The sequence below is a fragment of the Ruegeria sp. N10 genome (assembly GCF_056531545.1).
The window spans coordinates 1-56,091 of record NZ_JBQFLY010000010.1 but is presented as its reverse complement, the minus strand read 5'-3'; the positions used below and the strand labels follow the sequence as shown (position 1 = coordinate 56,091).

Below are 56,091 nucleotides of genomic sequence, written 5' to 3'. Positions count from 1 at the left end.
TTTTTTGGGCCATTTTCAGTGTAATTTATCGAATTGCGCCAAAAATACAGGGAATATTACTGATTAGCAGAGATTTAGACAATATCGATCAACGCATCCTGTACGAGCTGGAGGCCAATGGCAGGCTCTCGATAGTTGAGTTGGCGGCGCGCGTGAACCTGACCAATACGCCCTGTTCCGAGCGTGTAAAACGACTTGAGAAGAATGGCTATATAAAAGGGTACAGAGCCGTCGTCGACAAGGAAAGGATGGGGCTGGCGCTGCTAACCGTGGTGCAGGTATCCCTGGTCGCAACTGCGGAACAATCCCTTGTGAAATTCAATGAGGCTGTTCGGAATGTGTCGGAAATCGAAAGCTGCCTGATGGTGGCGGGCTCGTTTGATTATCTTCTGACCGTTCGAACGCGCGATATTGCGCATTTCCGGCTGGTTCTGGGCGAGAAGATCAACAAGCTGCCGGGGATACATCAGACCAGCTCTTTTACAGTTATGGAGATTGTAAAAGAGCCGGTTGGCTGACACGACACTCGGGCCCGAGTGTCGGGGTGCGGTTATTCCGGATCCGTGCTGTAGATCAGCCGTTCATCACAAGGGGCCACGCGCAGAATGTTAGTCGTGCCCGGTACGTTGAAGGGGACACCGGCCGTAACCACGATCTGGTCGGTTTCGGTTGCAAACCCCCCTGCCCGCGCCGCGCGGGCCGCGTTGACCACGGCACTTTTGAACCGCTGAAGTTCGGGCGTCATAACGCAATTGCACCCCCAGCTCAGGCAAAGCCTGCGCGCGGTCCCCATCAACGATGTCATCGCGATGATCGGAACACCGGGACGTTCGCGGGCTGTCAATGAGGCGGTCGTTCCGCTTTGCGTAAAGCAGCAGATGGCTTTGATATCGGTCTTTTCAGCAATCTCTCGGGCGGCCGCGACGATGGCATCGGCCACAGTGCTTCCTTTTGCCGTGCGGGACGCGGCGATGATCTGGGAATAGGTCGGGTCGGCCTCGACCTCGATGGCGACCTCATTCATGGTCTGCACAGCCTCAACCGGATAAGCACCTGCCGCCGATTCCGCGCTGAGCATAATGGCGTCCGTGCCCTCATAGATCGCGGTGGCCACATCCGACACTTCGGCACGGGTGGGCATCGGGCTTTCGATCATGCTTTCCAGCATCTGGGTGGCGACAATGACCGGCTTGGCGGCACTACGGCACTTGCGGACCAGCCTCTTCTGAATGGGCGGCACCGCGGATACCGGCAGTTCCACGCCCAGATCGCCCCGCGCCACCATGATCCCGTCCGAGGCATCGAGGATGTCGTCGAACGCCTCGACCGCGGCGGGCTTTTCGATCTTCGACAGGATCGCGGCGCGTCCATCAGCCAGCGCGCGGGCCTCGAACACATCTTTCGCACGCTGAACAAAGCTCAACGCCAGCCAATCGACACCCAGTTGGCACACAAACTCCAGATCATCACGGTCCTTCGCCGACAAGGCCGCCAGCGGCAGCACCACATCCGGGACGTTCACGCCCTTGCGATTCGAGATCGTACCGCCGACTTCGACCGTGCAATTGGCAAAGTCCTGACCGCAATCCTGAACGATCAGACGGATCTTGCCGTCATTGACCAGAAGGCGCGCGCCCGGTTCAAGGGCCGCGAATATCTCGGGGTGCGGCAGGCACACGCGGGTGGTGTCGCCGGGGGCTGGATCAAGGTCCAGACGGAACGCCGCGCCCTCTTCCAGCTCCTCCGTATCATTTGCAAAAACACCAACCCGCAGCTTGGGGCCCTGAAGATCGGCCAGAATGGCAATTGGGCTGTCCAGATCCTTTTCAACCCGCCGAATGATCCTGTGGCGTTCACGTATCTCATCATGGCTGCCGTGGCTCATGTTCAGACGGAACACATCCGCCCCGGCCTCGTGCAGGGCACGAATGGTGTCATAGTCGCTGGACGCCGGTCCCAGCGTCGCCACGATTTTTACATTCCTCAGGCGTCGCATTGGTCTTGACCTCCTCATGCCGGTTCAGATCACGCAGATCAGCTTTTGCAAAATGTTACCGCAAACACTGCTATGGCGCTTATTGCGCAATTCCCTTTTTAAAGCAACTGCCCTACACCTGCGACAAACTAGATGACAGGCTTATGACTTACACCCCGTTTTTCGTTCACGGCGCGGATCGCCCGTCCCGGTGGCTGATCACATGCGACCACGCAACCAACACCGTCCCCCCCGAGGTCAACGACGGAGACCTTGGCCTGCCACGCGAGGATATGGAGCGCCATATCGCCTATGATGTCGGAGCGTATGAGGTATCAAAACATCTGGGCGAGATTCTGAACGCACCGGTGATTGCCGCCAACTTCTCGCGCCTCGTAATCGACCCGAACCGAGGGGAAGATGACCCCACGCTGTTGATGAAACTGTATGACGGGTCGATCATCCTCGGCAACCGCCATGCCGATGCCGCCGAGCGCGAACGCCGCCTGGACATGTGTTATCGCCCCTACCACACAGCGTTGGCCGAGATGGCGGCACTGCCACATGCGGTAATTGTGTCGATGCATTCCTTCACGCGCCAGTTGCGCGGACGTGATCCGCGTCCGTGGCACATTGGCGTATTGCACACCCCAGACGAGCGGTTTTCGCGCCCTTTGATCAACCGGCTGCAACAGGAAGATGACCTGTGCGTTGGTGTCAATGAACCCTATACCGGCGTTTTGCCAGGTGACGCGATTGACAAGCACTGCACCGCTTTTAGCCGCCCCAATGCATTGATCGAGCTGCGCAATGATCTGATTGCCGACCATGCCGGTCAACGGCATTGGGCCGAGCGGCTGGCGGTAATCCTGCAAGATGCGCTGGACGCCAGCGACCTTTGACCGCAAGGTTTGCTGGGGCATTCCGCCCCTCACGCCATTGTGAGCAATGCCCCTGATCCCCATATAATGCGGGAAAGGGGATCGTCATGACACAGGAGTTTCTGACAACGTTTTTTGGTTGGATGGCCGCGCTTAATATCGCGGTATTGCTGTTCACCACCGTCATGATTCTGCTTTTGCAGGACTGGATCGCTGGCATTCACGGCAGGATGTTTCAGATGGATCGCGCCGACGTGAAACGAGCCTATTTCAGATTTCTTGCCAACTACAAGATCCTGACACTGATCTTTTGCATCGTGCCCTGGCTGGCCTTGAAACTGATGTAGGTAGCACTGACCACAAGCACCGTTGTTGTAACGACACGGCAGGATTGTTACGTCAGAAGAAACACACACTGCCTTCCGGAGCCACAAGATGGACAAGCAAACCGAAATCGAACTTCAGGCTGCCGCCTTTCGTCGGCTGAAAAAGCACCTGATGGAAGACCGCACCGATGTGCAGAACATCGACATGATGAATCTGGCCGGGTTCTGCCGCAACTGCCTGTCGCGCTGGTATCAGGAAGCGGCCAATGAAAAGGGGATCGAGATGGGCAAGGACGAGGCCCGAGAACTTTTCTACGGCATGACCATGGATGAATGGAAAGCCAATTATCAAACCGAGGCCAGCGCTGAAAAACAGGCCGCCTTCAAGATCGCGTTTGAAGAGAATGTAACAAAAAAGGGCTAGGTCCAATGCGAAAAAGGCCCGCCAGATTGGCGGGCCTTTTTCTTTAGATCGCCGCCTTGCGGCTTTCGTCCAGATAAATCTCGCGCAGGCGTTTTGCAATCGGTCCCGGCGTACCGTCACCCAGCGCAACTCCGTCGATTTCAACCACAGGCATCACAAAGGCGCTGGCCGAGGTGGTGAATGCTTCATCAGCCTCTTTGGCTTCGTCGATGGTGAACAGACGTTCTTCGATTTCCATCTGCGCCTCAGCCGCCATGCGCAACACGGCCTTTCGGGTGATGCCGTGCAGAATGTCGTTGGATAGCGGGCGAGTGACAATCTTGCCGTTTTTGACGAAATAGGCGTTGTTGCTGGTGCCCTCGGTCACAAAGCCGTCCTCGACCAGCCATGCGTCGTCGCAACCTGCCTTCTTGGCCATCATCTTGCCCATCGACGGGTAGAGCAATTGCACCGTTTTGATGTCGCGCCGGCCCCAACGGATGTCTTCGATCGAGATGATCTTGGCGCCTTTCCTGGCCGCCGGGCTGTCAGCCAGCCCGGGCTTGTTCTGCGTGAACAAAACGAGGCTGGGCTTGGTATCTGCCGACGGAAACACGAAATCCCGGTCGCCATCGCTGCCGCGCGAGACCTGCAAATAGACCAGACCTTCCTCGATGCCGTTCAGCTCAATCAGCTTGCGGTGGATCTCCAGCAGTTCGTCCTTGGTGCAGGGCTCCGCCATCTCCAGCTCGTCCAGCGAGCGCTTCAGACGGACAGAGTGACCTTTGAAGTCGATCAGCTTGCCGTCCAGCACACTGGTGACTTCGTAAACCGCGTCCGCAAACAGGAAGCCACGGTCAAATATGGAAACCTTGGCCTCGGTCTCCGGCAGGTATTCGCCATTTACGTAAACGGTACGGGTCATATTCGTCTCCTCAACCCCAAAGTGCGGCCGCAGGCGGGTGCACTCCGGCGTCGTCAAAATCCAGCGGGGTGTCGCGGTCTTCGGCCAACAGAAGCGGACCGTCAAGGTCCGTTACCATCGCACCCTGTGCCAGCAATGTCGCAGGTGCCATGGCAAGCGAGCTGCCGACCATGCATCCCACCATAATGTCATAACCTTCGGCAATCGCTGCCTTGCGCAACTCCAGCGCCTCGGTCAGGCCCCCGGTCTTGTCGAGCTTGATGTTGATGACATCATATTTACCCTTCAACTTGGGCAGGCTGGCACGGTCATGGCAGGATTCGTCAGCGCAGACTGGCACCGGGCGCTTCATCCCGATCAATGCATCGTCATCTCCTGCGGGCAAAGGCTGTTCCACCAATGCCACGCCCAGCCGCACCAGATGCGGGGCGAGGTCGGCGTAAACCTCGGCCGACCAGCCTTCGTTTGCATCCACAATGATCTTGGAATTCGGAGCACCGGCGCGCACCGCCTCAAGCCGGGGCATATCATCGGGCGTGCCCAGCTTGATCTTCAGAAGCGGGCGATGCGCGTTCCCGGCGGCCTGCGCCTGCATTGCCTCGGGGGTGTCCAGCGACAATGTATAAGCGGTGATCTCGGGGCCGGGCTTGGGCAGACCCGCCAGGTCCCAGGCGCGCTTGCCAACACGTTTGCACTCCAGATCCCACAGGGCACAATCCACGGCGTTCCGCGCGGCGCCTGCAGGCAGCAGATCCGTCAGCGTCTGGCGGGTGACATCCGCGGGCAGACCGGCAATCTCAGCCTCAACAGACTCGAGCGTTTCGTCATAACGCGCGTAAGGAACGCATTCGCCCCAGCCGTGATGGCTTCCGTCCGAAACCCGAACCGTCAGCACCTTTGCTTCGGTCCGCGACCCGCGCGAGATGGTGAAGACCTGCGCCAGCCGGAACACATCGCGAGAAACCTCAATCTGCACGCACCCGCTCCTTCATCTTTTCCCAAATACTCACGCCGGAGGCGGAACAGTCCGCCACCGGCGCGTTGTTCAGATCATATTGCGGCCAGCGCGTCCACCAGCTTGCCCGAACCAAAACGGAACGGGTCGGTCGCAGGCAAGCCCATATCCTCTTCGATCTTGGCCAGATAGGCGGTCGCGTCTGCCTCGGACATGTGCTGGGTGTTGACCGAAACGCCAACAACCTGACAATCCGGGTTTGCCACCTTGGCCAGCGCCAGCGCGGTGTCGCGCAGGGCTTCCAATGTTGGCAGTTGATAGGTTGGCAAGCCGCGCATATGCGCACGGGTCGGTTCATGGCTCAGGATCAGGGCGTCCGGCTGGCCGCCATGGATCAGTGCCATGGTCACGCCGGAATAGGATACGTGGAACAATGACCCCTGCCCTTCGATCAGGTCCCAGTGATCATCGTCATTGTCCGGTGTCAGCCATTCGACCGAACCCGCCATGAAGTCAGCAATGACTGCATCCAGCGGCACACCGTCACCGGTGATCAGGATGCCGGTTTGGCCGGTCGCGCGGAAGGTCGATTTCATCCCGCGCTCACGCATCTCGGCGTCCATCGCCAGCGCGGTGTACATCTTGCCAACCGAACAGTCTGTTCCGACGGCCAGACACCGCTTGCCCTTGCGCTTGATCCCGTTTGCAATCGGATAATTGATTTCAGGCACCCGCACGTCGTGCAGTTTCCGTCCTGTTGCTTCGGCAACCGCTACCAGGTCCGGCTCATCCCGCAGCAGGTTATGCAACCCCGAGGCCAGGTCGAACCCTTCCTCAAGCGCCATGACCAGAACCTTTTTCCAGTCCTGGCTGATCACACCGCCGCGGTTTGCCACACCGATCACCAGTGTCTTGGCACCGGCTTCCTTCGCTTCGGTCAGGGTCATGTCAGCCAAGCCCAGATCGGCCTTGCAGCCGTCCATTCGATACTGGCCCACGGCGTTTTCCGGACGCCAGTCCTTGATCCCAACAGCCACTTTGGCCGCCAATTGGTCGGGCGCATCGCCCAGGAACAGCAGGTACGGTGTCTCGATCATTGCGGTCACTCCTTTGATTCCGGGGCAGGCTAGAGAAGCGGTAAAACGAGCGCTTCGCGTTTTGGCCCGTCAACCACGGCCTATGCGCGAGTTTCTTGCGCAGTGTTCTCGATGTGCGCAAAAATCTTCGAAGTTTTTAAAGTGATTAAACTTTAATCACCCCACTTGGGCAGTTTTGAAGCTGCTTTCTGCAACCGCATTGCCGCATGTGCACAATCGCTCTTGCGCCGCACCGCGCAATTTAATACCTCATTGAGCAGGAAAATCGTAATTTCATTACTCAGACGAGGTCCAGATGAGCTTTCGCATCCAACCTGCCGCACCGGCGCGTCCCAATCGCTGTCAGCTGTTTGGCCCGGGGTCGAACACCAAACTGTTCCCGAAGATGGCAGCATCCGCCGCAGATGTGATCAACCTCGATCTTGAAGACTCGGTTGCGCCTTCGGACAAGGATACGGCCCGCGCCAATGTCATCGAAGCACTGAACACCGTGGACTGGGGCAACAAATACATGTCCGTTCGCATCAACGGATTGGACACCCCGTACTGGTATCGCGACGTTGTCGATGTACTGGAACAGGCGGGCGACCGTCTGGATCAGATCATGATCCCCAAAGTCGGCTGCGCGGCGGATGTCTATGCGGTAGACGCACTGGTCACTGCCATTGAACGCGCCAAAGGTCGTGCCAAACCGATCAGCTTCGAGGTTATCATCGAATCCGCAGCTGGCATCGCCCATGCCGAAGAAATCGCGGCCTCCTCGCCCCGTTTGCAGGCTATGAGCCTGGGAGCTGCGGATTTTGCTGCCTCGATGGGGATGCAAACCACCGGCATCGGCGGCACGCAGGAAAACTATTACATGCTGCACGAGGGTGCGAAACACTGGTCCGATCCATGGCACTGGGCACAGGCCGCCATCGTTGCCGCATGCCGCACCCATGGCGTGCTGCCAGTCGACGGGCCCTTCGGTGACTTCAGCGATGACGAGGGGTACATTGCGCAGGCCAAACGTTCGGCCACGCTGGGCATGGTGGGCAAATGGGCCATCCATCCCAAGCAGATCGCGCTGGCCAATCAGGTGTTCACCCCCTCGGAAGAAGCCGTGTCAGAGGCCCGCGAAATCCTCGCCGCGATGGAGCAAGCCAAAGCCAATGGCGAAGGTGCGACGGTTTACAAAGGACGTCTGGTCGACATCGCTTCGATCAAGCAGGCCGAGGTGATCGTGGCACAGGCCGAGTTGATCGCGGCCAACGGCTGATGCACAATAAAAAAGGCGCCCGACCCGGCGCCTTTTTCCAACTTTGTTCTGGTATCACCGCCCAAAAACAGCATTCGGCGTCCAGGTGAACCTTTCGCCCTTTTTACCCGACTTCATCATCAGGCAGGATGTTCCAAGCTTTTGGAAATAGATGATCTTGAGCGGGTACCACCCTGCCTTGGGCACTTCGACTTCGGTCCGCTGGTTGGCCTCACAACCCTGAATACCCGTGACATAGCCTATATTTTGGCCTCCGACGAATGCTTCTATCCCGTCATTCGACCAGGTTTCCAACTCGTAAACCCCAGGCGAGTCGAACCGCATATATCCCGTAATCTCGGCAGCAACATTGTAAGCGCCGTCGAATGTCATGACATTGTCACCCTGACTGGTGTCCCTGTAATCCAGTCCCTGCAGCGGTTGCCCAGGCTGCGCTTTGGACAGCATGCTTTTTGCCTGACTCAGATCGCGGATCTTCTTGTGTTGATTGCCTGTGCCAATGTACTTCACATTCAGCCCCGCCTTCGGAGAAGGCTGCGGGTTGGCAGGTTGCAGTTTCAGCGGGGCAGACAAGGCGGCCCCGGCAACCACTGACAAGGCAACTGCGGCCGCCACTGTTCGAACGCGTTTCATCGTAATCTCCCTGTTTGCGTGCCGTTCTGGCTGGGCATATCCCAAGGCAACGTCATTTCCATGACTTTAGGCTGTGAGTTTTCGCCCTGCAAGAGAGTGTGCCTTCACAATTCAAGACGTCACGCTCGCAAATTCTTGGGTGAATCCATGACCACATAGGATGTGATCGAGGTGACATGCGGCAGGGTCCCCAACACCTCGGTATGGAAGGTCTTGTAAGACGGCAGGTCTGCACATTCGACCCGCAGCAGGTATTCGATTGTTCCCGTGATGTTGTGGCATTCGACAACTTCCGGGGCTAGTTGGAGCGCTCGTTCAAACCCCTCCTGCGCGGCCTTCGTATGCTCGCCCAGCCCTACACCAATATAAGCGACAAAGCCGATACCCATCGCCGCCGGGTCCAGAACCGCGCGATACCCCGTGATCACCCCGGCCCGCTCAAGTTCTTGCACACGGCGCAGGCAGGCCGAAGGGGAAAGGCCCACACGCTCAGCCAGATCCAGATTGCTGATCCGTCCGTCACGGGTCAGCTCCTGCAATATCTGGCGGTTTATTCTGTCATTCTTCATCATTGATTGCACAACTACAGGAAACACGCACAAAAAAGCAATTTCATTTGCCGCAGAGCGGACAATACTTCGCGCCATGACTTATGACATCCTGATGGCCCTGATCGCCTTTGCCTTCGTAACCTCGATTACACCGGGGCCGAACAACCTGATGCTGATGGCTTCGGGGGCAAATTTCGGCTTTCGACGTTCGATTCCGCATATGCTGGGCATTGGGCTTGGCTTTACCTTCATGGTGCTGCTCGTCGGATCTGGTCTGGTGCAGGTCTTTGATCGGTATCCCGTCAGCTATTCAGTGCTGAAAATCCTGTCGGTGATTTATCTGCTCTATCTGGCCTGGAAGATTGCACATGCCGCGCCGGCAAGCAGCGCCGAGGTGACCGGAGTGCCGATGACATTCCTGCAAGCCGCAGCGTTTCAATGGGTAAACCCAAAAGCCTGGGCCATGGCCCTGACCGCCACCACGGCCTATACACCGGATCGGACGATGTATGCGATTGCCATCGTTGCGTTTGTCTTCGGAGCCGTCAACTTACCGTCCGTCAGCACATGGACCGTTCTGGGACAGCAGATGGCGCGGATGCTGACAAACCCGCGCCGATTGGTTGTCTTCAACTGGACAATGGCTGTGCTGCTTGTGGTTTCGCTCTACCCCGTGCTTTGGCCGGAATGAGTTTCCCCATAAGTCGATTTCAGCGATTGTTCTGCTGGGCATGTCGGGAATGTGCTGGCAAGAGAAAGAATCTCTTAATCTGATCAACGGCTTTTGACATGAACGATGCCGCTTCAGTGTCATCTAGTTGCATCTGAGGCCAGCCAGCGGCATATAGCTAGGAAATTTCACGCAGATGAGGCGTCATGACCCAGTATCTGGATTTCGAAAAACCGCTGGCCGAAATTGAAGGCAAAGCTGAAGAGCTGCGCGCGCTGGCCCGTGCCAACGAAGAAATGGATGTGGCAGAAGAAGCCGCCGCGCTGGATGCCAAAGCCTCCAAGCTGCTGGATGAACTCTATCGCGACCTGACACCCTGGCGGAAGTGCCAGGTGGCGCGTCACCCGGAGCGCCCGCATTGCAAGGATTACGTGGACGCATTGTTCACCGAGTTCACCCCGCTGGCCGGTGACCGGAACTTTGCCGACGATCTCGCCGTTATCGGTGGTCTTGCGCGCTTTAACGATCAGCCGGTGATGGTGATCGGCCACGAAAAGGGCAGCGATACCAAGTCGCGGATCGAACGCAATTTCGGGATGGCCCGCCCCGAAGGCTATCGCAAGGCAGTTCGTCTGATGGAGATGGCCGGGCGTTTTGGACTGCCTGTCATTACCTTGATCGACACTGCTGGCGCCTATCCGGGCAAAGGAGCAGAGGAACGCGGCCAATCCGAAGCGATTGCCCGGTCGACCGAAATGTGTCTGAAAATCGGCGTGCCGCTGGTTTCGGTCATCATCGGCGAAGGCGGCTCGGGCGGCGCTGTGGCGTTTGCGACCGCAAACCGCGTGGCGATGTTGGAGCATTCGGTCTATTCGGTGATCTCGCCGGAAGGCTGCGCATCGATCCTGTGGAAAGATGCCGAAAAGATGCGTGAAGCGGCCGAGGCGCTGCGTTTGACCGCTCAGGATTTGCACAAGCTGGGCGTATGTGACCGGATCATCCCGGAACCCAAGGGTGGCGCACATCGCGATCGACCGGCAACGGTTGAGTCGGTGCGCGCGGCCATCACCGCCATGTTGACTGAACTGGACGGCAAGGATGGGGCGGCCCTGATAAAGGACCGCCGTCAGAAATTCCTTGATATCGGGTCGAAGGGGCTGGCGGCGTAACCGTCAGCCACCCAACCTGCGCAGCAAAGCAACCGAAGGCTCACCTGTCACGGGCAGACCGTTGGCGCTTTGATAAGCGCTGATGGCTGTGGTGGTGTTGTTTCCGATCACGCCATCTGCGCCTTGCGTGTCATACCCCGCAGATGTCAGGCGGCGCTGCAATTCCTTGCGGTCGTCCAGCGTAAGCCCACTTGCATCCGGCCCGAACGAGGCCTGAAACGGCGCCCCGCCCGCGATCCTGTCCGCCAGATGACCGACGCCGATCGCGTAGCTGTCCGAGTTGTTATAGCGTTTGATTACCTGGAAATTGCGGAACACGGCGATGCGGGGGCCCGGTATTTGCGGCTGCAACACGGCCACCGGAGTACCGGAAACACGCCCCGCCTCTCCGCCCCAGGGTTGACCCCGCACCCAACCTGCGCGCGACAGGTAAGCAGCGGTGGAAGCCAGCGAATCCGTCGGATCATCCGACCAGATGTCGCGCCGCCCGTCGCCGGTGAAATCCACGGCATAGGCTAGATACGAGGTCGGAATGAACTGCGTGTGCCCCATCGCCCCGGCCCAACTGCCGGTCATGTTGGCAGGCGTGGTATCGCCGTTCTGAAGGATCTTCATCGCCGCGATCAACTGACTTTCAAAGAACTGCCCACGCCGGCCATCATAAGCAAGCGTCGACAGAGCCGATACAACTGGTACATCGCCGCGACGCGTGCCGTAGCGGCTCTCCAGCCCCCAGACGGCCACGACGATTTCCTTATCCACGCCATATTGCGCCTCGATCCGCGACAGGGTGCCGTTATGTTGCCGCAGCATCTGCTGGCCAGTGCTGATCCGTTCGTCCGACGCCGCGATGGCTAGGTAGTCTTCGAGGCTGCGCTTGAATTCGACCTGATTTCGGTCGCGTTCAATTACGTCGGGCAAATACCCGGCCCCCTGAAAGGCGCGGTCAACGGTTGTCCGGGAGATCCCCTGCGACGCTGCCCTGCCCTTGAAACCGGCAACCCAGGCATCCCACCCGGCATTAGGAACAGCCCGCATCCGGGTTGTAGGCGTATCGGACGGAGCGGCACCGCCTGTACAGGCGGCCAAAAGCGTTGATCCGAGGCAAATGGAAAAAGTCCGGCGAGTGATCATGGTTTGGGTCTGCTCTTGTTTGTGATTTGCCGCAAGAGTAACCCAGCCGGGTTGCACAGGCCAGAACAGTGACACCTAGGACGGGCGCTTTGACGATGTCGGCAGGAAGCCGCTCAGCTGACCAGCAAACGCAGCCCCTGCGTCACATCCGAGCGCACAGCCAGCCGCAATCCCGGCTCGTCCCCGGCCTTGAGCGCGGCAATGATCAGCTTGTGGTAATGTGGCGGCTCTGCGCGCCTGAGACGTCCGTAAAGCGCCCGCATCGTTGGGCCAAGTTGCAGCCAGACGGTTTCAGCAATGGCCAGCATCGCAGGGGCCTGAGCGCGCAGATACAGGGTTCTGTGAAATTCCAGGTTTGAACGGATATAGCCAACCGCATCCCGTTTGGTCACCATCTCGGCAACTGTCATGTTGATGCTCTGCAACCTATCGATCAGGGCCATGTGTGCCCTGGGCAAGGCCCGGCTTGCCAGTTCGACCTCAAGCAAGGCGCGCAAGGCAGCCAGTTCCTCAATCCGGTCATTCGTCAGCTCCGGGGTCGAAACCCGGCCCGATGTGGACAGGAACAATGCCCCTTCTGCGGCCAGGCGGCGGACCGCCTCTCGCGCCGGAGTCATTGAAACACCAAATTCCTTGCCGATGCCCCGCAGCGTCAGGGCCTGCCCCGGTGCCATCTCACCATGCATGATCCGGGATCGCAGCGCCCGGTACACCCGGTCATGTGTTGCGGTCTGGGTTTCGGAAGGGCGCGCGGTCAACATATGCTCATGTGATCACAAAAAGGCGCCACGTCAACTCGGCTCTGTGTCAAATCTGTAGCGATGCAACTCGGCCCCGTTGTCGCGCAACCAACGGCGGGGCGGCTGATACGGACCAAAGATCTTTTCAACCTGCGCCCAGAAGGCAGGCGAGTGGTTCATCTCGGCAAGATGTGCCACCTCATGCGCCGCGACATAGTGCAACACGTCAGGAGGTGCCAGAATAAGACGCCACGAAAACATCAACCCGCCATGCGAGCTGCACGACCCCCAACGCGACCGCGTGTCACGCAGGCTGAGTGTCGTGTACGAACGCCCCAGCATAGCTGCATAATCATCACAGGCGCCGGTCAACCGGTCTCGCGCCAGTTCCTTCAGGAACCGGCCCAGTCTGCGGGCCTCGGCCCCTGTCGGCACGGCAACCTCATCTGCATTCAGCATAACCCGCCGCCCGGTGGCAGGGACGATTCGGCGTGCTTTCCCCTCGATCGGGATCACTTGCCCAAACTGCACGGTGGCCATATCGGGCCGACCCTGAAGATGCTGCCGGATCCACTCTTCCTTGGTGCGCGCAAAGCTCAAGGCCTCGGATTCCGGCACGCCCTTCGGGTAAGTCAACGTGACGCGCCCATCCAGCTGGGAGATTCGCAGGCTGATACGCCGCGCCCGAGCCGATTTGCGCAATCTCAGTGGCACCGGCGGTGTCCCTGGCAATGCGTGCTCTCCCATATCGCGACCTCTCTTGCGCAAAGACTTTGACAGTGCCCTCTGCCTGTGGCAGGTGAGCTGAATCATTTAGACGACTCACCTGATATCAAGGGGATTTGACATGCCCAAGGAAGAATGGGGCGTAAAGCGTGTTTGCCCGACAACTGGTAAGCGGTTTTACGACCTGAACAAAGACCCCATCATCAGCCCCTACACTGGCGAGATTGTGGAGCTTGAAACAGTCAAAAGCCGCATGATCGCGGCGGATGCGGAAGACGCGGCTTCGGTCAAAGCACGTGAAAACACGGCGGATGACGATCTGGTTCTGGACGATGATGACAGCGTCGACGTGGATTTGGATGACGATCTGCTGGACGACGATGATGACGACAGTGATGACGTTTCACTGGACGACATCACCGACATGACGTCAGACGACGACAACTGATCAAGTAAAAGGCGATCCCCTTGGATCGCCTTTTACTTGAGAGGGACAGCCCGGACGGAAATTCGCGTCCAATTCCAATTTTGGACTTGCACTCGCAGCCGCTGTCTCCTAAACGTCCGTCCACCATACCGATGGTACAATGATGGGGCCTTAGCTCAGTTGGGAGAGCGCTTGCATGGCATGCAAGAGGTCAGGGGTTCGACTCCCCTAGGCTCCACCAAAACCTAACAGAACAACTAGATAGCAAGCATTAGAGCGGTGTGACACACAGGTGTGACACAAAATGAAGCTGCATGCGTACCTCTCACTGTCTAGACACGGCATATATTACTTCCGTTGGCCCCTGCCCGACACAAGACCAAAACCCCACACTGGACCAAGCACCACACATCGGACAGTGCATTGGGCTATCGCCCACCAGCCCCGGAAACCATCATTCCAATGGATCAGAGGCCGACGATGCACTAACAATCAAACTGGACTAGTCAAATGAGGCTGTTCACTATCAACAGCGGCCTCGTGATCAACAAACATAAACTGGCTAGACTGGTTGTTTGCGAGTGCGTCCTTGCAAAGTAGCTTACTCAAACGCCCCACAACGAGCTTCGCCGATAGCGTCATGGTGAGGTCCATAGCATCCCTCTGCACCATGGCCGTGCCAGTCACCGTGGTGATGCCTGTCCGTGCATGCGGCCATAGCTATAAGTATAGCCAAAAACGCCACCGTTCTCCGGGTTGCTTTTATGCTGTTGCTCTGACCCATTTGCGAAGCACCTTACCAACAATTTGGCAACCTACGCTTTGACACAAGTCAACACTCAACTGCGACGTCGTCCACATCACTGCAGTTAGGGGTTTAGTACGAAGGACCTTCTCATGTTGCTAGCTACGAGGAGGCGGGCCCAAAAAGCTCGAAATTAAGTTGGTCACAATCCATAATTATAAACGTGATGGCGTTGTCATGCTTGGTCTGCTGCAGTAGCGTCCTGAACCATGGTCATCCGACGATACTCAATTGTGCTACTAGTCAGCGTTCTGGTCACCCTGACCGGTTTTGGCACCGTTGTTCATGCGCTATCAGATGGCTGCATCGGCCTTCACTGTGAAAGCCACATGCAATCAACAGAACACGCTTCCGTGGCTAAAAATAGCATCGATAAGTCGTCCCCAAACAGCCACCATGACCCGGACAGTTCAGGAACCGGCGAGTGTAATCCCTCTATCTGCCAAGCCATTGTTTTGCTCGCCCAGAACGGAGAAGCCGCGCAGGATCAACGTGAAATTGATCCAGAGTTTCAGATTGGAACTCAAGCCAAGCCGATTGAACCGGATAACCCATACAAGCCCCCTGACCTTTGAAGCAGCGTAAATCCTTGCGAACATCTGCGACCTGCACGTGCCGCTGTTCGCAATGAACCGCAGCACTATAAGCTTCCAAAATGTCAGGACCAATCCATGAAAAAAAGTTACTTACTAGTCGGTGTATGCACCGTCGCTGCCGTCGCCGCTTTCATAACCCTTCGGCCCGGTTCAATCGAAGAGACTACGCCGCAGGAGGCACTTGAAGGCGATGCTATGGTCGCAATTCAGATGCCGTCAATTGAGGGCAATGCTGTAATCGGTCAGCGTGTCTTTGATGTCTCCTGCGCTACTTGCCACGGCGTCAACGCGGTCGGAGTAGAAGGCGCAGGACCGCCTCTGATCCACAAGATATACGAGCCCAGCCACCACGCTGACGAAGCCTTTCAGAGGGCGGTTTCACAAGGTGTAAGAAGCCATCATTGGCAGTTTGGTGACATGCCGCCGGTCGAAGGATTGACGCGAGGCGACGTTGCCATGGTGATCGCGTACATTCGTGAAATCCAGCGTGCTAATGGAATAAATTGAGGACAGAACCATGAAGAAGATCATAACGCTCGCAATCATGGCTGCTATTCCCAGCGGGGTACTGGCGCATTCCAAGGCCGAAGAAACGACACCTGCCAACGGGGCTACTGTAACCTCTGTGCCCGCCGAAATTGGCCTCAGCTTCACCAAGGACATCCGGTTGACACGGATTGAGATGGCCCATGAAGAGCAAGCGGCGATACGCTTGGATTTGGGGGACCAAACAAGTTTCCGTCAGGTGTTCACGATCCCATTGCCGGGCAATGGAACCGGCACCTATGTCATCGAGTGGCGTGGTTTAGGTAAAGACGGCCATGCGATGCAGGGCGAATTTTCCTTTTCCGTGGAATGAGCATGCCAGACATTTGGGGAGTTGTCGCAATCCTCGCAAAGCTGGTGCTCTACATCGGCATTGCTGGGTCCACCGGGCTTGTCGTCGTGAAGTGCCTCTATTCCGAACTAGTCGCGCCGATAAGCCTTGCGATGAAGCGCCAAGCCATGGTCTTGGCGTGGCTTTCCCTCGCAGCAACGGTATTTGGCTTCATGCTCCGAGGAGCCGCCTTAACAGGCGGAGTTGACGGCATGGTCGATCCAGAGATGCTTGGCTTGCTTTGGCAAACATCCGTAGGCGACGTACTTGTTTATCGCCTTGCAGGCGCAGTGTTGATCCTTGTGGGACTGTCTGTTCCTCGCTTTGGCCTATGGATCGCGCTGTTGGGTGGCGCATTGGCCATGTGGTCCTTTGCACAGATCGGACATGTGCCGGAACTGGAGAGTTTTGGTGTCCAACTCTTGCTCCTGTTGCATCTTCTATGTGTAGCCTTTTGGGTGGGTATCTTTAGCCCGCTGCGGGGTATGGCTCTCATGCCTGAGCACCTGACAGATGCTGCTGAACTAGGGCACAGGTTCGGACAAGCTGCTGCACTGATTGTGCCAACGCTGGTCGCGGCGGGTCTCTGGATGGCTTGGTTGTTTGTTGGCAATCTCCAAGGGCTCTTGTTCACTAGCTACGGTCAGGCTCTGTTGCTCAAAGTGTTCCTTGTGGCGCTGTTGTTGATCCTCGCCGCTGCCAACAAGCTCCGATTTGTTCCGGCCTTACAAAGCGGAGAGGCTAAAGCAGCGCAACGCCTCGCCCGATCTATCGAGGTTGAGGCAATAGTCGTATTTGCGGTTCTGGCGACAACGGCGACACTCACCAGCGTACTAACGCTTCCGAGTTAAGGTAGGTAGAGATGAACAAACACCTGTATGCACTCGCTATATGCAGTATTGGTACTAGCGTCGCTGCAGATCATGAGTTGTTAGACCGGGACCTCGCGAATGGGCAAAAACTCTACGCAGAGTACTGTGCCTCGTGCCATGGAGTTAATCTGGAAGGCCAACCCGACTGGCAAACACCCGGCGATGACGGAGTGTTACCCGCCCCACCACATGACGTGACAGGGCACACATGGCACCATGACAACCAGCTACTGTTCGAGTATACCATACTAGGTGGGGCAGACGCATTGGCAGCACGCGGTATTAAAGACTTCAACAGCGGCATGCCGGGCTTTGAGGGCACCCTGACTAACGACGACATATGGGACGTGCTGGCTTACATACGCTCCACTTGGCCTGACGATGTTCAGCAAATGCAGGCTAGTCGCAACCTTCCTCATCAGTAAAGGACAGTAATCTGGTATCGGTTTGGGTATACACAGTTCAACGTAGCAGATTGAGTGCTTCTAAGTGTGACACTAAGGTGAGACACTCTGTAAACCAGCACACTACAATAGTGTTTACTATCAGGGCATTAGGCGTTCGGCAGCGTTTCCCCCAGGCTCCGCCAAAACCTAACAATACAACCAGTTAGCAAGCAATAGAGCGGCGTGACACACAAGTGTGACGCAAAATGAAGCTGCATGCGTATCTCTCACTGTCCCGACACGGCATCTACTACTTTCGTTGGCCCCGACCCGACGCGGCACCAAAACACCGCACCAGACTAAACACCCCGCGTAGAACCTTCGTGTTTCATTGCGTACTAGATGCCCTAATGAGACTGGTACTCTGGCACGGCGTCTTGCAGTGTGCGGTGACACAATAGGAAAGCACATAGAAACATCGGGCACGAACCACGGCGAACTCCGCACAAAGGTGCATGAGCACTTCACTTCCTACATTGGCATCCAAACCCGTTGGAATGACCCTGACTTCTTTTTGTGACAATCAGCGCAGATACGCAGATCAGTTGCCGAAAGCGCCTGTTCTTGCTGATCCGCCACGTGGCGAACGCGGATGCGCTTGGGCAAGCGAGCCTGTCTGCTGGGCCGCACTACACCCATTCCGACTTCACTCAGCGCCGTGTAATTGTCATATCAAAGAAAAATGCAGCATCAAACCGACCCTGATTGGAATGCACGGTTTTGCCACTGGTAAATTCCTTCGAAAAACTCTGAGTGACCGAGAATGGTACAACTCGGGTTTTTCCAAACAGGTATCCCACGTTTCCTGAGATCCGCAGTTTTCCGTTGTCAGACAGCGATGCGCGAAACCTTTGCGGACGCGACGCACCGGTTCCAGTATTGTCTTGAGCACTAATAAGTTGAAACCCGGCGGCCGATTTGCGGTACACCACTCGCAGCATTGTTTTAGGCTTTTCGTTGGCAAGTTCGCCGCCATTGTAACGTGGGTCCGGTCGTCTTTTGAATTCGATGACATAGTCACCATAGAAGGCGTTTTGGGCGTTCTCGTTTGGGGGCGACTTGGGTACGGCCACCAGTATCTGAGGGTCTGCTTGTTGGTCGCTTTGCGCGGATGGTTCTGGTTTTGCAACATTTTTCAGAACGGCGTAGCTCTGTGCTGTGAGGTATCCGGTTCTTTCTGCGCCATTTTGCCTCTGAAACTCTTTCAGAGCTTCACGGGACCGAGGCCCGAAGATCCCATCCACTGATCCAACTGAAAACCCAAGCGCGTTCAGGCCGCGTTGAATGCTCCGGTAATCGTTTCGGTTCAGATTCAGACTGGCCTCGATGTCCGAATTCGAGCGTGGCAACGGTGCAGGCGCGTCAAGGCGGTTTTCGGTTCCAGAGGGTGAAATCGTCGTTTTCGGGGTGACGAGTGTGGCAATCTTCCGTTTTGTGCGTCCGACCACATCCGTAACCTGTTGAGAATATTGCCCCGCGCGGGTGTCTGGATAAAGCTGCGCGATCAGTTTCAAAGCGCCCTGCTTTGCACTTTCGTCTTCCAGTTGCATGGCCTCGCCCAGAAGACGTTGTGCCGACCGCTCGCGCTCATCGACAGGGCGAACGGCTTTGGCAGCATCTATAGTGGCATCGTTACTATTGATTGGCTCTTTGAGTGCTGCTGGGACAAGGAAAATGTCATGACCGGGCAAAGACCCATAGGTGAATGGCTCCTGATACCCATCTGTCAGTTCGTAAACCGTATCCCGCACCTTCCGGAACATTTTCCCAAGCTCCAGCCCGGGTACCTCGATATGTTCCAAAAAGGCCTCTGCATACGGGCTGTTGCGACCGTCACCATCCAGCGCCAACGTCCCGCCTCGCGCTGAATACCCGACAAGAACCCCACTGGGGTCGATGCGGCCCAACCCTTGACCGATTGATCGGGTTGCAGTGGTTCGAACCATATCGCTCACAAACGGGTTGTTCCGACAGGCATCCACTATGACCAGCTTCAAACCTTTCGCAGTCGAAACGGCGTTGAGCACCGTCTCCAGGCGGATTGCCTCGAATTCTACGTCCTTGTCACTTCTGAGTTCGGCATTGGTCGGTATCAGGTAATTTGTATTGTCGATTTCGATCCCGTGACCTGCAAAATAGACTAACACCATATCGGCATCGACCACATCCTCAGAGAAGTCTCTTAAGGTCAGGCGCAATTCTCGGTAGTCGAGGTTTTGTTTGGAGGTGACATGAAAGCCAATCCTCTTGAGGGCGGCAGAGATATCCTGGGCGTCATTGGCTGAGTTTGGGATATTTGACACATGCTCATATCGTGCATTTCCAATTACCAAAGCCACACGTTTTGCATGAGGTGTTTCCGCCAATGCGGCATTCAATCCGAACATCAAAACGAAGCTCAGACATACCCACGATCCAAAGAAGCCTTGGCGTAATTGGCGCGTTAACATGGCAAAATCGTCCACTGAAACCGGACCTAATATAGCATAAATGGAGTTTATGGGCGACGTTGTTGTCAAACCAACTGCTTCACTTGGGCCTTTTGTGACGTCAGCACCCACCGGACAGATTTAGGGGTTTGAGCAACGGAGGATTTCTGGTTCTCCGCAGCGGGCACTGAAAAGCCACTTGGGACTTACCGAACATTCCCGGTGTTTTGGGACGGCAATCCCTATCTGGATAAATACGATCTGCTTCTCAAGGAGCGTCCCAGCAGGTTTCGCGTGCCCTCTCTGCGCAATGTCGCGCTGACCGCGCGCTATTTCCACAATGGCTCGGTAAGAGGTCTGGAAGAGGCGATCAAAGTTATGGCCGTTTCTCAGTTGGGACGCACCCTTTGCGATGATCCTTTGGCCGACATTCGCATTGTGGCCGCGAGCGTTGAAGACACGGTTCCAGGGCTGAATATTGACATGTTCACAAATCGCACGGTGAGCCGACAAGAGGTGTCTAACATTGCCGAATTTCTGCGGTCGCTCACAGCGGCCACGCTTCCCGATTAGGTTTTTTGCATGAAGAATACCCCAGAAGGGACGTTGGATCGATCAAACGACTTTGCCAGTTTCGATTGTTGGGGATCACGATGCCCACCGCTCAGGGTAAACGACAAAAAGGTTACATCCGTGGAGTACGCTCCGAGACGATATTCTCGATCGCATCGGCAAGGTGGACGTCGGCAATCGCAAGATCACCACGTTCAACGCGCAGCCTGTGCGCTTCGGCCAGAACGTCACCATGAGTTGCACCTTCAGGCGGCTCAAAGCGGTAACTCGCAAGCTCGATCCTCAAACCCAACGGATCGTGGAAATAGATCGAGTTCATGAAGCCCCGGTCTTTGATTGGCGTGTGCTTGATACCCCTCTCGTCAAGCCGTTCCTCGACCTGCATGAGAACCGAGCGTGACACCGCGAAGGCCAGATGATGAACCGCGCCAACCTGATCCCTGAGCAAACTGCCGGACGGTTTTCGATCTTCATTGGTGAACACCGTGATCGTCTGGCCGTTACCAGCGGCAAAGTACAAGTGACCCTGTGAATGATCGTCCAGGTTTGGTTGATCGAAGATAAGCGAAAACCCGAGAAGACCCTCCCAGAAGTCTATTGACGTTTGCCGGTCTGCACCAGTCAGGGTGATGTGGTGAATGCCCTGTGCCTGCAATTTGCGCATGTTGAGTTTCCTCCCGTTTGATGAGTTCTCACCTCGCCCGGCTAGTTGAAGGTGAGAAGAAAACAAGCGCCTTGATTGCTTGGTACAACACTGAGTTGCCCACCAATTGCTTCCATGGTCGCTTTGACAATATTCAGGCCCATACCTGTGCCACCGGCCTCTCTTTTTGTCGTAAAGAAGGGCTGCAAAATCTTGTCCTTGTTCCCTTCACTGATACCGGCGCCATTATCCGCAATTTTTAGACTGATGACACCGTCGTTCTGATAGGCTGTCAGCACGGCATTCTGCGCGCCGTGTTGCTGAGCGTTCTCGAGCATATGTGTCAGTATGATGTGCAGGGTGGGTGCCGCGACGGGCAAGGGCAAGTTATCGTTTTCAGCCTTGATGGCAAGCGCCGGGAACGTCTGGACGACCTGATCAGTGATGTCGTTCAGACAGCATGTACCGTTGATGGCACTCTGATCGGCCAGGCTGAAGGCGCGCATGTTGGCCAGCAGATCCTCCATCCGCTTTCCGCCCTTTTCTACAGTGTCCAGCAGGCGGTGTTTCTGCGCAGATGGCAAATCGTCGTCGCGCAGCAGCTCTGCCGCGCCTTTCAGGGCGGTGAGGGGTGACTTCAGCTCGTGGGTGACATGGGCGGTGTACGTTTTCAATCCGTCCTGCTTGTCCTGCAAGCGTTCCGTCAGCGATTGAAAACTATGGCTCAAATCCGCGATTTCCCGCGTGCCAAGCTGGTCTGGTGGTTCCCATGCCTGACCACCGTGGCCCGCCATCTGGCTGCGCTGGATCAACAGGTGGATCGGCCGAGTGATGAACCGCCAGAACACGTACCCGATAAGCGCCGCAGACAAAGCGACAAATGCCGCGGCCTTGGCAAGGTTGAAACGTTCGCCGTACAGAAAGCGGAAAATATGGTTCGGGGTGCGGCTCAGGTAAACCGCCCCGATCAAGGTCTGATCCACGTACACTGGCATCGCCACGAAAACGCGCACGCGGGCACCGCGGCTGAGGGTATAAAGCGCAGGCGTTGCGTCCTCGCGCACGCGGGTGCGCGCGACCGAGACGGTTTTCCCTGAAAGGGCCTCGCGAACCTCGTCAACATGGCCCAGCTTCTGCCCGATTTCCGCGGTTCCGGCAAACACGTTCCCATCGACATCCAGCATCCGGTAACCCGCAAGGGTTTGCGCTTGGGCGGCGTTGGCGATGCGGCTTAGCGGGGCGGCGATGGCCTGATAAACCGAACCGGGTCGGACGGTTGCGGGCCGCGCGTCCGGGCGCGGTGGCAGAACCGTTTCGCGATTGACCGACAGTGATGGGAACACCGCGTGCTCGGTTGAGATTGCACTCGGGCGGGGCGGCTTGATCCCGGCTGCATCTGCATAAAGCTCGGCATACGCCGCTGACATAACCGCAGCCTGTGTCAGCAGGCTTTCTTCGGTCTGTTGCACCAGTTGACTATCATAAAAGCGGAATAGGACCAGCCCGGCAAAGGGCAAGCACAGGACAATGCCCAGCACCAGCAGAACGATGGTCCACAATCTGGGGCGCCATTTGCGGTTCAGCCGGGCGTGCATGCACCCATCCTGAGGCCGACACCGTGAATGGTCACGATCCCCTCGGCACAGCCGGCCTGGGCAAGTTTGGCACGGACATTGCGTATATGGCTGTCAATGGTGCGGTCCGAGACGTGGATGTTATAGCCGTAAAGCGCATCGATCAGCTGCGCCCTGGACAGAACGCGGTCGGGACGGGCCATCAGAGTTGCCAGCAGCCGAAATTCCGATCCGGTCAGCGTCACAGGGGTTGAAGCGAACCTGCACAGGTGCCGCTCTGCATCCAGGTGCAGGCTGCCTTGCGACAACACCGGGTCGGGCTGGGCAGGTGTCGGCGCGCTGCGTTTCAGGATGGCCTTGATCCGGGCCACCAATTCGCGTGGGGAAAAGGGTTTCGTCAGATAATCATCGGCGCCCAGCTCCAGCCCGACGATACGGTCGACCTCGTCATCGCGGGCGGTCAGGAACAGGATCGGCACGTCCGAGGATTTGCGGATTTCCCTGCATACTTCCAGACCATCCTTTTCGGGCAACCCGATATCCAACACGATCAGGTCGGGGCTTTCCTGGCGGTTTGTGTCAAGCGCGGTCAGGCCGTCACTGGCCAGAAGTGGCGCATATCCTGCCTTTTCAATCGCGAACCTTGTCACCTCAAGGATATCCGGATCATCGTCGACAACAAGAATGCGTGCAGGCATCAAATGGGGTCCTTCAACTCTGCTGCTGATAATAGGCTTGGATTCGCCATCTCCGAAAGCCCCATTCGCGCCAGTTGGTGATTGCATCCTTTTTCAGATCATATCGCATCCACGCGTCACAGACTTGCTGTCCCGTTCTGGTTTCATGATCGCGGATAGCGGGGTAAGCATCAGCGCCAAGGCTGCATATGTAACCAGTGTCCTGTTGCATCAGAGCGCTGCCGTGGCTCAGATTGTAGCTGGCAATGACTGATGCGAAATTCACAAAGTTGCAGGTATACAAGACCACCAGCAGCGCTGCAAAACAACGCCGCAGAAGCCAGGTTGCACCGAAGCCGCGATGGATTTGCACCACGGTCAGCAGCAGGCCGGTGAGAACCAGTGCCATCCAGATAAAGGCGGCGACCCGCAAATAGGTAAGCGCATAGGCGTCGACGTAATGATGCAGCCGGATGGCAGCTGTCAGCACCAGGAACATGTTCTGCGCCAACCACATGTAGATCAGAAAGCGCAACGTCCGGTCCGCGCCGATCATGCTGTGAGTGACCAGAGTGAATACGCCCGCCAAAAGGGCCGTCACCACCAGCGGATAAGCGCCTCGGTGGGCATAAGCGGCATAGCTCATCCCTTGAGGCAGGGATACACCGCCGGTCAGGATGCCGAGGTCCATCACGGTTTGCACAAGGAACATCAGGTTGAACAGCAACAGCGAATTGCGCACCGAGATTGGATTGACCAGAAATGCGGCCCGGCTTGGGCCTGTCTTGGGCATGGTGGCGGGACGGGCAATGCCGCCCAGCCATGGATCGCTGAGGTTTAGGAACGGCCACAGCAGCGAGGCCATTACACTCCAGAACAGAAGTCGCAGCCAGAAGTACCCTTCGAACAAAAGACTTGGGTCCAGCTCAGCCAGAAGGTCTTCCAGCACTGGATTGGCGGCGGCCAGCAAAGCAAGGAAGACCGCGCCCAATAGCAACGGCAAGGCCAGCGAGGCTGCGTGGCGGCGGCTGTCGGACCCAAGATCGGCGGCCACAGCGGTACGACATGTGTCGCGCAGCAAAAGCGTCGCGCCGATGGAAGGCAGGCGCAGGGCGGTGCGCAGCAGCAGACGTTCATTTACGGTCTGACCGAAGAGCGCCCAGGTCGCCAGACTGACCAAACCAGCAAGGCTGAACAATAAAGATAGAAGCTGCAAATCGATGACTACCGGAAGGTTGGTGATCAAGGCAAATGCGGCGGCTATGAGCCACTCCTTTGCAGTCGCACGCCGGGGTTTCATCGCCATGATCGCGGCGGACAAAACCAGCATGAAGACCGTGACTGAAATGCCTAGCGGCTGTTCCCAAAACAACCAATCAGCAAGCGCAACCAGCGATGCAAGAAGCGGGATTGCATGGCGCATTTTCAGCGTGGACATCAGAGAACCACCCTGCTGTCGTCTATTGCCTCCCCATCGGGGGGCTTCGTCCATCTTTCCCAGCCACCACGCGTCCAGCACGATGCTGTCCGGTACGCCGCGAATTGTCAGTTCCTGCCTCATGTCCTGTCTCCTGCTTGCAGGTTTGTGTTCCCGGCAGATTGCCTGTGGCGCTTGCATCTTTGGCGCGACGTATCCGCAGCCTTCATGGGGCTTTCGTGCAGAAAATGTGCAGAGGCGGTGAAAGGCTTTACCAACCACGATTTCCGAGCTGCAACTCGCGCTGCGCAGTAAATGCGACGTGTCCAGACATTGAACTGCAAGCAAAAGCGCAGTGTGACACAGTTGAACCTTCCCCTGAGAAGCGGTTCGCCGTTATGGCTGAGGAAACGGAGGATCGAACATGGCTAACCCTCTCTATGATGATCTGTTTGGCATTCACACCGGCAAAGATACGGCTTTCCTGTACCTGACAGACGGGACGACCATCACCTATCGAAACTTTCTGAGCACAGCCGCCCGGATCGCCCATGTGGCCACGCAACTGGGTCTAAAACCCGGAGACCGCGTTGCGGCTCAGGTCGATAAATCGCCTGAGGCGCTGGCGCTTTACGCGGCATGTGCGCAGGCCGGTCTGGTTTTCCTGCCGCTGAACACCGCCTATACCGTGGACGAACTGACGTATTTCATCGAAAACAGCGGCGCGTCACTTGTTGTCTGTGATGGCCGAAGCAAAGACCAACTGACCCCGATTGCCGCGCGTTTTGGGGGCAGGGTCGAAACGCTAAATGCGGATGGCTCTGGCTCGCTGATGGATTTGGCGGCTGCAATGCCAGACAGCTTTGCGACCGTGGATCGGGACGGTGAGGATCTGGCGGCGTTTCTTTACACGTCGGGCACCACCGGACGTTCAAAGGGGGCGATGCTGACCCAGAACAACCTGCTGTCCAATGCGCGGACACTGGTCGAAGAGTGGCGGTTTGCGTCCGAAGACGTTCTGTTGCACGCGTTGCCTATCTTTCACACACATGGTCTGTTTGTGGCCACCAATATCATTCTGGCGGTTGGCGGAAGCATGATCTGGCTGCCAAAATTCGACCCTGATCAGATCATTGACAGGATGCCCGGAGCCACGTCGATGATGGGCGTGCCAACCTTCTACACGCGCCTGCTGGCAGACGCGCGTTTTACCAGGGGGCTGACCGAACATATGCGCCTGTTCGTATCGGGCTCAGCCCCTCTGCTGGCGGATACCCATACACAATTCAAGGAGCGTACCGGTCATCGTATCCTAGAACGCTATGGCATGACCGAAACCAATATGAACACCTCGAACCCCTATGACGGCGAACGTCGCGCGGGCACGGTCGGGTTTCCCTTGCCGGGGGTGGAACTAAAGATATGCGATGCAGACGGTAACCCTTTGCCGCAGGGTGAAATCGGCGAGATCGAAGTGCGTGGTCCGAACGTGTTCAAGGGATATTGGCAGATGCCGGAAAAGACGGCTGCCGAGCTGCGTGAAAACGGGTTCTTCATCACCGGTGATCTGGGACGGGTCGACGAAGATGGGTATGTCCATATTGTCGGGCGCAACAAGGACCTGATCATCTCGGGTGGCTACAATATCTACCCCAAGGAAATTGAGCTGGTTCTGGACAGCCAGCCCGGTGTTCTGGAGAGCGCAGTGATCGGCGTGCCGCATCCCGACTTCGGCGAAACCGTGCTGGGCCTGATTGTTGCCGAACCTGGGCAATCTCCGGATCTCGACGCGTTGATGGATACTGTGCGCGACAGCCTGGCGCGGTTCAAACATCCCCGCACGCTTATTCAACTGGATGAATTGCCCCGCAATACAATGGGAAAAGTCCAAAAGAACATCTTGCGCGACCAGTTCAGGGACATGTTCAAAGCCGGGTCACAAGGCACATAATGGCAGAGCCTAGATAAGCGTTGGAAACTTGATATAGTCCTCAAAACCAATGGGGATAGAAGAATATGAACAATCGTTTGCGCAAGATCACCATCGTAGGTGGCGGCACGGCAGGCTGGATGACCGCGTTGATCCTGGACATGGTGTTTTCACGCACTTCATCAACAGCGGACCGGCCACATATCTGCCTGATCGAAAGCCCTAATATTTCGACCGTGGGTGTGGGTGAGGCTACGGTGCCGCGCATGCCGGTCACGCTCCGTCAGGCGGGCATTTCCGAACGGGATTTTTTTCGCGAGACGAACGCGTCCTTCAAGCTGGGCGTGAAGTTCTGCAACTGGAACAAGGACCCCAAAGGAAAACGCATCGATTACGTGAACCCCTTTGCCCATGGCCAGATGCTGGAAGGGTTGGACGCCGCCGAGTATTTCCTGCGCTTTTGCAACGGAGAACGGGACTTTACACAGTCCATCTCGCCCCACGATCATCTGGGCCGTCTGTGCAAAGGCGCGCGGCAGCTGGGTCAGCCCGAGTTTGAACAGCGTTTTGGCTATGCCTATCATCTGGATGCCGTGAAGTTTGCGGGCATGCTTACCACGGTCTGCACCAAGCGCGGCGTCGAGCATATCCAGGACGAGGTACAGAAAGTCGAGCTGGATGAACAGGGCAACGTCAGCCATCTGATGCTGGAGCGCGCGGGCCGTCATGACATCGAAATGGTCATCGATTGCACCGGGTTCCGCGGTTTGATCATCAATCAGGCGCTGGGCGAGCCGTTCTTGGATTATTCGGACTATTTGCCTAATGATCGCGCCATGGCGTTGCAGGTCGAACACCGCAATCCCAACAAGATCGAAAGCCTCACGCGGTCGACCGCGCTGGGCGCGGGATGGACATGGCGGGTGCCGCTCTACAATCGCGTGGGTACGGGCTATGTGTTCTCGTCGGCGCATCGAACGGATGATCAGGCGGCAGACGAATATCTTGAATGGCTGGGTGACAGCGGTAAGGGTTTGACGCCGCGGATCATCCCGATGCGCGTCGGGCGCGTGCGCAATGCCTGGGTCAAGAATTGTGTGGCAATCGGTCTGTCCGGCGGGTTTATCGAGCCGTTGGAAAGTACCGCGATCCACATGATTGACCACGCAGTACGCTGGTTTGCAGAACACTTGCCGACGCGCGACGTCGCCCCGTCGCTGCGGGCAAGATACAACCGGCAGATGGATAAGCTTTATAACGAGGTTCTGGAATTCATCTGCCTGCATTACCGATTGGGTAACCGAAAGGATGACCCGTATTGGATCGACGCGCGAACAGAGATGAAGATACCGGATCGCCTGGCCGAGAATCTGGAATTGTGGCAGCACCGTCTGCCGATGGATCACGATGTGGAATTTGCCACGCTGTTTGATCATCGCGTGTACCAGACGGTTCTGTTGGGCAAACAGGTCTATGATACGGGTTACGGTACCGGCATCCGAGATCGTTTGCGGCCGTTGAAGAAAGTGATCTGGTTCCAGGGCATGCAGCGTGCGAAAGAGGATCTTGCGCAGATCGTCAAAGTGATGCCGGATCATAAAACGCTGCTGCGCGATATCCGGGGGGAGCTGGAAAAACCGGTCTTTGGAATGGCGAACGTGGCGAAACCGACGGTTGCGATGCCGGGCACGAAACCCGCACCTGTTACGATCCAGAACATGCCGAACTTTGCTGAAATCCAAAGCGGCGCGAAGGATTTGCAACTGTTCTAGGGGTTCTCTGCCCGTACGAAGGAAATTTGATAAACTGAAGGGCGAGGCATTCAGCCCCGGCCTTCAGGGCGGTTTAACGCCAGCTCATACCCCGGTCAGACAAGTGCCTTTGCACCCGACCCGGATAATCAGAAACAATGGCATCCACACGCAGGTCGATCATCTTGGCAATGTCTACAGGGTCATTGACCGTCCAAACCGCAACGCAAAGGCCCAAATCCTTGGCCAGTTCGACGTTTTCGGCAGTTACATCTGCATAATACGGGCACCACAGTGAGCCGCCCGCTTGCTTGACCAATAGCGGAATATCGCCTTTGCGGCCTCGAAAATCCGGGCAGACTGCTTTTGAAGAATCCTCCCCTACATCCTCGGCGTTTTCGGGAAGTTGGGTCAGATAAGAAGATGGCATATCAGGCGCTTGCCGCTGACATTCTTCCAACAGATTCCAGTCGAAACTGTGCAGCACGGCGCGCGACGACAGGGCCCTGGAACGGACCTCTTGCAGGACAAGGCGGACAAACTTCTCTCTGTAGCGCGCGTCATGGGCCAAAGCGGGGTCCGACTTCAGCTCGAGCATCAGACAGGCATCGCTATGTTGGGGGTCACTCACCAGATCCAGCAGGTCAAGCAGCCTTGGAACGCGAACGCCATCCATTTGTGCCTGATCAGGAAAACGCTGACCATAGGCAGAATTCCCATCCAACCGCCCGACATCGAACTTCTGAATCTGCTCGAATGTCAGGGTTGAAACCTTCGGCTCTTCCCCGGTCAGAAACTGGCCGTCAGCATCGCGAAAACTGGGGGCGTGCAGCCGGTGATTATGGGTTATGACAGGGATGTCGTCAGCCGTGAGAACAACATCAAACTCCAGAAGCGGCACGCCAATGGACAACGGAAAGTCGAAGCCAATCATGCTGTTTTCAGGCAACACACCTCGCGCACCCCGGTGGCCTACGATGCGGATCAGGTTGTCGCGCCCCCGGAAAGCCTCGACCTGAGGGAATGCCATCAGCCTTCCAGCCTTTCACCGGTAGATTGGTCAAACAGATGCAAATGGTTTGAGGACACAGAAAACCGCATGTTCGGATGTCGGCCTTCAATCGGATTTACACCCGGAAGGCTGATCGTGATCGGATCGCCCGAGCCGGTCAGTTGACCGTGCAACAGCGTGTTTGCCCCCAATGGCTCTGCCATCTGAATCGTGGCCTCAATCGGGCCATTGTCATCCAGCAATAGATGCTCGGGTCGTACCCCCAGTTTGAAGGCAGTATCAGGACCCGGCGACGAACCAACCGCGACCTCACCAATCATGGCGGTTCCGTTTTCGCGTCGGGCTTCAAAGACATTCATCGCGGGGCTGCCGATGAACTGCGCCGCAAACAGGGTTCTTGGTGTTTCGTATACCTCTAGCGGTGTGCCAACCTGTTCGGCGATACCGCCGTTCATGACGATCATCCTGTCGGCCATTGTCATGGCTTCAACCTGATCGTGGGTTACATAAAGCGACGTGATCCCCAGTTTTTCCTGGAGCTCACGAATCTCAAGCCGCATCTGCACGCGAAGCTTGGCGTCCAGGTTCGAAAGAGGCTCGTCAAACAGGAAGACCGCAGGTTCACGGACAATCGCGCGGCCCATAGCCACCCTCTGACGTTGGCCGCCTGACAATTGTCTGGGTTTGCGGTCCAGCAATGGTTCAAGCTGCAATAGCCTGGCCGCCTCGGTCACTTTTTGATCGATCTGGGCCTTGGGCAACCCTGCAATCTTCAGGCCATAGCCCATGTTCTGCCGGACCGACATATGGGGGTAGAGCGCATAGTTCTGGAACACCATGGCAATGTCGCGATCCATCGGCTCTTTTTCGTTGGCCCGTTCCTCACCAATCCGGATTTCACCCGAGGTCACGGTCTCAAGCCCTGCCACCATCCGCAGCAGCGTGGATTTCCCACAACCCGAAGGGCCGACGATGACAATGAACTCGCCATCTTCGATTTGGATGTCGATGCCATGTATGACATCTGTCGGGCCAAAGCTCTTTTTGACATTCTCCAGAGTTACTGTTGCCATTTCTTATTTCTCGCTATCGACAAGGCCGCGGACAAAGAGCTTTTGCATCGACACCACCACGATGACCGGCGGGATCATCGCCAGAATGGAGGTTGCCATGATGACCGGCCAATCAGCTACATCATCGCCAGACGGGAACATCTGCTTGATGCCCATCACAATGGTGTTCATTTCAGGGTCGGTGGTGATAAGCAGCGGCCACAGATACTGGTTCCACCCATAGATAAACAGGATGACGAACAGTGCCGCGATGTTTGTCCGGCTCATCGGTACGACGATATCGATGAAAAACCGCATAGGCCGGGCACCATCCACACGCGCAGCTTCGGCCAGCTCGTCCGGGATTGTCAGAAAGAACTGACGGAACAGGAAGGTCGCCGTGGCCGAGGCGATCAGCGGAAAGATCAGCCCGTAATAGCTGTTGAGCATGCCGAACCCGGCCACGACCTCAAATGTCGGAACGATGCGCACTTCGACCGGCAACATAAGGGTCAGGAAGATCAGCCAAAAGAACGTTGTTCGACCGGGAAAGCGGAAATAGACGATTGCAAATGCCGACAGCAGTGAAATGACGATCTTGCCCACTGCGATCCCGATGGCCATCACAAGGCTGTTGAACAGCATCGTTGCGACGGGGACATTCACGCCGGAAAACAAGGCTGCCTTGTAGTTCTCCCAGAACTGATCACCCGGCAAAAGCGGCATGGGTGGTGATACAACTTCCGGCTGGGTAACGGTTGAGGCGACAAATGCCAGCCAAATCGGAAAGAAGATGACCAGGACGCCAAGGATCATCAGGGCATGTGTCAGCCAGATACCCGCTCCGCGCTTTTCGACCATTCCGTGCTGTTGGGCTGCCATCAGTAATGCACCCTCTTTTCCACGTACTTGAACTGAATGACGGTCAGAAGGCCGACGACAATCAGCAAAATGACCGATTGCGCCGAAGACGAGCCCAGATCCTGACCGACGAACCCGTCTGAAAAGACTTTGTAAACCAGAATGGTCGTGGCCTGCTGCGGACCGCCACCGGTGATTGTGTGGATTACGCCGAAAGTTTCAAAGAACGCATAGACCACATTCACTACAAGCAGGAAAAACGCTGTCGGTGACAGCAACGGCAGGACAATCGTGAAAAACCTGCGCCAGAACCGTGCGCCATCGATCGCTGCGGCCTCGATGACCGACCGCGGAACCGACTGGAGTGCGGCGAAGAAGAACAAAAAGTTATAACTGATGCGCCCCCAGGCCGAAGCGACGACCACAAGCCCCATCGCCTCGGTGCCATTCAAGACGTGGTTCCAGTCATAGCCCAGCTGTCCAAGATACCACGACACGACACCGACGCGCGTGTTGAACATGAACAGCCATAGCACACCCGCAACCGCCGGTGCGACTGCATAAGGCCAAATCAGCAACGTCCGATAAGCTCCGGATCCTTTGATCAGCCGATCTGCAATGACTGCCAGAAACAGGGCCGGGATCATGGAACAGAGCGTAACAAGCGTCGAAAACACGGCCGTGGTTACAAAGGATGCGCGATAAAACTTGTCGCTTAGCAGAAACTCAAAATTGCCCAGACCTACGAACTTGGACGACAACCCAAACGGATCTGGGATGAACAGCGACTGCCACACAGCTTGTGCAGCGGGATAAAAGAAGAATACGGCAGAAATGACGACCTGTGGTGCGATCAGCGCCAATGGCAACAGCCAGCCGCGGAATGTGACGCGTTTTTCCATCCTGATGACCCGCCGGGAAAAGTGGATGCGGGCTCTGCCGAGCCCGCACCGGATTTCAGAGGTTTATTGATTCGCCGATTCGAACCTGCGCAGAAGCGCGTCACCGCGTTCTTTTGCGCTGTCCATGGCTTCCTGGGCAGTTTTCTCGCCGGCCCAGATGGCCTCAAGTTCCTCATCGATGATACCGCGAATTTGATCGAACGATCCCAGACGCAGACCTTTCGAATTTGCTGTCGGCTCTTTCGCGGTCATCTGGATCACAGCGATATCGGTGCCCGGGTTTTCATCATAGAAACCTGCCGCACGGGTTGCTTCACCGGCTTCTGCGGTAATCGGAAGATACCCGGTATTCTGGTGCCATGCCGCCTGAACGTCAGACGAAGACAAGAAGCTCAGGAACTCGCCAACGCCTTTGTATTCTTCGGGATCATGACCTTCCATCACCCAAAGGGATGCACCGCCGATGATGGTATTCTGCGGCTCGCTTGTGACCGCTTCCCAATACGGCAGCGGGCGCACATCAAAGTCGAACTCGGCCTCGGCTTTGATCCCGGCATACCCGGCCGAGCTTTCGGTGAACAAGGCACACTCACCGGCCCGGAAGTTTGCGCCGCCTTCATTTCTGCGACCGGTATAGATGAATTCCCCATCCTTGGCCCAGTCGCCCATGGCGCTCAGGTGCGCGACCTGTACCGGGCCGTTCAGCATCAGTTCTGTGTCCAGACCAGCAAAACCATTGTCCTGCGATGCAAACGGAACGTTGTGATAGGCTGACAGGTTTTCGAGGTGAATCCAGCTTTGCCATGCCGTCACCAGCGGGCAGTCCTCGCCTCCGGCTTTGAGTTGCTCCAGCACATCGCCGACTTTTTCCCAAGTCGACAGGTCAGTGTCAGGATCAACGCCCGCCGCCTGCATGGCATCTCGGTTGACCCACAAGACCGGCGTGGAAGAGTTGAACGGCAGCGACAACATATCTCCGTCGGTGGTGGTGTAGTAACCTTTCACCGCACCGATATAGGCGTCGGGATCAAAAGACGCGCCACTTTCAGCCATGACTTCGTAGACCGGCTTGATCGCGCCTTTCGCCGACATCATCGTTGCGGTGCCAACTTCGAAAACCATCAGGATGTGTGGCTGTTCGCCAGCACGGAACGCGGCAATGCCAGCGTTCAGGGTTTCCGAATAGTTGCCCTTGTGGCTTTCGACCACGACAAACTCATCCTGACCGGCGTTGAACTCTTCAACCTGCGCTTTGACAAGTTCGCCAAGGCGGCCGGTGAAGGCATGCCAGAATTGAACTTCGGTTTGCGCCATTGCCGCCAAGGGTGACAAGGCAGTTGTAACGGCAAGAGCGCCAAGCAAATTCTTTTTCATGATTCCTCCCATGCATCAGGTTCGATGCTTCGTTGAGTACCGACTTCAACGCGTATTCGACACACATGACGATTTCACGACGTTACCGCTAAAGAAATATAATTCAAGACCTATTTTTTGGCAAAAATCATAATACGGTGTTATACACATTGAATGTACAAGCAGCACCGGGTCTGGAATGAGACAAACTTTGAGAATTCGGCAACTGGAAGCGCTCATGGCGGTGACCACCAATGGTTCGGTCACAGCAGCTGCCGCCGATTTGGGGATAAGCCAACCAGCTGTTAGCAGGTTGCTTTCGGATCTTGAAAAATCGTTTGGATTTCAACTTTTTGATCGCCGCAAAGGGCGATTGGTGCCAACCCAGGAAGTTCGCTATCTGCAACCCAGCGTGGACCGTGTTCTGGAATTGATGAAGCAGATATCAGACGCCAGTCAGAATATCACACAGCGAAAAGCCGGGCATATCCGCGTCGCCTGCCTTCCCGGTTTTGCCACCAGCCATCTGCCGGATGTTGTGGCAAGTTTTCTGAAAGACCGGCCAGGTGTTACTATGACGATCGAACCGGACAGGCCGGAACGGATTTTGGAATGGATGGTCGGCGAACAATATGACTTTGGAATCACCGATGGCTTTAACGGTCATCCTGGAGTCGAAAGCAGAAATGTCGATGTGCGCACGGTTTGCGTGTTCCCGAAAAATCACGCACTTGAGAACCTCTCGGAGGTGACGCCTTCCGATCTTGCAGATGAGAGCATCATACATACGCGGCGCGATAGCGACTTTTTCGGACGGCTTTCGAAGGCATTTCAGCAGGCCAATGTTACACTCAACTCGCATATCGAAGTCCGGCAATTCACGGCGGCATGTGAATTGGCGATAAAAGGCGTCGGTGTTTCAATTGTCAGCGAGCTGGACGCTGTCCATTACACAGACCGGGGGCTAAGCTACAGGCCATTCAAGCCGTTCTTGCCGCATACGCTTTCGCTGGTACGCCCGGTTTTGAAGCAGCCGTCTTTGATAACACTGGAGTTCATCGAGCATTTCAGCGAAAGCCTGAATGCGTTCAGAACACTTGCCTGAGGCTGCGGTCAACGGGGCGAATGATATCTGCCCGGGTTTCCAGCCAACAGTCTCCAAATAACAGCAGGAGCAAAGAGGTCGATAGCGCCCAAAGTCGTCGTTATTGTGAGGCTCCGCGTATTTGTTCAATGGCTCGGGCGGCAAATCTTCCCGACAAAGACTCGTCTGCGTTTGCTTCCAATGCAGGTAAAGCGGGGGATGCTTTCCCTCCGATTTCACCCAAGGCGATGGCCGCTTCTTTTCTGACAAAAACCGAAGGGCTACCCAACAGCTTTATCAGTTCCGGAACGGCTGGAGCTGCGTCGGCACCAAAGAGCGCCAAAGACTGAGCCGCGTCACGTTGTTCCTTGGCATCTCCGCGCATCAGATCAGCTTTGAGACTTGCAACTGTCGTACTCGGCGGAAGCGCGGCCAATCGAAGGCCTTTTTTCAAACGGTTGTTCAAATATTGATGCTCGCCGATCCATCGCACGATAAAGAAATAATCGCGTACCGCTTCGCTCAGAACTTTCTCGTTTTCTCCGTCCTGCCATTGTTCGATCATTGCGCGCGCGTTGCTTCGGTCACCATTCAAGGCCAGAACCGACGCTGCAAATGGCATCAACTCAACTGCCTGCCGGTTTCGGTCCAACTCAGACATTATAACGGCCCCTGCACCAGTCAGATCATTCATGGCAAACAGTGCAGCCCCCTGAAATAACGCGTAGTGGCTGGGATATTCCGGATCTAAGCGCATTGCGGCCTGCACAAATGCCAGCCCTTCCTCTGGCTCGCCGCCCGCGATCAAGGCCCATCCCATTGTCACATGCGCTTCGGGGTCGCTTGGTTGCAGGGCAATGGCTTTCGCGGCTTCTTGCCTCGCTTCTTCTGTTCCCCGACTTACGCTCTCGGCGCCTTCCCAATCCGTAAGGTTGAGAGCGACTATTGCCCTGATAACATGGATAAGCGAGGTGTCCTGATGCGTCAGTTCACGGTAGTATTTATAGAACAGTCCGATATGCATCCGTTCGTCAGCATCTGCAAAGGCTGACCAGTGGTGGAAGATGTGTGGTCGCAAGTGTGCCAGAGCTAACGTCGCCCAGGCGCGCGCATAATTCGGGTCCAACTCGACCGCGCGTTCAAAATGCGGAATTGCGGCCAGATTGTCCTGTTCATTGAAGCGTGAATAAAGCTCCCATCCACGCTGGAACGCTTCGCGCGCCTCGATCTTTCCAGTTTCTATGTTTTCGATAGCAATCCGGCTTTGCGTGTCGAGCGGAACATCCAACTCGTGCGCAATCGCCAGTACAATGTTGTTTTGCAGGTCGAAGACCTCATCGATTTCACCGTCGAAACGCTCCGCCCAGATCAATCTGCCGTTCAAAGTGTCCGTCAGGCGGATGTTGACCCGAAAACCTTCTCCGCTGCGTCTAAGGCTTCCATCAACGACATAGCGAACGCCCAGTTTCTCGGCAAAGCCTGCCACATCAATGTCGCGGTCCTGAAATGCGAAGGATGTGTTTCCGGCGATGACAAATAACCCTGATATGCGGGATAAGTCCGTTATCAGATCCTCGGAAACGCCATCTATCAACATCTTGTTGGACACGTCGCTGGTGAAGTTCGTCAACGGAAGCACGGCGATCGAAGGCAGGTCTGGAAGTGGGTAAGCCATCTGTGCCTCAGAGGCGCGCAGCCGACCCTTTTCCCATGTCTTTGTCCCGACATACCCGGTCGCACCCAACACGATCAGGATTGCAGCCAGCTTCATTAGACGCGGTGCTTTCTTCGTTTTGTGCTTTACCGCCGGGGTCAACGCATCTGTTTCGACGCGGAACGCCTCAATGGGGTCCGCAATATTCTTGACGGATTGCGGGCCAATTGGCGTAAAGGCGAAGGGCACCTTGTTGCGCGCGTATCCGACAATCGCCTGCGATGCGATAATCCCCCCAGGTTCTGCCAGCGCCTCAAGCCGTGCGGCCACGTTGACACCATCACCCAGGATGTCGTCTGCGTTTGAGATGACATCGCCGACATTCAAACCGATCCGAAGAACGATTGCGCGGTCGGGTTCCGCATCTGAGTTTCTTTTCGTCAGTTCAGCCTGTATCGCGACGGCCGCGCGAACCGCATCGACCGCGCTGGGGAATTCGATCAGAAAACTGTCACCCGCTGTGTTCGCAATGCGCCCTGAATACCCGGCGATCAAGGGCTCGATGACTTCAGCGCGGATCCGGCGCAGCTTGTCGATGGTGCCTTCTTCATCCAAGCCAACCAATCTTGAATAGCCTGCGATATCGGCGGCTAAGATGGCTGCTAATCGACGATTTGGCCGGCTTTCCATAGTTTCGCAGCCTACCATTTGGACATTTTTCTGGGAACCGGTTTTCAAGACACGGGTTTTGTACCGGTTATTGAAAACCCCCGACCTGTTATCTGGATGGAAATGGAAGCCCGGGCCGCTGGGTTTTCAGACAAAAGCGGCCTGGGTAATTTTGTCGGTTCTGGTCGTTGTCGGATTTGCATGGCGTCGCGCGTCCTTGCACAATGCGACCAACGCAAGGAGGCGAAAATGATTTACGCAATCACAATTTATGGGGAACCGGGCGTGTTCGAGGCATTGCCGAAAGATCGCCAGGACGAAGTGATGTCAGGCCATCGCGCCCTGCAAGCAGTATTGTCGGAACGCGGAGAGTTCGTGTCGATAAAAATGATGCCGCCAACGTCAGCGGTAATGGTCGAACCGGCCACGTCTGAGCGCGCTGCCCCCCTGATCACCGATGGCCCGTTTTCCGAGACCAAGGAAAACTTCCTTGGGTTTTACGCCGCTGACTTCAAAGACCTTGAGGAAGCGTTGGAACATGCAAAACTGATCTCTTCACCGGTCGCGCGGCTGGAAGTTCGGCCTGTGGCCTGGGCCGGGGGTGCAATATCGTCGGAATAGATCATGTCAGACTGGCTGGAGGCCACATTTGCTGATCAACGCCCGCGCGCCATTGCTGCCCTGACGCGGGTTTTTCGGGATTTGGACACCGCAGAGGAGGCCTTTGCCGACGCCTGCCTGAAAGCCTTGGCAGTTTGGCCCCAGGACGGGGCGCCTCGTGATCCATTGGCATGGCTTCTGGCCACGGCCCGGAATGCGGGTCTGGACGAATTACGCAAATCCCGGCGGCGCACGGCAATCCTGTCGCGCCACGCAGAGGAGTTTCAACCGATGCCGGCGGAAACACCCGACCCTGACGAGATGCGGGACGATGTCCTGCGCTTGCTGTTCATCTGCTGTCATCCGGAACTGGATCGGCGGGATCAGATCGCCATTGCTTTGCGGGTGGTCGTGGGGCTGAGTGTCGATGAGATCGCCAGCGGATTTCTGGTCAAATCCAAAACCATGGAGCAGCGCATTACCCGCGCCAAAAAGAAGATCGCAAATAACCCGGTCGCCTTTGAAACGCCAAGCCCGGCTGAGAGGCAAGCCCGGTTGGGCGAAGTCTCGACAATGGTTTATCTGATGTTCAGCGAAGGGTGGTCGACCTCGGCCGGGCCGCAGCAAATCAAGCTCACGCTGTGCAAAGAAGCGATCCGGCTTGCCCGCCTTCTTGTCGCATTGTTCCCTGCAATGGGCGAGCAGGCCGCATTGCTGGCGCTATTGTTGTTTCAACACGCCCGGCGCCGGGCCCGGATTGACGCGGAAGGCAAGCTTGTCGCACTCGACGATCAGAACCGCGATCTTTGGGATCGCTCGAATATCGCTGAGGCTACATCGCTGTTGCAAAAAGCCCAGCGGACTGGTCACCGCGGGGTATATATCGTCCAGGCTGCAATCGCAGCGGCACATGCCTGTTCCGCCTCATCGAAAGAAACCAACTGGGCGTTGATCGAAAGTCACTATGCTGCCCTTTACGCATTACAGCCGACACCGGTGATCCGGCTCAACCAGATTGCCGCACAGGCCAAGCTATACGGCCCACACTATGCATTGAAAGCAATGGATCCGCTGTCACAGGAGTTGTCCAACTATCGTTGGTTTCACGCAATGCGAGGTGGCCTTTTGCAAGAAGCGGGGGATCATAAAGACGCCATTTCCGCCTTTGAAACCGTGTTGGCGCTTTCCCCCACCGCGTTGGAATGTGACGTGATCAAAGAAAAAATCAAAATCAGTCAAAAAGAATTGGAGGGCCTGTAGGAACACACACTCCTCATACGTCCTTGGGTCAGACCCGCATGTGGCGGGCGTAACCAACGGAGGTACCCATGAGTATACTTGAGATGACGGCTGTCGGAAATTCAGGATGGATCGGGCATTCCGGGCCGGATCAGAGCAAGGCCAAGTCCTTTTACCAGGATGTGCTGGGCTGGACGATCAGCGATATGCCGATGCAGGATGGGTCCAGTTATTCAGCCGCAGTTGTGGGAGAGACCGCTATCGGAGGCTTTTCACCAATGCCAGAGGCGCGTGGAAGCTGGACGGTCTTCTTCACAGTGACCGATGTGGATGCGAGTGTTGCAAAGGCCGAAGCCAAAGGCGCCACCGTTCTTCAACCCGCGATGGATATGCCGGGGGTCGGGCGCATGGCCACGCTGAACGACCCCCAAGGTGCCCGCTTTGCATTGATCACCTATGAAAGCATGAGACCCTGAGAACTGTCTGAAAGGAGGGCGCAGATGGAACAAAGTTCGCACATTGTGCAGGTTGTTGCAGCGTTATTAGACTGGGTAACCGTTCCACTGGCGATTGCTGTTGACCTGCGTCGATTCAGGACGGTTGCCCATCCGCTATGGGATGGGGGCGACAGGTTCGTGCGCGTAATGCGGTCACATGGAAACTTCGTCGATTATGTTCCGTTCACGCCATCAATCCACCGGCAGCTTGAGGCATCCAGCTGATGCCGGTGGATGAAACCCTCAACGCCCGCATTCGCGACGCTTTGGCCGCGCATGTGGGCATTTCAGAAAAGCGCATGATGGGTGGTAATTGCTTTTTCTTGAACGGCAACATGCTGTGCGGGGCGCGGCGGCATAACGACGGGCTGGGCCGGTTCATGTTCCGGGTGGGCAAGGACAACGAAAGCATTGCGCTGGCGGATCCCACGGCCCAAGAAGTGATCCACGGCACACGCAAACTGGGCGGTTTTATCCGCGTGGATGAGAGTGATTGCGATGACGCCGCTTTGCTGCGCTGGTTACACCTTTGTCTCGAACACGCCGCGGCCCTTCCCGCGAAAGACTGAACGGAGAAAGCAATGGCTCAGTTTGAAAGTTTCTCACCCGAAGCGCTTGGTTTTCTCAGGGATTTGCGGGCCAATAACACGAAGGAATGGTTTGCAGCCAACAAATCAACTTACGAGACCCATTTGAAGCAGGCAGGCACGCTGTTCGCGAATGACATGGCGGATGCCTTGCGTGATCTGACCGGCCAGACCCATAGCAGCAAGATTTTTCGTATTCATCGGGATGTCCGTTTTTCCAAGGACAAAACACCTTACAACGCACACCTGCATATTGCGTTTATTCCAGACGGGAGTGCGGATCAGCCGCCGATGTGGTTCTTCGGTCTCTCACCCGATGATCTGGCGCTTGGCTGCGGGGTGTTTCAGTACGAAAAGGAAGCGTTGGATGCCTTCCGAACAGAGATGGCAGGCCCCAATGGGGCAGAGGTGATACAGCTTGCCGCTGAGATGCGAAAGCGTGGTTTCCGGGTCGGGGATCCTGAATTGAAACGTGTTCCCTCCGGTTTCGACAAAGATCATCCAAATGAAGAGGCATTGCGCCGCAAAGGCTTTACCGTCTGGACAGATTTGAGCAATCCTGCCTTAGCTATCGAACCAAACCTCATTGAACGAACGAAAGGTGTTTTTGGGCAACTCTTGCCGGTTTTCCAATTACTTTCTCGGATCGAGTAACCCCTGCCTGGTTTACGGGGGGGCGGAGGTTTGACAGGCCTCACTGCCGTGCCGGTCTCAATCGCCCAATGCCTTGATAGGATCACCGTCTACAAGTGAGCTCGGAAATAAATGCGAGCTCAACTGTCGCGATGCTGTCGCGCTGAGATGTCATCGGCTTGCCGGATAAACCCAAACCTTAACCAGAGCGGCGCGCCCCCGGATTTTTTGTTCTCCGGCGTCAGTCAACCGGCTTAAGTTTGGGATTGCATCGTTGTGCCCGATGGCCTGCACCAAATCGTGGCTCACGACCAATTGCGTGTTCAGTTCTCTGGTCAGGTGCTCGATCCTGCTTGCGACATTCACATTGTCCCCAATCACGCCGTATTCCAGTCGCCGCTCGTTGCCTATGTCGCCAGCTACAACCGATCCCCAATGCAGCCCGATTCCCACACGCACCGGTTCCTTCCCGGACAACTCTCTTTCTGCGTTCCATTTGTCTGACGCTTCTATCATCTCGAATGCGCAGTTCAACGCATTGGCAGGGTCGTGTGCACTGGGCGTTGGAGTGCCAAACGTGGCCATAAGACCGTCGCCGATATACTTGTCCAAAGTGCCAGAGTTATCGAATACCGATTTACCCAACCGATCATGGTAGTCTCGTAAAAGTTCGATCACCTCGTCGGCAGTCGCGTTCTCGCAAAGCTTCGCAAACCCCATTATGTCCGCGAATAACACGGCAACGTTTTGTTGCCTACCAGCCGCAATTCCGGCTTCCAGACTGCTCAATTCGTCAAGCACGTTGGGTGAAAAATACCTCGCCAGGCTGGCTCGCTTTCTTTCGGTCGAAATGAAATTCTGAACCAGCCTGCGAGAGCGCGCGACGACGATCGCAAGCCCGGCAGACACGATCAGCACGACCATCAATTCTATGGCTGCATAGCCAAGAAACAGAAAGTTCAAGTCTCTTGCCCCGGCAAGCCAGGCTTCAACGGATTGCTCGGTCAACTCCAAGTTACTGCGTACGTCAGGCTGACTCAGAAACCATGCCCACATCCCGAGGCGGGACACAATGATGCTGACACCGCACCAAACCACAAGGGAAGGCCGAAAACTGAAAGATGTCTGCATCAGAAATAGGAAGAAAAACAAAAACCGCGCCGTGTCCATCGCTATGGCGGGTGGCAAGGGGCTGTCGATATATGGTGATCCCAAGGTAAAAACGGCTGCAAGAGAAACACAATCTAACGTAACGAACACATACGGAAGACCACGCCCGCCGCGACGCGTGTAGGCAGCGACAAACTGCAAACCTCCCAATAAAATAAAGAAAAAAATTTCCAGAAGATTGAAGTAATAAGCCGGTCCTGTTTCCGGGCTGTCGATCGCCTGCCAAAGAAGAACAACGGCCAATGCAAGTGTTCGGACTTTAGCTGCCAGCAATGTCCCTTGACGCTCTTCTTCGGCGAACGCCACGTTGCTGCGCGATTGTATTCTGGTTTGCACGGTATCGGACATTTGCCGGATATCGTAAACGGCCTTTGCTAATTCGCTAAGCCATTCCTGTTGTGTGGTGAAACCTGAAAAAACCAGTTCGGCTTGGGCTTAAATTTGCTGATCGTCTCTCGTCTGATCGAGTTGTTAGTCACCGCATCACTTGCTGGTAGTAAACGTGAGGGTCATGTATCCGCGAAACAAGTAATTCTTTGGAAAGGCAATACGCCCCAACCTTCATTTGAGCACGTAACCTAACCCTTTCCCAACCTGTCGAGCACATTGCGGGTGATCTGTTCTACCTGCTCGTCCCGGCGGATCAGCCCGGCAACCCATTCGCAGGTTGCGGCTGTAAAGATCTGACCCTTGCCGCGACGCCACGAGATGATCATCCCATTGCCACGTTTACAGGCGTCGAGCGTCTCGGGTGTGACTTCGCCGAACAGCATCTGCGCCTTGAACCGCGCATCGTCGGCGCCGATGTAGAGCGTTTCACCCCAGACCCCGTGATCTGCCTCGATATTGGTGGCAAGCCCCATGGCAAGTATCTCGATCTCTGGAACAGCGCCGTCGGTACAGGTGGGAAATGGCAGACCGTCTTCGAAACGGTAATCCAGACCATCGACCTCATAGCCAAAAATCCGGCCGTGCGCGCCTAAAATGTCGCCATAGCCGACCCCGGCTCCGTCAAATGCCCAATGGTCGGGGCGGTAGACCGTAAAGCCGCCTGCGCCGCCGCCCACGCAATTCCCAAGACCGGCGTAAACACCGCGCAGAGCGTTAACACCGAATGTCAAGGCACCCGGGCGGTCAACTGGTGCGACCTCGAAGGCACCCGAGACGAGGTGCTCTTGTTCGGTGCCCATAAGCGGGTCCTGATCCGCGATATACTTGTAACAGATCTGCGTGTGACCCTCGTCTTCGATCCGGGTCTGCCACAGGAAGTTTCCGGCAAACCGTGCAACGTTGCCACCGCCATCGACATAGGTGTCAACAGCGTCACGCATAATCGCGCTCCAGTATTCGTCATGGCCGACAAACACGGCACAGGCATACCGGCCAAGCAGCTTCGGGTCGTGCTCAAGATCATGCAGCGCGATCACGTCGAAATCATAGCCTTCCCCCTCGGCCCAACGGGCGAAATGGCGTTCATAGCTGGCCCACCCAGCCGAGGCGTATTTCTTGGAATAGCCATAAGCGTAAGCCCATTCCATATTGGGGTAGCGCACCATTTCGCCCGGTCTGGTCGGCTTTTCCCGCAGCGCCCGCGGGGCGCCTTCAGGCAGCCTGCAAAACCCGCGCGACCAGGGTCGCTGGGTCGAAAGAACCGGGGAAAAGGCGTTACCTTCGGGACCGGTGATGCCTTCGTAATGGTTCGAGCCGCCCCAGCAGTTATAAGCCAGCCATGTGCCGGTGGCACAAACCAGAACATAGGGTGATGGCGTGGCATCAGGGGCGCTTCTTACAAGGATGATGTGATGCTCTTCGACCATCTCGTCGCCACTGCGGGCGCGGAAGGTGACAAGGTAGCCGCCAGGCGCCCAGTCTTCGGGAATGCAAAAACCATAGCCCTCGGGCCAGCCACAACCCTTGACCGAGCAATCCTCCGGCGTGGGGTGATACACCCCCGGCAAGCCCGTCTCGGTCAGGAGTGGTTGATAGACCAGCCCGTCGCGACCGATCTCAAGATCCCATTCACGCGCCGTGGTCGACACATGAAGTGCCACGCGATCTCCGGGGGCATAGCTCATCTTTGGGGTATATCCCCAGATCTCGAGAACCGCATCATTTCGGGACGGGCCGATGTAATAATGATCTAGGATATGGCGCGCCTTTGCACGGGTGCGTGGCGTGATTTCCGGTCCGAACTTGTCTTGGGTCATGTGTCTATTCCGGCAGATATTTTTCCGACCAGCTCTCAGCTGCCACGGCTTTTTCGATCATACGTTGTATCTCGGTGTCACCATAACCCAGACGCGCAAGGATTTCGCGCGTGTCTTGTCCGTATTTTGGTGCCGGGCCGGGGATGGTTATCGTGGCATTCTGCGGTCGCACCGCATTGGGGGCAACCAGATCAACCCAGCGGGCCATCGGATGCTGGTCATGTCGAACGGCTCGGAAGGTTGCATTGCGAATGTCGATAGCGCCTGCGCTTTCAGCCTGAAGGCCCACGTTGGGTGTCGTGCAGCGAACCGAGGCGGGTCACACCCACCGAGCTCCCAGCGAAAGCCTGAGCACTGGTTTTTTCGCGAAACGCTCGGACAGAGCGGAGTCCAGATCAGTATCGTCCAAGCCGGCAAGATCGGACGGGTCAGGCACGCGCGCCAAGGCGGCGTGACGCTCGGTCGGTGCGGCGAAGAACATCCAGCCGTCGGACGCGGCATAGCAGCGTTAGAACGGCCCCCAACCAAGCGTTTTACGCCCCGAAGGTTCGTCAAACGGCGCGCGCGTGTCGAAATCATACATGAACTGCGCTTGAATCAACTCTCTTGCGGCGGCTAGCGACGCGCGGGCGATGCCACCCTTGCATGTCATTCTAAGCCGCTCCAGCGCGGCGCCCAGCGCCACGCAGGCGCAATGCCCCGTCAATGCATCAATCGTGCCAAAATGGGCGTGTTCCTCGGGCGTTTCCGGCCCGCCGCCAAAGCGGGTCATCGCGCCGGTCGCGGCCTGTGCGAGATCGTCAAAACCCAGATGATCCGATTTTGGTCCCCGACGCGGTCCGCCCCAGGCGTCAAGCTGCACAACGATGAGACGCGGGTTAACCTCTGTCAGCCGGGCTTCACTCAGCCCCAAGCTTTCTCGTTGCAGGTCTGTTCCGTTCATTGTGATTACGTCTGCTTCAGCGACCATTTGCCAATAGACGTGCTGCCCGCCCTCCGAACGCAGATCGAGCAAGATGCTCTTCTTGCCGCGCTGAGCATGCAGGCCAAAAAACACCGCGCTCCACGGATCGACCGAAGGTCGTACCGGCTGTACCAGTGTGACCTGCGCCCCAAAACGGGCCAATGACGACCCGATGGTCGGCCCGGCAATGACGTTGGTCAGATCCAGAACCTTGAGCCCATCAAGCCAATCGCCTTGCCCTTCTCCAACGCTGAAATTTCGGGGTGGTTCCGCGAAAACACGGGCAAGCTCGCTGCGATATCCATCCGCTTAAGGGCCAGCGGTTTTGGTCATCACACCCGGATCGTCGGCCAGCCAGGCCACATTGCCCATCTGACGCATCCGCCCGTGGCGGGGGTCATCAAGTACGGCCACCAGCCCCGAAGTGACTGCATGGTCGTCGGCCAGCCATTCGGCGGTGCTGAGCTGCGCCGTGGCCGGGGCCTTGGCCGGCTGATGCAGGGCGCAACCGTGATTGCCGCGGATACAGGAGCATGGGTGTTGGCGCGGGGCGGGTTTCTGAACCACCGGAAGGCGACGTTACACTGGCAACTTCTTGAGGATTTTGCAGAGGAGTTTCCCGAAACCCATGTCCTCTTTGACCGTTATGTTCAGGATGGCCGTTTCTGGACATGCGGCAGCGCCGCAGCGGCCCTAGACCTGATGCCGCACTTTATCCGGAGCAGGTTTGGCCCATCAGTTGCCTTTGACGCCGCGGCGATGTTCCTGCATGACAATTCCAGGCGGCACGGTGCCTCTTATCCAGATCAGGCGCTGTCGTCAGCGGTGACGCCAAAACTCAAACGGATTGTCGCATTGGTGTCCGGAGCACTCGAAACACCGCAGCCGGTCTCTGCCCTTGCAAAACAGGTTCATATGTCCGAACGCTCCTTGCGCCGTCTGTTCTGGACGGAGCTTCAGACAACACCGGGGCGGTATTATCTGCTTATACGACTGGCACGCGCCCGCGAAATGTTTCTCTACAGTGATCTTGCGCCTGGGGAAATCGCTCTGCGTTGCGGTTTTGCGAATACGACCACTCTTATCCGCAGCCTGCGTAAAAAACTCCCCACACGATCCAAAGATGTGGCCCGGAAGAGGTGGATGATTGAAGGTTCTGCCAAACGACGCGTGCAAGTTTTCGAAGCGGGAGAAGGGGATTCTAACAGCTGATCGGCGGCCGGGGTATTCGGTCACATATGAATAAATCAATCGTCCCAGAGGCATTATGACATCGCCCCTTGAACATTATCCCAAACCGGTTTGGCTCAATTACTCAACAGATCTCCGAAAGAGGGCCAGACTTGTTGCCAGCAGGACAGCGCCCAGCAAAGCCATCCAGATGAACTCTGGCCAAACTGTTTCGAGACCGGCACCCTTGAACACAATTGCCTGACTGGCGGCCATATAGTGACGAGACGGCAATAGCAGCGTCCCGACCTGCAACCAGTCTGGCTGCCCTTCAACCGGCGTCTCTCCTCCGGACAGCATCAGCATGGGAAGGACGATCAGCATGACCAAAAGCGCAAACTGCGCCATCGAACGCGCAATCGTAGCGAGAAAAACCCCGAGTGCGGTTGCGGTGAACAGAAACAGGGCAGTGCCAAACAGGAACAGTCCTTTTGACCCCGAGATTTCAATTCCCAGCGCACCCTGCATGACAAAGGTCAGCGACAGGCTGGCCGCGATCAGGACAATTGCAGCATTGGCCCAGATTTTGGCTGCTGCAATGTCAAACGGGGTCAGCGGCATTGCCAGCAGATGCTCGATCGTCCCGTGCTCCCTCTCTCGGATCATGGCAGCGCCGGTCAGAATGGTGGTAAGCCACATGATCTGTCCGATCAGGGCAACGATCCCGGCAAAACGCACGGTATCACGGTTGGGGTTGAAAGCGCTTCTTAGGATGACATCGACCAGCGGTGGATCTACAAGATCGACACCGATCGCAAAGCGGCGAATTTCGGCACCCAAAATATTGGTGATATAGCTGGCACCGATCCCGGCCTGCTCCATCGCCGTGGCGTCGATCAGAACTTGGATTTCAGGCTTGCGCCTTGCCCTTAGGTCTTTCTCGAATCCCGGTGGAACAACAACTATGAAGATGAATTCTCCGGCGTCCATTTGCGCTGGACCGCTACCTGGTTCGATTTGTACGACCGGCTGGAACTCGGGTGGAAAATATGCTGTGGCAAGCGCTCGGGACAGTGGAGAATTGTCCTCATCAGAAAATGCAATCGACGCGTTGTTGACCGAGGTCGCTACGCCGGTTGCCTCCATCATGGGTGCCAGCGTGAAAGACCAGACCAACAGCGCCATCATCACCCAGTCCCGACGCAGGCTCATCACTTCTTTCAGGCCAAGCCAGAATATGCAGGACAATCGCTGCATTCACTTCTCCTGCGCGCGAAGGCAAAGCGCGGCGATCAGTGTCAACGCCGGTCCAAAGCAGGCCAGTGCCAAAATGTCCGGTGCGAGCGCCTCCCATCCAAGCCCTTTGGTGAAGGCCCCGACATTGAGGTGCAGAAAGTAGGATGAGGGCCAGAGAGAGCCGATAAGCTGCGCACCATCCTCAAGCGTTGATACGGGCTGCAAAAGACCCGAGAACTGGATGGTAGGCACGACCGAAGCGATAGCAGTGGCAAAAGTCGCTGCCACCTGGCTGGATGTCATGGTTGCGATCAGCAATCCATAAGACGTCGTCGCCCAAACATACAAAAACGCACCCAATGCCAAAGGCAGGGGATCGCCCTTAAGCGGCACATCGAAGACAAAAATAATCATTGCGGCCAGCAACAGGAAATTCACGTAGGCAATCATGATATAGGGTATCTGTTTGCCGATCAGGAACTCGAGCCGGGTTGTCGGTGTTACGTAGAAATTGACGACCGAGCCCAGCTCGCGCTCTCGCGCGACGCTGACCGCAGCCAACACGGCAGGCAGCATGATCAGCAGGATGGCGGGCATGGCCGGGGCCATCGCGGCAATGCTCTCAAAGCTCTGGTTATAGCGAAACCGGGGTTCAATACGGGCGATCTCAACCGCGTGTTCGCCTGTGGTCCTCGCCTGCCCGTCAAGAAACGACTGGTGCAGCCCGGCGACATACCCCTCGACTGTTTCCCCCTTGAAGGGGATCGCGCCATCAACGGTTGCCAGCACTTGGGTAGGTTCACCTGTGCGCAACTTGCGCCCGAAATCAGGTGGCAACTCGATCACCATCGAAACGTCCCCTGCCTGCAACCGTCTGCGCCCTTCTGTGGCGCTGATCAAAGGCGGCGTTTGCTTGAAATAAGGCGATCCCGATATTTCTTCCGTGTAAGCCCTGCTTTCCGGGCTTTGAGACAAGTCCAGAACGGCAAACTCAAGATCTTCTATGTCGAGTGATATGCCAAAGCAGAACACCAGCATCAAAATCGCCGAGCCAAGAAATGCAAATGCCAGACGAACTGGATCGCGGACCACTTCAACCGCTTCGCGTCGTGTGTAAGTCAGGGCACGACCGATACCTTGTCCGGTGACCTTGGTCTTGGTGACAAAGTCAACTTTGGGTGCCACGACAGGTGCAGGTTTTTCTGCGGCCTCCAAAACTGAAATGAAAGCTTCCTCAAGGCTGCCGGTGCCTTCTGCGGCGATCAGGTCCGCGGGCGTACCTTCCGCCAGAACACGGCCCGCATGCATGAATGATACGCGGTCGCAGCGCTCTGCCTCGGCCATGAAATGCGTGGAGACAAAGATCGTCACCAAGTCCTTGCGCGAAAGTTCGACCAGCAAAGCCCAAAAGACATCGCGTGCTTCGGGGTCCACACCCGAGGTTGGTTCATCAAGAATGAGAACTCGGGGACGATGGATAACCGCCACCGCCAATGACAAACGTTGTTTGATTCCAAGAGGCAGCGCGGCAGCTAGTGTGTCGCGATGGGCCGTCAGACCAAAACGTTCGGTCAATTCCGATATGCGCTCCTCTCGATCAGGGATTGCAAATATCCGGGCATGAAGCTGTAGGTTCTGATGAACTGACAACTCGCCATAGAGCGAAAAAGCCTGGCTCATGTATCCGATGTCGCGACGCATCTTGCGATCACGTGCATCAACCGGGTTGCCAAACAACAATGCCTCTCCGGAACTGACTGGCAACAGGCCGGTCAACATCTTCATCGTGGTGGATTTGCCACAACCGTTTGACCCAAGAAAACCGAATATCTCTCCGCGATGGATCGAGAAATCGACACTGTCGACAGCGGTGAAATCCCCGAACCGACGTGTCAGGCCTCGGGCAGAAATCACAGGGTTCGGGTTGACCTGCCGAACAGGTGTTTGTTCCGACGCCAATCCAAAACCATCGTGTGACCGCAAGCGCCGGTATGCGGTTTCGAGATCCCGGTCCTGCCCTTTCAGTTCAGCAGGTTTGCCTTGAAAGATGACGCGACCTCCGTCCATTGCAACAATTCGGTCAAAGCTTTCCGCCTCCTCCATGTAAGCAGTGGACACAAGGACGGACAGTCTGGGATGCTCTGCCCGAATGGCATTAATCAATGCCCAGAATTGACGGCGTGAGAGTGGATCGACACCGGTTGTCGGTTCATCCAAAACCAGCAACTTCGGATCATGTATCAGAGCACAGCACAGGCCGAGCTTTTGCTTCATCCCGCCCGAAAGCTTGCCCATAAGCCGGTCTTCAAACGGCGCCAGCCCTGTCGCCGACAACAGCGCATTGATCCGGATGTCACATTCTTCTTGCCCTTGGCCAAAAAGCCCCGAAAAGAACTCAAGGTTCTCGCGTACTGACAACTCAGAATAAAGGTTTCGACCCAAGCCCTGTGGCATGAAGGCAATGGCCGGGCAGATAAGGCGTCGGTGCGCGGCGTCGTCGATCAAGCCACCTAGAACATTGATTGATCCGGTTTGCAGTTTCTTTGCACCGGTGATCAACCCCAGCAGGGTCGACTTTCCCACCCCATCCGGTCCGATGAAGCCGACCAGCTGGCCCCTGGGAAGATCAAGCGAAACCGACTGCAACGCGACATCGCTGCGATACCGGTGCGTGACACCCGTGATGCGAATCTCAATGTCGGCCTCTGGCGTCATTCGAACAGCTCGGGCGGGATACCCTGTTCCAACGCCTCTGGCCACGCAAGGTTTGGATCGATCCGGATCACGGCAACACCGCGAAGCCCGGTTTTGACGTGCTCAATCCGGCGTTGGACCAGATTCTCGGGGATGCGCACACGGACGCGGAACACCAGTTGTTCGCGTTCATCCAAAGTCTCGACCTGCTTGGGTGTGAATTGTGCTTCAGGAGAGACAAAGGTTACAAAGGCTGGAATGGAATAGTCCGGCAGGGCGTCAAGAATGATGCGAGCTTCGGCACCAATAGGCAGCAATCCGGCTTCGCGCGCAGGCAGGAACACCTCCATATACACATTCTCAAGGCTGAGCAGGGTCAGGATTGGTTCACCCGCGGCAACGACCTCGCCAGGTTCTGCCAGCCGATAAAGCACACGCCCACGTGTAGGAGCCAAAAGCGAGCTGTCTTCGATCAGTGCCTCAATACGACGCACTTCGGCCTCGGCGGCAGCAATCTGACTTTCTGCGGTTGCCACACGTGCCTGTGCGGCGCCCAGAACCGCCGCAGCAACCTGGTGTATGGTTTCGCGTTCTTCGAAAACCGTTTCAGAGATATTCTGCCCAGTCAGAAGCGCCGTTGCGCGCTGAAGCTCCTGCGCGGCCCGGCGCAGTTCGCTTTTCCGCTGCACAACAAGTGCCTCTGCTTCCACTTTGGTCTGATGCGCCAGCGCCACTTCGGCCTTGGCACGATCCAGCGTGGCGGACAACTCATCAATGTCCATTTCGGCCAGCACGTCACCGGTGGCGACCATGCCGCCTTCAACTGCCATGACGCTTTCGACACGTCCGGCTAAGGTCGGCGCAATTTCAATCTGCTCGGCCTCGATCCGACCATTCCCCCGGGCAAATCCATCAGGCAACTGGCTTCCATTTTCAGAGACCAGGGAATAGAGCACCACGCCCACCATCGCGAGCGCAGCCAAAGCAAAAAAAACCAATGAGTTTTTCTTCATTATCCACCGCCTAAAAACTCGCTGCGGGTATTCCTCTATACTGCTGCTGAACCGTGGGCTTTGCTTTGGATCAAGCCAACGACGTCAGGGCAAAGAAAGACTCTGCGACCCTGTCGCGGACATGTTCAGCCTTTGTGACCTAAAACTTTACCACAAAAGAGAAACAACATGGCATGCAAACCAACCCTGGCTTCGCACACTAAGGCAATGCGCAACGCGTTGACAGCCAAGCTGAAGTGAAAACGAGTGGCAGTCGATTTCAGAGTCAATTTCTCGCCCCTGAACCGATAGCTTTAGCAGGTTCCTCAAAAGTCCGCCTTGTGAAGAGCACCCTCAAGGACACGGGTTGAGCGGCGTTCAGCCCTGCAAACTCTCGGCTGGTTTTGAGAAAACAACGAACGCAAGTTGCTATTTACGTTCGAACAATTGCAAACTTGTAAGATGAACAGAAGGCTTCTTAGTCCGGTGCAGGCGCTTTTCGTGGCGGGTCTTGCCGCGCTTGGAGTTTTCTCGATCCTCGCAGGCCTTCGTTCTGAAGGATACCTCCAGCGGCCCGAGCTTGCACATTACGATTGGGTTTTGGACCGCAGGGCCAGCGATGCGTTGGCACAGGATGTTGTCGTGGTCGCGGTCGATGACGAGGATTTGCGCACCTGGGGCTGGCCCCTCTCAGATGGTCAGATTGCGAATATTATCGACGCACTGTCGTCGGCAGGTGCCGCTGTAATCGGTATCGATATCTATCGCGACAATGAGGTGATCGAGGGGCGGCAGCAACTCGAAGCGGCGTTCCTGAAGACCAATGCGATCTGGGTTGTGAAACTGAACGACAGCGGCGGGCTGAGCATCGAGGCGCCGGATTTTGCGCAGAACGACGGCAGCGTGGGGTTTGCTGATATCCCCGTCGACGCGGATGGTGTCGCCCGGCGCAGTATTCTGCTGGTCAGCGGCACCGATCGCATTTCTTTGGCGTTCAGCACACAGTTGGCCCTGCGCGCCACGGGTCAAAACAGCCTGAAAGCCTGGCCGGACGATCCCCGGACCCTGTTGTTTGGTCAGACGCCGGTGCGACGGCTGGAAGACAGGTTCGGCAGCTATCGCGGGCTAGATGATACGGGCTATCAGGTGCTGCTGGATTACACCAACGCATTGCCGATGGCCCCGATCATACTGGCCCGCGACTTGCTCGCCGGACAAGCAGACGCGGACATGATCGAAGGAAAAGTCGCCCTGATCGGGGTTACCAGCAAGTCGATCAAAGACGATTTCCGCACACCGCTGAACAACCCGCCGCAGACGCCATTCAGCTATGGCGTATTGGTGCATGCAGCCACCACCCAGCAATTAATCGATTATGCCGCGGGCCGCAGCCAACCGATGCGCAGCCCCGGGCAAAGTGCGCACTTGGCGATAATCTTCGCCAGCGCATTGTTCGGGGCATTAGCTGGGGTTCTGTCGCGCACTGTGCTGACCGTCATACTACTTGGACCAGGCCTTGCCATCGCTATTGGAGTGGCGCTTTCGAACCTTTTGTCTCGTGGCATATGGTTGCCGGTCGTTCCGACATCGGTTGCTTGGTTTACCGCCTTTCTTTTAGCGCTCCTCACTGTCGGGATCATCTCGCGTCGGCAACGCCAGGCCATCGCCAGACTGTTCTCGGATCATCTGTCCCCGGAACTCACAGCCGAGATATGGAACGCGCGTGATATCCTTTTTGCTGGCGGAAAGCCGCGCCCCCGCCGCTTGCGCGTCAGTGTCCTTCTTGCTGATCTGGAAGGCTCGACGACCGTCGGCGGCTCGGCCGAACCGGGTGCCTTCATGGACTGGACAAGCCGGATTTTGGATGAAATGAGCCAGGTCGCTCGCGAAAATGGCGGGTTCATTGAGAAGTTCACCGGTGACGGAATCCTGGTGGTGTTCGGTGCGCCGCTGCCTCGAACGACCGAGGAGGACATCCAGAAGGACGCTGTCGCGGCCTGCCGGACGGCACTGCAAATTTCTGACCGGATTGACAGACTGAATGCAGAAGGTGGTCTGTTGGCACCTTATGGTCTGCGGATCGGGCTCCATAGTGGCGTGGTTTTGGGCGGCACGTTGGGCAGCGCGGGCAGCCTTCAATACAACATCATGGGCGACACGGTGAACATCGCAGCCCGTATCGAGGCATTCGGAAAAGCGTTGCAAGTTAGGCGCGCGTCGGCAACCACGATCTGTGCCAGCGCTGATCTTCGAGAACTCGTTGGACGCTATTTCACGTTTCAGTTGGTCGGGCACCTTATCCACGACGACAAGTCGCGGGAAATTGCGTTATTCTTGCTGACAGGATCGGCACAGAGGGGGGCATCGCAATGATGACACCGGCATGTTCGGGAAACACTCTTGGCGCTTTGATAACCGGTCTGCTGCTGCTTCTGGGCTCGACCATTTCCCTGTCGGCGCAAGAAAGCGAAGGCAGTCAGCAGGCTGATCCAGACGAGGTCATTTTCATTCCGCCCACCATCGGTGCCCCGGCGGACCGCGTCGGCGCTGCCACGCGCGATGTCGGGCAAGAGGCTGGAGCACTGGCCGTGCTCGCACCGGCTGGCGGCGGCGTGACCACATTGGGCAAACCCCCGCTGATCTGGCACTTGGCTGATAATTTTTCAGGCCAGATGTCCGCGCAGTTGGCCCCGGTCGGGTCGCAGCAGAACGGAGTCGGTATTTCCGGCAACGGTCGGTTCCGAAAAGGGTTCTACGCGCTCGACCTGTCGCGCTCGGAACTCGTGCTGGAGCCGGGGCGTATTTATGTCTGGACAGTGGTTCTGGCGGAACCTGAGGCGGGGGCCGTTATCGCGACGGTGACGACTTACGTGGAACGGGTCACCGCCCCAGAGCCCGCCGCAGAGGATGTGCCGGCCTTGGCCGCCAAGGGATTATGGTTCGATGCCCTGCACCCCTTTGTCGAAATCGAGTTATCGGGTAAAGTTCGGGTCAACCGGAATGCGGGGTTTGCGAGCCTTGTCCGGTCTGCTGGCATTTCGCTGCCATAGGACACGCTCCAACCCCTCGGCAAACAGGCGGGGGACGCATGATGATATACCGGTCTTTTTCGGGTCTGGCTCTACGCTGCACTCTGCTGGCCGTTGCACTGATCTGCACCATTTCAGCAGCGGCCTTTGCGGCGACGGAAAAACGCGTGGCTCTGGTTATTGGCAATTCCGCTTATCAGCATGTCTCGAGTCTGGAGAACCCGATCAATGATGCTCAGGACATCTCGAAATCGCTGGCACGTATAGGGTTCGAGGTCACCACGGGTCTGGACCTGGATTACAACGGTATGCGCATCGCGCTTCGGGACTTTACCGAAACCGCCGCAGGGGCCGATGTGGCGCTTGTCTATTTCGCGGGCCACGGAATTGAGATCGAGAACACCAACTACCTGATCCCGGTGAGTGCGGCCCTGAAAAGCGACCGCGACGTCGACTTCGAGGCCATCCGTCTGGATGCAATCGTGAATTCGATTGCCGATACGCCGGGGCTGAAACTGGTTCTGGTCGATGCCTGCCGCAACAATCCTTTCGTTGCGCAGATGTCGCGCGCGTCGGCCACTCGGTCGATCGGGCGTGGGCTGGCCGCAGTGGAACCTGGTGGGGTTGTCGTGGGCTATGCCGCGCGTGGTGGAACGCTGGCGCAGGACGGGGGCGGCCGGAACAGCCCCTATGCGACGGCACTTTTGGAACATATCGAACAGCCGGGGTTGGAGCTTGGGAAAATGTTTCGCCGGGTGCGCGATCGGGTGGTGGAGCTTACGGATGGATTTCAGGAGCCATTTACATATGGCTCACTGCCTGGCGAAGACATCTACCTTGTGCCACAGGTCGAACAGGTGGCAATGCTGGCACCTGCAGACCAGACGACCCAGCCCGTCGCCGTGCGCCCCCTTGCGACCCGCGACACTGCAATCAGCGCCGCGATGAAAGTGAACACCATGCGTGGCTGGTCGCTGGTCGCCGGCAAGTACCGGGCGGCCACCATCGTCGAGCCCGAGATTCTGGGGCGCATGGCCGAGATTACGCCGGATTGGCTGAAGAAACAGGGCCACCTGTCCACAATGGAGGATTTCCTTGTACCGGACCGCGAACGGAAACAGCGTCTGCAAGAGGCGCTCAATACCGCCGGTTTCGAGGTCGGCGTGCCGGACGGCGCGTTCGGACCGAAGACGCGGGCGGGAATAAAGGCTTTGCAGGAGGCCCGAGGGCTTGATCCGACGGGCCATGTCGATGCGGCCGTTCTGGCAAGCTTGCGAATGGAATGGCAGGATGGGGCTGACGATAGTTTTGTCAGCAATCCATTTGCCGTGCGTCAAATGCCGGATGACCTTGAAATGCTGGGTGAAAACGAAGAGATCATAACAGTGCTCAGGTGCCTTGGGCTGCGGAAAAGCATCTATGGCAAGTACCGGGGCAGCTTCTACATCGCCATGATTTATTCCGGCTCGATCGACGACGCACGCCGCCTCGCCGAGAGCTGTGGCATCGATCTTGCATCCCTGACATCGGCTGACGAGAACGCATTCGTGGTGCGCATGATCGCCCATGATCCAGCCTTGTTTGAACAAGGCTATGACAGTCGAACCAACACCAGTTACAAGGCTGGCCCCTATTTTGGCTTCCGGAAGGACCCAAAGGAAGAAAATGCCGTGACAGGCTGGCGGTGGTACACCGGAGAGCCGGTCAATTACACAAATTGGTTGCCATCGAAACCGAACAAGACCCATGGGAAAGGCAACAAGGCTTTCGCTCAGTTTCAGTATGAACGAAACGGACGCCGAGACCTGAGTGAGATCGTGCCTACACAATGGTTCGACGGGTCGGGACGCTTTGCACGTTCAGTCGTTCTGGAAGGCAGGTTGCCCTAACCGGGATAAGTTCAAATGGATTGCAGCCCAGGTGCATTGCTCAGCTTGTTGATTTCCGCTGAGAAGTGACCCGGTATTTTCACCGAGATTTGACCCACCTTTGTTTATGTCTCAGCGTTTATGTTGTGGTCAATGTT

General features: G+C 56.6%; 53 protein-coding genes, 1 tRNA gene and 1 pseudogene. 28 read left to right on the top strand and 27 right to left on the bottom strand.

Annotated elements, in window-relative coordinates:
• Positions 1-11 precede the first annotated feature (11 nt).
• Positions 12-518 carry a winged helix-turn-helix transcriptional regulator gene (locus ACR0JI_RS14030; protein ID WP_480519514.1) on the top strand — a complete coding sequence of 169 codons (507 nt, stop codon included), beginning with the start codon at positions 12-14 and terminating at the stop codon, positions 516-518.
• A gap of 32 nt (positions 519-550) precedes the next feature.
• Here ACR0JI_RS14030 and pyk read toward each other — a convergent pair whose 3' ends face one another.
• Positions 551-1,996, bottom strand: coding sequence for a pyruvate kinase (pyk, locus tag ACR0JI_RS14025; protein WP_480473951.1), 1,446 nt, complete (start codon positions 1,994-1,996; stop codon positions 551-553).
• A 143-nt stretch (positions 1,997-2,139) separates the two neighbouring features.
• Here pyk and ACR0JI_RS14020 point away from each other — a divergent pair, with 143 nt between their 5' ends.
• The 3 genes from ACR0JI_RS14020 to ACR0JI_RS14010 all read left to right on the top strand — a co-directional run bounded on the left by ACR0JI_RS14020 (position 2,140) and on the right by ACR0JI_RS14010 (position 3,606).
• Positions 2,140-2,877 (top strand): N-formylglutamate amidohydrolase, encoded by a 738-nt coding sequence (locus ACR0JI_RS14020; protein WP_480473952.1) that lies wholly within the window; start codon positions 2,140-2,142, stop codon positions 2,875-2,877.
• A gap of 86 nt (positions 2,878-2,963) precedes the next feature.
• A complete protein-coding gene (locus ACR0JI_RS14015) occupies positions 2,964-3,203 on the top strand; it encodes a DUF6868 family protein (protein ID WP_480473953.1) in 240 nt (79 codons plus the stop codon).
• Between the two features lie 88 nt (positions 3,204-3,291).
• Positions 3,292-3,606, top strand: a complete 315-nt coding sequence (locus ACR0JI_RS14010) for a DUF1244 domain-containing protein (RefSeq protein WP_480473954.1) — start codon at positions 3,292-3,294, stop codon at positions 3,604-3,606.
• A gap of 43 nt (positions 3,607-3,649) precedes the next feature.
• Here ACR0JI_RS14010 and ACR0JI_RS14005 read toward each other — a convergent pair whose 3' ends face one another.
• From ACR0JI_RS14005 to dgcN, 3 genes are all read right to left on the bottom strand, one after another.
• On the bottom strand, positions 3,650-4,510 hold the full coding sequence (locus ACR0JI_RS14005) for a D-amino-acid transaminase (RefSeq protein ID WP_480494735.1): 861 nt from the start codon (positions 4,508-4,510) through the stop codon (positions 3,650-3,652).
• Positions 4,511-4,520: 10 nt separating this feature from the next.
• Positions 4,521-5,486 (bottom strand): N-acetyl-D-Glu racemase DgcA, encoded by a 966-nt coding sequence (dgcA, locus tag ACR0JI_RS14000; RefSeq protein ID WP_480494738.1) that lies wholly within the window; start codon positions 5,484-5,486, stop codon positions 4,521-4,523.
• A 74-nt stretch (positions 5,487-5,560) separates the two neighbouring features.
• A complete protein-coding gene (gene dgcN / locus ACR0JI_RS13995; protein WP_480473957.1) occupies positions 5,561-6,562 on the bottom strand; it encodes an N-acetyltransferase DgcN in 1,002 nt (333 codons plus the stop codon).
• Positions 6,563-6,857: 295 nt separating this feature from the next.
• On the opposite strand from dgcN, the gene ACR0JI_RS13990 reads away from it, so the two are divergent.
• Positions 6,858-7,820: an L-malyl-CoA/beta-methylmalyl-CoA lyase gene (locus tag ACR0JI_RS13990; RefSeq protein ID WP_480494740.1), complete on the top strand. Its 963-nt coding sequence runs from the start codon at positions 6,858-6,860 to the stop codon at positions 7,818-7,820.
• 54 nt (positions 7,821-7,874) lie between these two features.
• On the opposite strand, the gene ACR0JI_RS13985 is transcribed toward ACR0JI_RS13990, so the two are convergent.
• The gene (locus ACR0JI_RS13985; protein ID WP_480473959.1) at positions 7,875-8,453 is read right to left on the bottom strand and encodes a PA14 domain-containing protein; all 579 of its coding nucleotides are present in this window, start codon (positions 8,451-8,453) and stop codon (positions 7,875-7,877) included.
• Positions 8,454-8,572: 119 nt separating this feature from the next.
• Positions 8,573-9,025: an Lrp/AsnC family transcriptional regulator gene (locus tag ACR0JI_RS13980; protein ID WP_480473960.1), complete on the bottom strand. Its 453-nt coding sequence runs from the start codon at positions 9,023-9,025 to the stop codon at positions 8,573-8,575.
• A 73-nt stretch (positions 9,026-9,098) separates the two neighbouring features.
• Between ACR0JI_RS13980 and ACR0JI_RS13975 the strand changes: the two genes are divergently transcribed.
• On the top strand, positions 9,099-9,695 hold the full coding sequence (locus ACR0JI_RS13975; protein WP_480494742.1) for a LysE family translocator: 597 nt from the start codon (positions 9,099-9,101) through the stop codon (positions 9,693-9,695).
• 185 nt (positions 9,696-9,880) lie between these two features.
• Positions 9,881-10,843 carry an acetyl-CoA carboxylase carboxyltransferase subunit alpha gene (locus tag ACR0JI_RS13970; protein ID WP_480473962.1) on the top strand — a complete coding sequence of 321 codons (963 nt, stop codon included), beginning with the start codon at positions 9,881-9,883 and terminating at the stop codon, positions 10,841-10,843.
• A gap of 3 nt (positions 10,844-10,846) precedes the next feature.
• Here ACR0JI_RS13970 and ACR0JI_RS13965 read toward each other — a convergent pair whose 3' ends face one another.
• The 3 genes from ACR0JI_RS13965 to ACR0JI_RS13955 all read right to left on the bottom strand — a co-directional run bounded on the left by ACR0JI_RS13965 (position 10,847) and on the right by ACR0JI_RS13955 (position 13,464).
• Positions 10,847-11,977 carry a lytic murein transglycosylase gene (locus ACR0JI_RS13965; protein ID WP_480494744.1) on the bottom strand — a complete coding sequence of 377 codons (1,131 nt, stop codon included), beginning with the start codon at positions 11,975-11,977 and terminating at the stop codon, positions 10,847-10,849.
• Positions 11,978-12,090: 113 nt separating this feature from the next.
• Positions 12,091-12,738: a GntR family transcriptional regulator gene (locus tag ACR0JI_RS13960; RefSeq protein WP_480473964.1), complete on the bottom strand. Its 648-nt coding sequence runs from the start codon at positions 12,736-12,738 to the stop codon at positions 12,091-12,093.
• 30 nt (positions 12,739-12,768) lie between these two features.
• Positions 12,769-13,464: a M48 family metallopeptidase gene (locus ACR0JI_RS13955; protein ID WP_480473965.1), complete on the bottom strand. Its 696-nt coding sequence runs from the start codon at positions 13,462-13,464 to the stop codon at positions 12,769-12,771.
• 100 nt (positions 13,465-13,564) lie between these two features.
• Here ACR0JI_RS13955 and ACR0JI_RS13950 point away from each other — a divergent pair, with 100 nt between their 5' ends.
• From ACR0JI_RS13950 to ACR0JI_RS13920, 7 genes are all read left to right on the top strand, one after another.
• Positions 13,565-13,891 carry a TIGR02300 family protein gene (locus tag ACR0JI_RS13950; protein ID WP_480473966.1) on the top strand — a complete coding sequence of 109 codons (327 nt, stop codon included), beginning with the start codon at positions 13,565-13,567 and terminating at the stop codon, positions 13,889-13,891.
• 144 nt (positions 13,892-14,035) lie between these two features.
• A tRNA-Ala gene (locus tag ACR0JI_RS13945) sits at positions 14,036-14,111 on the top strand.
• Positions 14,112-14,908: 797 nt separating this feature from the next.
• The gene (locus tag ACR0JI_RS13940; RefSeq protein WP_480473967.1) at positions 14,909-15,250 is read left to right on the top strand and encodes a hypothetical protein; all 342 of its coding nucleotides are present in this window, start codon (positions 14,909-14,911) and stop codon (positions 15,248-15,250) included.
• A 96-nt stretch (positions 15,251-15,346) separates the two neighbouring features.
• Entirely contained in the window at positions 15,347-15,778 is a 432-nt protein-coding gene (locus ACR0JI_RS13935) for a c-type cytochrome (protein ID WP_480473968.1), read from the top strand.
• Positions 15,779-15,788: 10 nt separating this feature from the next.
• Positions 15,789-16,130, top strand: coding sequence for a copper resistance CopC family protein (locus ACR0JI_RS13930; protein WP_480494746.1), 342 nt, complete (start codon positions 15,789-15,791; stop codon positions 16,128-16,130).
• Between the two features lie 2 nt (positions 16,131-16,132).
• Positions 16,133-16,999, top strand: a complete 867-nt coding sequence (locus tag ACR0JI_RS13925) for a copper resistance D family protein (RefSeq protein WP_480494748.1) — start codon at positions 16,133-16,135, stop codon at positions 16,997-16,999.
• Positions 17,000-17,010: 11 nt separating this feature from the next.
• Positions 17,011-17,445 carry a c-type cytochrome gene (locus tag ACR0JI_RS13920; protein ID WP_480494750.1) on the top strand — a complete coding sequence of 145 codons (435 nt, stop codon included), beginning with the start codon at positions 17,011-17,013 and terminating at the stop codon, positions 17,443-17,445.
• A 671-nt stretch (positions 17,446-18,116) separates the two neighbouring features.
• Here ACR0JI_RS13920 and ACR0JI_RS13915 read toward each other — a convergent pair.
• Positions 18,117-19,853, bottom strand: a complete 1,737-nt coding sequence (locus ACR0JI_RS13915) for a caspase family protein (protein ID WP_480494752.1) — start codon at positions 19,851-19,853, stop codon at positions 18,117-18,119.
• A gap of 264 nt (positions 19,854-20,117) precedes the next feature.
• Here ACR0JI_RS13915 and ACR0JI_RS13910 point away from each other — a divergent pair, with 264 nt between their 5' ends.
• Positions 20,118-20,468 carry a hypothetical protein gene (locus ACR0JI_RS13910; protein WP_480473974.1) on the top strand — a complete coding sequence of 117 codons (351 nt, stop codon included), beginning with the start codon at positions 20,118-20,120 and terminating at the stop codon, positions 20,466-20,468.
• Positions 20,469-20,580: 112 nt separating this feature from the next.
• Here the strand turns inward: ACR0JI_RS13910 and ACR0JI_RS13905 are convergent, their stop codons facing one another.
• The 4 genes from ACR0JI_RS13905 to ACR0JI_RS13890 are packed head-to-tail and all read right to left on the bottom strand — an operon-like array spanning position 20,581 to position 24,923.
• Complete coding sequence (locus ACR0JI_RS13905) at positions 20,581-21,132, bottom strand: VOC family protein (protein WP_209505961.1); 552 nt, start codon at positions 21,130-21,132, stop codon at positions 20,581-20,583.
• Positions 21,133-21,173: 41 nt separating this feature from the next.
• Positions 21,174-22,706 (bottom strand): sensor histidine kinase, encoded by a 1,533-nt coding sequence (locus ACR0JI_RS13900; RefSeq protein WP_480473975.1) that lies wholly within the window; start codon positions 22,704-22,706, stop codon positions 21,174-21,176.
• Positions 22,691-23,383, bottom strand: coding sequence for a response regulator transcription factor (locus ACR0JI_RS13895; protein ID WP_209505965.1), 693 nt, complete (start codon positions 23,381-23,383; stop codon positions 22,691-22,693). The genes ACR0JI_RS13900 and ACR0JI_RS13895 overlap by 16 nt, the downstream gene beginning before the upstream one ends.
• A gap of 13 nt (positions 23,384-23,396) precedes the next feature.
• Positions 23,397-24,923 (bottom strand): DUF4153 domain-containing protein, encoded by a 1,527-nt coding sequence (locus ACR0JI_RS13890; protein ID WP_480494754.1) that lies wholly within the window; start codon positions 24,921-24,923, stop codon positions 23,397-23,399.
• Between the two features lie 280 nt (positions 24,924-25,203).
• Between ACR0JI_RS13890 and ACR0JI_RS13885 the strand changes: the two genes are divergently transcribed.
• Entirely contained in the window at positions 25,204-26,730 is a 1,527-nt protein-coding gene (locus tag ACR0JI_RS13885; RefSeq protein WP_480494756.1) for a malonate--CoA ligase, read from the top strand.
• 65 nt (positions 26,731-26,795) lie between these two features.
• The gene (locus ACR0JI_RS13880; protein WP_480494759.1) at positions 26,796-28,481 is read left to right on the top strand and encodes a tryptophan halogenase family protein; all 1,686 of its coding nucleotides are present in this window, start codon (positions 26,796-26,798) and stop codon (positions 28,479-28,481) included.
• A gap of 73 nt (positions 28,482-28,554) precedes the next feature.
• Here ACR0JI_RS13880 and ACR0JI_RS13875 read toward each other — a convergent pair whose 3' ends face one another.
• The 5 genes from ACR0JI_RS13875 to ugpB form a co-directional block, all read right to left on the bottom strand.
• Positions 28,555-29,490, bottom strand: a complete 936-nt coding sequence (locus ACR0JI_RS13875; protein ID WP_480494761.1) for a glycerophosphodiester phosphodiesterase family protein — start codon at positions 29,488-29,490, stop codon at positions 28,555-28,557.
• Positions 29,490-30,545, bottom strand: coding sequence for a sn-glycerol-3-phosphate ABC transporter ATP-binding protein UgpC (gene ugpC / locus ACR0JI_RS13870; protein ID WP_480494763.1), 1,056 nt, complete (start codon positions 30,543-30,545; stop codon positions 29,490-29,492). Before ugpC ends, ACR0JI_RS13875 begins: the two co-directional genes overlap by 1 nt.
• A 3-nt stretch (positions 30,546-30,548) precedes the next feature.
• The gene (gene ugpE, locus ACR0JI_RS13865; protein WP_267365578.1) at positions 30,549-31,385 is read right to left on the bottom strand and encodes a sn-glycerol-3-phosphate ABC transporter permease UgpE; all 837 of its coding nucleotides are present in this window, start codon (positions 31,383-31,385) and stop codon (positions 30,549-30,551) included.
• Between the two features lie 20 nt (positions 31,386-31,405).
• Positions 31,406-32,287 (bottom strand): sn-glycerol-3-phosphate ABC transporter permease UgpA, encoded by an 882-nt coding sequence (ugpA, locus tag ACR0JI_RS13860; protein ID WP_209505975.1) that lies wholly within the window; start codon positions 32,285-32,287, stop codon positions 31,406-31,408.
• Between the two features lie 63 nt (positions 32,288-32,350).
• Entirely contained in the window at positions 32,351-33,661 is a 1,311-nt protein-coding gene (gene ugpB, locus ACR0JI_RS13855) for a sn-glycerol-3-phosphate ABC transporter substrate-binding protein UgpB (protein WP_480494765.1), read from the bottom strand.
• A gap of 178 nt (positions 33,662-33,839) precedes the next feature.
• Here ugpB and ACR0JI_RS13850 point away from each other — a divergent pair, with 178 nt between their 5' ends.
• Positions 33,840-34,745: a LysR substrate-binding domain-containing protein gene (locus ACR0JI_RS13850; protein WP_480473983.1), complete on the top strand. Its 906-nt coding sequence runs from the start codon at positions 33,840-33,842 to the stop codon at positions 34,743-34,745.
• Between the two features lie 100 nt (positions 34,746-34,845).
• Here ACR0JI_RS13850 and ACR0JI_RS13845 read toward each other — a convergent pair whose 3' ends face one another.
• Positions 34,846-37,068, bottom strand: a complete 2,223-nt coding sequence (locus ACR0JI_RS13845) for a HEAT repeat domain-containing protein (RefSeq protein ID WP_480879871.1) — start codon at positions 37,066-37,068, stop codon at positions 34,846-34,848.
• A gap of 228 nt (positions 37,069-37,296) precedes the next feature.
• On the opposite strand from ACR0JI_RS13845, the gene ACR0JI_RS13840 reads away from it, so the two are divergent.
• The 6 genes from ACR0JI_RS13840 to ACR0JI_RS13815 all read left to right on the top strand — a co-directional run bounded on the left by ACR0JI_RS13840 (position 37,297) and on the right by ACR0JI_RS13815 (position 40,624).
• Positions 37,297-37,668: a YciI family protein gene (locus tag ACR0JI_RS13840; RefSeq protein ID WP_480473985.1), complete on the top strand. Its 372-nt coding sequence runs from the start codon at positions 37,297-37,299 to the stop codon at positions 37,666-37,668.
• Between the two features lie 3 nt (positions 37,669-37,671).
• On the top strand, positions 37,672-38,907 hold the full coding sequence (locus ACR0JI_RS13835; RefSeq protein WP_480473986.1) for an RNA polymerase sigma factor: 1,236 nt from the start codon (positions 37,672-37,674) through the stop codon (positions 38,905-38,907).
• Positions 38,908-38,975: 68 nt separating this feature from the next.
• Complete coding sequence (locus ACR0JI_RS13830; protein WP_480473987.1) at positions 38,976-39,362, top strand: VOC family protein; 387 nt, start codon at positions 38,976-38,978, stop codon at positions 39,360-39,362.
• A gap of 24 nt (positions 39,363-39,386) precedes the next feature.
• Positions 39,387-39,608, top strand: coding sequence for an MAPEG family protein (locus ACR0JI_RS13825; protein WP_480473988.1), 222 nt, complete (start codon positions 39,387-39,389; stop codon positions 39,606-39,608).
• On the top strand, positions 39,608-39,952 hold the full coding sequence (locus ACR0JI_RS13820; protein WP_480494769.1) for a TfoX/Sxy family protein: 345 nt from the start codon (positions 39,608-39,610) through the stop codon (positions 39,950-39,952). Before ACR0JI_RS13825 ends, ACR0JI_RS13820 begins: the two co-directional genes overlap by 1 nt.
• A gap of 12 nt (positions 39,953-39,964) precedes the next feature.
• The gene (locus ACR0JI_RS13815; protein ID WP_480473990.1) at positions 39,965-40,624 is read left to right on the top strand and encodes a DUF2461 domain-containing protein; all 660 of its coding nucleotides are present in this window, start codon (positions 39,965-39,967) and stop codon (positions 40,622-40,624) included.
• A gap of 150 nt (positions 40,625-40,774) precedes the next feature.
• Here the strand turns inward: ACR0JI_RS13815 and ACR0JI_RS13810 are convergent, their stop codons facing one another.
• The 4 genes and pseudogenes from ACR0JI_RS13810 to ACR0JI_RS13795 form a co-directional block, all read right to left on the bottom strand.
• Complete coding sequence (locus ACR0JI_RS13810) at positions 40,775-42,121, bottom strand: adenylate/guanylate cyclase domain-containing protein (RefSeq protein ID WP_480494770.1); 1,347 nt, start codon at positions 42,119-42,121, stop codon at positions 40,775-40,777.
• Between the two features lie 230 nt (positions 42,122-42,351).
• Positions 42,352-43,980, bottom strand: a complete 1,629-nt coding sequence (locus ACR0JI_RS13805) for a N,N-dimethylformamidase beta subunit family domain-containing protein (RefSeq protein ID WP_480494772.1) — start codon at positions 43,978-43,980, stop codon at positions 42,352-42,354.
• 4 nt (positions 43,981-43,984) lie between these two features.
• A complete protein-coding gene (locus tag ACR0JI_RS13800; RefSeq protein WP_480473993.1) occupies positions 43,985-44,269 on the bottom strand; it encodes a hypothetical protein in 285 nt (94 codons plus the stop codon).
• Between the two features lie 219 nt (positions 44,270-44,488).
• Positions 44,489-45,157 (bottom strand): annotated as a pseudogene (locus tag ACR0JI_RS13795) (CoA transferase); the annotation flags it as partial.
• Positions 45,158-45,178: 21 nt separating this feature from the next.
• Here ACR0JI_RS13795 and ACR0JI_RS13790 point away from each other — a divergent pair.
• A complete protein-coding gene (locus tag ACR0JI_RS13790; RefSeq protein WP_480494774.1) occupies positions 45,179-46,156 on the top strand; it encodes a GlxA family transcriptional regulator in 978 nt (325 codons plus the stop codon).
• A gap of 99 nt (positions 46,157-46,255) precedes the next feature.
• Here ACR0JI_RS13790 and ACR0JI_RS13785 read toward each other — a convergent pair whose 3' ends face one another.
• Genes ACR0JI_RS13785 through ACR0JI_RS13775 form a run of 3 tightly spaced genes read right to left on the bottom strand, consistent with a single transcriptional unit; the run spans position 46,256 to position 51,057 of the window.
• Complete coding sequence (locus ACR0JI_RS13785; protein ID WP_480473994.1) at positions 46,256-47,371, bottom strand: ABC transporter permease; 1,116 nt, start codon at positions 47,369-47,371, stop codon at positions 46,256-46,258.
• Positions 47,372-50,065 carry a ribosome-associated ATPase/putative transporter RbbA gene (gene rbbA, locus ACR0JI_RS13780; protein WP_480494776.1) on the bottom strand — a complete coding sequence of 898 codons (2,694 nt, stop codon included), beginning with the start codon at positions 50,063-50,065 and terminating at the stop codon, positions 47,372-47,374. It abuts the gene before it with no gap.
• On the bottom strand, positions 50,062-51,057 hold the full coding sequence (locus ACR0JI_RS13775) for an HlyD family secretion protein (protein WP_480494778.1): 996 nt from the start codon (positions 51,055-51,057) through the stop codon (positions 50,062-50,064). The genes rbbA and ACR0JI_RS13775 overlap by 4 nt, the downstream gene beginning before the upstream one ends.
• A gap of 441 nt (positions 51,058-51,498) precedes the next feature.
• On the opposite strand from ACR0JI_RS13775, the gene ACR0JI_RS13770 reads away from it, so the two are divergent.
• The 3 genes from ACR0JI_RS13770 to ACR0JI_RS13760 are packed head-to-tail and all read left to right on the top strand — an operon-like array spanning position 51,499 to position 55,954.
• The gene (locus ACR0JI_RS13770) at positions 51,499-53,409 is read left to right on the top strand and encodes a CHASE2 domain-containing protein (protein ID WP_480494780.1); all 1,911 of its coding nucleotides are present in this window, start codon (positions 51,499-51,501) and stop codon (positions 53,407-53,409) included.
• Complete coding sequence (locus ACR0JI_RS13765) at positions 53,406-54,086, top strand: DUF928 domain-containing protein (RefSeq protein ID WP_480494782.1); 681 nt, start codon at positions 53,406-53,408, stop codon at positions 54,084-54,086. The genes ACR0JI_RS13770 and ACR0JI_RS13765 overlap by 4 nt, the downstream gene beginning before the upstream one ends.
• A 38-nt stretch (positions 54,087-54,124) precedes the next feature.
• Positions 54,125-55,954, top strand: a complete 1,830-nt coding sequence (locus ACR0JI_RS13760; RefSeq protein WP_480494784.1) for a caspase family protein — start codon at positions 54,125-54,127, stop codon at positions 55,952-55,954.
• Positions 55,955-56,091 lie beyond the last annotated feature (137 nt).

Bases quoted from the DNA above. Each gene is read 5' to 3' on its own strand.
- pyk (WP_480473951.1), bottom strand. From the start codon at position 1,996: ATGCGACGCCTGAGGAATGTAAAAATCGTGGCGACGCTGGGACCGGCG.
- ACR0JI_RS14020 (WP_480473952.1), top strand. From the start codon at position 2,140: ATGACTTACACCCCGTTTTTCGTTCACGGCGCGGATCGCCCGTCCCGG.
- ACR0JI_RS14015 (WP_480473953.1), top strand. From the start codon at position 2,964: ATGACACAGGAGTTTCTGACAACGTTTTTTGGTTGGATGGCCGCGCTT.
- ACR0JI_RS14010 (WP_480473954.1), top strand. From the start codon at position 3,292: ATGGACAAGCAAACCGAAATCGAACTTCAGGCTGCCGCCTTTCGTCGG.
- ACR0JI_RS14005 (WP_480494735.1), bottom strand. From the start codon at position 4,510: ATGACCCGTACCGTTTACGTAAATGGCGAATACCTGCCGGAGACCGAG.
- dgcN (WP_480473957.1), bottom strand. From the start codon at position 6,562: ATGATCGAGACACCGTACCTGCTGTTCCTGGGCGATGCGCCCGACCAA.
- ACR0JI_RS13990 (WP_480494740.1), top strand. From the start codon at position 6,858: ATGAGCTTTCGCATCCAACCTGCCGCACCGGCGCGTCCCAATCGCTGT.
- ACR0JI_RS13985 (WP_480473959.1), bottom strand. From the start codon at position 8,453: ATGAAACGCGTTCGAACAGTGGCGGCCGCAGTTGCCTTGTCAGTGGTT.
- ACR0JI_RS13980 (WP_480473960.1), bottom strand. From the start codon at position 9,025: ATGATGAAGAATGACAGAATAAACCGCCAGATATTGCAGGAGCTGACC.
- ACR0JI_RS13975 (WP_480494742.1), top strand. From the start codon at position 9,099: ATGACTTATGACATCCTGATGGCCCTGATCGCCTTTGCCTTCGTAACC.
- ACR0JI_RS13970 (WP_480473962.1), top strand. From the start codon at position 9,881: ATGACCCAGTATCTGGATTTCGAAAAACCGCTGGCCGAAATTGAAGGC.
- ACR0JI_RS13965 (WP_480494744.1), bottom strand. From the start codon at position 11,977: ATGATCACTCGCCGGACTTTTTCCATTTGCCTCGGATCAACGCTTTTG.
- ACR0JI_RS13960 (WP_480473964.1), bottom strand. From the start codon at position 12,738: ATGTTGACCGCGCGCCCTTCCGAAACCCAGACCGCAACACATGACCGG.
- ACR0JI_RS13955 (WP_480473965.1), bottom strand. From the start codon at position 13,464: ATGGGAGAGCACGCATTGCCAGGGACACCGCCGGTGCCACTGAGATTG.
- ACR0JI_RS13950 (WP_480473966.1), top strand. From the start codon at position 13,565: ATGCCCAAGGAAGAATGGGGCGTAAAGCGTGTTTGCCCGACAACTGGT.
- ACR0JI_RS13935 (WP_480473968.1), top strand. From the start codon at position 15,347: ATGAAAAAAAGTTACTTACTAGTCGGTGTATGCACCGTCGCTGCCGTC.
- ACR0JI_RS13930 (WP_480494746.1), top strand. From the start codon at position 15,789: ATGAAGAAGATCATAACGCTCGCAATCATGGCTGCTATTCCCAGCGGG.
- ACR0JI_RS13925 (WP_480494748.1), top strand. From the start codon at position 16,133: ATGCCAGACATTTGGGGAGTTGTCGCAATCCTCGCAAAGCTGGTGCTC.
- ACR0JI_RS13920 (WP_480494750.1), top strand. From the start codon at position 17,011: ATGAACAAACACCTGTATGCACTCGCTATATGCAGTATTGGTACTAGC.
- ACR0JI_RS13915 (WP_480494752.1), bottom strand. From the start codon at position 19,853: ATGTTCGGATTGAATGCCGCATTGGCGGAAACACCTCATGCAAAACGT.
- ACR0JI_RS13905 (WP_209505961.1), bottom strand. From the start codon at position 21,132: ATGCGCAAATTGCAGGCACAGGGCATTCACCACATCACCCTGACTGGT.
- ACR0JI_RS13900 (WP_480473975.1), bottom strand. From the start codon at position 22,706: ATGCACGCCCGGCTGAACCGCAAATGGCGCCCCAGATTGTGGACCATC.
- ACR0JI_RS13895 (WP_209505965.1), bottom strand. From the start codon at position 23,383: ATGCCTGCACGCATTCTTGTTGTCGACGATGATCCGGATATCCTTGAG.
- ACR0JI_RS13890 (WP_480494754.1), bottom strand. From the start codon at position 24,923: ATGAGGCAGGAACTGACAATTCGCGGCGTACCGGACAGCATCGTGCTG.
- ACR0JI_RS13885 (WP_480494756.1), top strand. From the start codon at position 25,204: ATGGCTAACCCTCTCTATGATGATCTGTTTGGCATTCACACCGGCAAA.
- ACR0JI_RS13880 (WP_480494759.1), top strand. From the start codon at position 26,796: ATGAACAATCGTTTGCGCAAGATCACCATCGTAGGTGGCGGCACGGCA.
- ACR0JI_RS13875 (WP_480494761.1), bottom strand. From the start codon at position 29,490: ATGGCATTCCCTCAGGTCGAGGCTTTCCGGGGGCGCGACAACCTGATC.
- ugpC (WP_480494763.1), bottom strand. From the start codon at position 30,545: ATGGCAACAGTAACTCTGGAGAATGTCAAAAAGAGCTTTGGCCCGACA.
- ugpE (WP_267365578.1), bottom strand. From the start codon at position 31,385: ATGGTCGAAAAGCGCGGAGCGGGTATCTGGCTGACACATGCCCTGATG.
- ugpA (WP_209505975.1), bottom strand. From the start codon at position 32,287: ATGGAAAAACGCGTCACATTCCGCGGCTGGCTGTTGCCATTGGCGCTG.
- ugpB (WP_480494765.1), bottom strand. From the start codon at position 33,661: ATGAAAAAGAATTTGCTTGGCGCTCTTGCCGTTACAACTGCCTTGTCA.
- ACR0JI_RS13850 (WP_480473983.1), top strand. From the start codon at position 33,840: ATGAGACAAACTTTGAGAATTCGGCAACTGGAAGCGCTCATGGCGGTG.
- ACR0JI_RS13845 (WP_480879871.1), bottom strand. From the start codon at position 37,068: ATGGAAAGCCGGCCAAATCGTCGATTAGCAGCCATCTTAGCCGCCGAT.
- ACR0JI_RS13840 (WP_480473985.1), top strand. From the start codon at position 37,297: ATGATTTACGCAATCACAATTTATGGGGAACCGGGCGTGTTCGAGGCA.
- ACR0JI_RS13835 (WP_480473986.1), top strand. From the start codon at position 37,672: ATGTCAGACTGGCTGGAGGCCACATTTGCTGATCAACGCCCGCGCGCC.
- ACR0JI_RS13830 (WP_480473987.1), top strand. From the start codon at position 38,976: ATGAGTATACTTGAGATGACGGCTGTCGGAAATTCAGGATGGATCGGG.
- ACR0JI_RS13825 (WP_480473988.1), top strand. From the start codon at position 39,387: ATGGAACAAAGTTCGCACATTGTGCAGGTTGTTGCAGCGTTATTAGAC.
- ACR0JI_RS13820 (WP_480494769.1), top strand. From the start codon at position 39,608: ATGCCGGTGGATGAAACCCTCAACGCCCGCATTCGCGACGCTTTGGCC.
- ACR0JI_RS13815 (WP_480473990.1), top strand. From the start codon at position 39,965: ATGGCTCAGTTTGAAAGTTTCTCACCCGAAGCGCTTGGTTTTCTCAGG.
- ACR0JI_RS13810 (WP_480494770.1), bottom strand. From the start codon at position 42,121: ATGTCCGATACCGTGCAAACCAGAATACAATCGCGCAGCAACGTGGCG.
- ACR0JI_RS13805 (WP_480494772.1), bottom strand. From the start codon at position 43,980: ATGACCCAAGACAAGTTCGGACCGGAAATCACGCCACGCACCCGTGCA.
- ACR0JI_RS13785 (WP_480473994.1), bottom strand. From the start codon at position 47,371: ATGCAGCGATTGTCCTGCATATTCTGGCTTGGCCTGAAAGAAGTGATG.
- rbbA (WP_480494776.1), bottom strand. From the start codon at position 50,065: ATGACGCCAGAGGCCGACATTGAGATTCGCATCACGGGTGTCACGCAC.
- ACR0JI_RS13775 (WP_480494778.1), bottom strand. From the start codon at position 51,057: ATGAAGAAAAACTCATTGGTTTTTTTTGCTTTGGCTGCGCTCGCGATG.
- ACR0JI_RS13770 (WP_480494780.1), top strand. From the start codon at position 51,499: ATGAACAGAAGGCTTCTTAGTCCGGTGCAGGCGCTTTTCGTGGCGGGT.
- ACR0JI_RS13765 (WP_480494782.1), top strand. From the start codon at position 53,406: ATGATGACACCGGCATGTTCGGGAAACACTCTTGGCGCTTTGATAACC.
- ACR0JI_RS13760 (WP_480494784.1), top strand. From the start codon at position 54,125: ATGATGATATACCGGTCTTTTTCGGGTCTGGCTCTACGCTGCACTCTG.